Annotated in this window: 52 protein-coding genes (1 of these 52 cut by a window edge); 11 read left to right on the forward strand and 41 right to left on the reverse strand. The window is 71.7% G+C overall.

Annotated elements, in window-relative coordinates; all coding sequences use genetic code 11:
• Positions 1 to 140: 140 nt before the first annotated feature.
• The 4 genes from ACZ45E_RS32985 to hisI form a co-directional block, all read right to left on the reverse strand.
• Positions 141 to 392 (reverse strand): HGxxPAAW family protein, encoded by a 252-nt coding sequence (locus ACZ45E_RS32985; protein ID WP_468228003.1) that lies wholly within the window; start codon positions 390 to 392, stop codon positions 141 to 143.
• A gap of 128 nt (positions 393 to 520) precedes the next feature.
• The gene (locus tag ACZ45E_RS32990) at positions 521 to 1,171 is read right to left on the reverse strand and encodes a TIGR02234 family membrane protein (RefSeq protein ID WP_468228005.1); all 651 of its coding nucleotides are present in this window, start codon (positions 1,169 to 1,171) and stop codon (positions 521 to 523) included.
• Positions 1,172 to 1,242: 71 nt separating this feature from the next.
• Complete coding sequence (locus ACZ45E_RS32995) at positions 1,243 to 2,739, reverse strand: anthranilate synthase component I (protein ID WP_468228008.1); 1,497 nt, start codon at positions 2,737 to 2,739, stop codon at positions 1,243 to 1,245.
• 16 nt (positions 2,740 to 2,755) lie between these two features.
• Entirely contained in the window at positions 2,756 to 3,136 is a 381-nt protein-coding gene (hisI, locus tag ACZ45E_RS33000; protein WP_468228010.1) for a phosphoribosyl-AMP cyclohydrolase, read from the reverse strand.
• Between the two features lie 83 nt (positions 3,137 to 3,219).
• Here hisI and ACZ45E_RS33005 point away from each other — a divergent pair, with 83 nt between their 5' ends.
• Positions 3,220 to 3,855 (forward strand): TIGR03085 family metal-binding protein, encoded by a 636-nt coding sequence (locus ACZ45E_RS33005; RefSeq protein WP_468228013.1) that lies wholly within the window; start codon positions 3,220 to 3,222, stop codon positions 3,853 to 3,855.
• Positions 3,856 to 3,870: 15 nt separating this feature from the next.
• Here the strand turns inward: ACZ45E_RS33005 and ACZ45E_RS33010 are convergent, their stop codons facing one another.
• From ACZ45E_RS33010 to hisD, 13 genes are all read right to left on the reverse strand, one after another.
• Positions 3,871 to 5,115 carry an MFS transporter gene (locus tag ACZ45E_RS33010; protein ID WP_468228016.1) on the reverse strand — a complete coding sequence of 415 codons (1,245 nt, stop codon included), beginning with the start codon at positions 5,113 to 5,115 and terminating at the stop codon, positions 3,871 to 3,873.
• Positions 5,116 to 5,129: 14 nt separating this feature from the next.
• On the reverse strand, positions 5,130 to 5,720 hold the full coding sequence (locus tag ACZ45E_RS33015) for a helix-turn-helix domain-containing protein (RefSeq protein WP_468228018.1): 591 nt from the start codon (positions 5,718 to 5,720) through the stop codon (positions 5,130 to 5,132).
• A gap of 83 nt (positions 5,721 to 5,803) precedes the next feature.
• On the reverse strand, positions 5,804 to 7,033 hold the full coding sequence (locus ACZ45E_RS33020; RefSeq protein ID WP_468228021.1) for an RsbRD N-terminal domain-containing protein: 1,230 nt from the start codon (positions 7,031 to 7,033) through the stop codon (positions 5,804 to 5,806).
• A gap of 165 nt (positions 7,034 to 7,198) precedes the next feature.
• Positions 7,199 to 9,175: a LuxR C-terminal-related transcriptional regulator gene (locus ACZ45E_RS33025; protein ID WP_468228024.1), complete on the reverse strand. Its 1,977-nt coding sequence runs from the start codon at positions 9,173 to 9,175 to the stop codon at positions 7,199 to 7,201.
• A 110-nt stretch (positions 9,176 to 9,285) separates the two neighbouring features.
• Positions 9,286 to 10,272, reverse strand: coding sequence for a bis(hydroxyethyl) terephthalate hydrolase (gene bdeA, locus ACZ45E_RS33030; RefSeq protein WP_468228027.1), 987 nt, complete (start codon positions 10,270 to 10,272; stop codon positions 9,286 to 9,288).
• Between the two features lie 117 nt (positions 10,273 to 10,389).
• Complete coding sequence (gene hisF, locus ACZ45E_RS33035; protein WP_468228029.1) at positions 10,390 to 11,145, reverse strand: imidazole glycerol phosphate synthase subunit HisF; 756 nt, start codon at positions 11,143 to 11,145, stop codon at positions 10,390 to 10,392.
• Positions 11,142 to 11,618, reverse strand: coding sequence for a RidA family protein (locus ACZ45E_RS33040; protein WP_468228031.1), 477 nt, complete (start codon positions 11,616 to 11,618; stop codon positions 11,142 to 11,144). Before ACZ45E_RS33040 ends, hisF begins: the two co-directional genes overlap by 4 nt.
• Positions 11,615 to 12,340, reverse strand: a complete 726-nt coding sequence (priA, locus tag ACZ45E_RS33045) for a bifunctional 1-(5-phosphoribosyl)-5-((5-phosphoribosylamino)methylideneamino)imidazole-4-carboxamide isomerase/phosphoribosylanthranilate isomerase PriA (protein WP_468228293.1) — start codon at positions 12,338 to 12,340, stop codon at positions 11,615 to 11,617. The genes ACZ45E_RS33040 and priA overlap by 4 nt, the downstream gene beginning before the upstream one ends.
• A 5-nt stretch (positions 12,341 to 12,345) precedes the next feature.
• A complete protein-coding gene (gene hisH, locus ACZ45E_RS33050; RefSeq protein ID WP_468228034.1) occupies positions 12,346 to 12,993 on the reverse strand; it encodes an imidazole glycerol phosphate synthase subunit HisH in 648 nt (215 codons plus the stop codon).
• A gap of 2 nt (positions 12,994 to 12,995) precedes the next feature.
• On the reverse strand, positions 12,996 to 13,160 hold the full coding sequence (locus ACZ45E_RS33055) for a hypothetical protein (RefSeq protein WP_468228037.1): 165 nt from the start codon (positions 13,158 to 13,160) through the stop codon (positions 12,996 to 12,998).
• A 2-nt stretch (positions 13,161 to 13,162) separates the two neighbouring features.
• Complete coding sequence (gene hisB, locus ACZ45E_RS33060) at positions 13,163 to 13,765, reverse strand: imidazoleglycerol-phosphate dehydratase HisB (RefSeq protein WP_468228040.1); 603 nt, start codon at positions 13,763 to 13,765, stop codon at positions 13,163 to 13,165.
• The gene (locus ACZ45E_RS33065) at positions 13,762 to 14,880 is read right to left on the reverse strand and encodes a histidinol-phosphate transaminase (protein WP_468228043.1); all 1,119 of its coding nucleotides are present in this window, start codon (positions 14,878 to 14,880) and stop codon (positions 13,762 to 13,764) included. Before ACZ45E_RS33065 ends, hisB begins: the two co-directional genes overlap by 4 nt.
• Positions 14,877 to 16,199 (reverse strand): histidinol dehydrogenase, encoded by a 1,323-nt coding sequence (hisD, locus tag ACZ45E_RS33070; protein ID WP_468228046.1) that lies wholly within the window; start codon positions 16,197 to 16,199, stop codon positions 14,877 to 14,879. Before hisD ends, ACZ45E_RS33065 begins: the two co-directional genes overlap by 4 nt.
• Positions 16,200 to 16,518: 319 nt before the next feature.
• Here hisD and ACZ45E_RS33075 point away from each other — a divergent pair, with 319 nt between their 5' ends.
• The 4 genes from ACZ45E_RS33075 (at position 16,519) to ybaK (ending at position 20,471) form a co-directional block, all read left to right on the forward strand.
• On the forward strand, positions 16,519 to 18,033 hold the full coding sequence (locus ACZ45E_RS33075) for an oxidoreductase (RefSeq protein WP_468228295.1): 1,515 nt from the start codon (positions 16,519 to 16,521) through the stop codon (positions 18,031 to 18,033).
• Between the two features lie 153 nt (positions 18,034 to 18,186).
• Positions 18,187 to 19,155 carry a hypothetical protein gene (locus ACZ45E_RS33080; protein ID WP_468228297.1) on the forward strand — a complete coding sequence of 323 codons (969 nt, stop codon included), beginning with the start codon at positions 18,187 to 18,189 and terminating at the stop codon, positions 19,153 to 19,155.
• Positions 19,156 to 19,166: 11 nt separating this feature from the next.
• Entirely contained in the window at positions 19,167 to 19,952 is a 786-nt protein-coding gene (locus ACZ45E_RS33085; protein WP_468228049.1) for an LON peptidase substrate-binding domain-containing protein, read from the forward strand.
• An 18-nt stretch (positions 19,953 to 19,970) separates the two neighbouring features.
• Positions 19,971 to 20,471, forward strand: a complete 501-nt coding sequence (gene ybaK / locus ACZ45E_RS33090) for a Cys-tRNA(Pro) deacylase (protein ID WP_468228052.1) — start codon at positions 19,971 to 19,973, stop codon at positions 20,469 to 20,471.
• 197 nt (positions 20,472 to 20,668) lie between these two features.
• Here the strand turns inward: ybaK and ACZ45E_RS33095 are convergent, their stop codons facing one another.
• The 4 genes from ACZ45E_RS33095 to ACZ45E_RS33110 form a co-directional block, all read right to left on the reverse strand.
• On the reverse strand, positions 20,669 to 21,358 hold the full coding sequence (locus ACZ45E_RS33095; RefSeq protein WP_468228055.1) for a DUF2567 domain-containing protein: 690 nt from the start codon (positions 21,356 to 21,358) through the stop codon (positions 20,669 to 20,671).
• A 34-nt stretch (positions 21,359 to 21,392) separates the two neighbouring features.
• Positions 21,393 to 22,220 (reverse strand): ABC transporter permease, encoded by an 828-nt coding sequence (locus ACZ45E_RS33100; protein WP_468228057.1) that lies wholly within the window; start codon positions 22,218 to 22,220, stop codon positions 21,393 to 21,395.
• Positions 22,217 to 23,197, reverse strand: coding sequence for an ABC transporter ATP-binding protein (locus ACZ45E_RS33105; protein WP_468228299.1), 981 nt, complete (start codon positions 23,195 to 23,197; stop codon positions 22,217 to 22,219). Before ACZ45E_RS33105 ends, ACZ45E_RS33100 begins: the two co-directional genes overlap by 4 nt.
• Before the next feature lie 150 nt (positions 23,198 to 23,347).
• Entirely contained in the window at positions 23,348 to 24,595 is a 1,248-nt protein-coding gene (locus tag ACZ45E_RS33110; RefSeq protein WP_468228060.1) for an NYN domain-containing protein, read from the reverse strand.
• Positions 24,596 to 24,880: 285 nt separating this feature from the next.
• Here ACZ45E_RS33110 and ACZ45E_RS33115 point away from each other — a divergent pair, with 285 nt between their 5' ends.
• Complete coding sequence (locus ACZ45E_RS33115; protein ID WP_468228063.1) at positions 24,881 to 25,057, forward strand: hypothetical protein; 177 nt, start codon at positions 24,881 to 24,883, stop codon at positions 25,055 to 25,057.
• A 133-nt stretch (positions 25,058 to 25,190) separates the two neighbouring features.
• Here the strand turns inward: ACZ45E_RS33115 and dnaE are convergent, their stop codons facing one another.
• Positions 25,191 to 28,730, reverse strand: a complete 3,540-nt coding sequence (gene dnaE, locus ACZ45E_RS33120; RefSeq protein ID WP_468228066.1) for a DNA polymerase III subunit alpha — start codon at positions 28,728 to 28,730, stop codon at positions 25,191 to 25,193.
• A gap of 177 nt (positions 28,731 to 28,907) precedes the next feature.
• On the opposite strand from dnaE, the gene ACZ45E_RS33125 reads away from it, so the two are divergent.
• From ACZ45E_RS33125 to ACZ45E_RS33135, 3 genes are all read left to right on the forward strand, one after another.
• Complete coding sequence (locus ACZ45E_RS33125; RefSeq protein WP_468228069.1) at positions 28,908 to 30,239, forward strand: DUF2252 domain-containing protein; 1,332 nt, start codon at positions 28,908 to 28,910, stop codon at positions 30,237 to 30,239.
• Positions 30,240 to 30,320: 81 nt separating this feature from the next.
• Positions 30,321 to 31,019 carry a hypothetical protein gene (locus tag ACZ45E_RS33130; protein ID WP_468228072.1) on the forward strand — a complete coding sequence of 233 codons (699 nt, stop codon included), beginning with the start codon at positions 30,321 to 30,323 and terminating at the stop codon, positions 31,017 to 31,019.
• A 51-nt stretch (positions 31,020 to 31,070) separates the two neighbouring features.
• A complete protein-coding gene (locus ACZ45E_RS33135; RefSeq protein WP_468228075.1) occupies positions 31,071 to 31,889 on the forward strand; it encodes a thioredoxin domain-containing protein in 819 nt (272 codons plus the stop codon).
• A 55-nt stretch (positions 31,890 to 31,944) separates the two neighbouring features.
• Here ACZ45E_RS33135 and ACZ45E_RS33140 read toward each other — a convergent pair whose 3' ends face one another.
• On the reverse strand, positions 31,945 to 32,514 hold the full coding sequence (locus ACZ45E_RS33140; RefSeq protein ID WP_468228078.1) for a dienelactone hydrolase family protein: 570 nt from the start codon (positions 32,512 to 32,514) through the stop codon (positions 31,945 to 31,947).
• A 62-nt stretch (positions 32,515 to 32,576) separates the two neighbouring features.
• On the opposite strand from ACZ45E_RS33140, the gene ACZ45E_RS33145 reads away from it, so the two are divergent.
• Entirely contained in the window at positions 32,577 to 33,686 is a 1,110-nt protein-coding gene (locus ACZ45E_RS33145) for a mechanosensitive ion channel family protein (protein ID WP_468228081.1), read from the forward strand.
• A gap of 32 nt (positions 33,687 to 33,718) precedes the next feature.
• Here the strand turns inward: ACZ45E_RS33145 and ACZ45E_RS33150 are convergent, their stop codons facing one another.
• The 5 genes from ACZ45E_RS33150 to ACZ45E_RS33170 form a co-directional block, all read right to left on the reverse strand.
• Entirely contained in the window at positions 33,719 to 35,305 is a 1,587-nt protein-coding gene (locus ACZ45E_RS33150; protein ID WP_468228084.1) for a Na+/H+ antiporter, read from the reverse strand.
• A 73-nt stretch (positions 35,306 to 35,378) separates the two neighbouring features.
• Entirely contained in the window at positions 35,379 to 35,879 is a 501-nt protein-coding gene (locus ACZ45E_RS33155) for a GNAT family N-acetyltransferase (RefSeq protein WP_468228086.1), read from the reverse strand.
• A complete protein-coding gene (locus ACZ45E_RS33160) occupies positions 35,876 to 36,817 on the reverse strand; it encodes an RluA family pseudouridine synthase (RefSeq protein ID WP_468228087.1) in 942 nt (313 codons plus the stop codon). Before ACZ45E_RS33160 ends, ACZ45E_RS33155 begins: the two co-directional genes overlap by 4 nt.
• A gap of 64 nt (positions 36,818 to 36,881) precedes the next feature.
• Positions 36,882 to 37,460, reverse strand: coding sequence for a signal peptidase II (gene lspA, locus ACZ45E_RS33165; RefSeq protein ID WP_468228090.1), 579 nt, complete (start codon positions 37,458 to 37,460; stop codon positions 36,882 to 36,884).
• Positions 37,461 to 37,548: 88 nt separating this feature from the next.
• Entirely contained in the window at positions 37,549 to 38,403 is an 855-nt protein-coding gene (locus tag ACZ45E_RS33170; protein WP_468228092.1) for a TraR/DksA family transcriptional regulator, read from the reverse strand.
• A 624-nt stretch (positions 38,404 to 39,027) separates the two neighbouring features.
• Here ACZ45E_RS33170 and ileS point away from each other — a divergent pair.
• Positions 39,028 to 42,165, forward strand: a complete 3,138-nt coding sequence (gene ileS / locus ACZ45E_RS33175; RefSeq protein ID WP_468228094.1) for an isoleucine--tRNA ligase — start codon at positions 39,028 to 39,030, stop codon at positions 42,163 to 42,165.
• 238 nt (positions 42,166 to 42,403) lie between these two features.
• On the opposite strand, the gene ACZ45E_RS33180 is transcribed toward ileS, so the two are convergent.
• From ACZ45E_RS33180 to ACZ45E_RS33240, 13 genes are all read right to left on the reverse strand, one after another.
• On the reverse strand, positions 42,404 to 43,621 hold the full coding sequence (locus tag ACZ45E_RS33180) for a DivIVA domain-containing protein (RefSeq protein ID WP_468228097.1): 1,218 nt from the start codon (positions 43,619 to 43,621) through the stop codon (positions 42,404 to 42,406).
• Between the two features lie 46 nt (positions 43,622 to 43,667).
• Positions 43,668 to 43,952, reverse strand: a complete 285-nt coding sequence (locus ACZ45E_RS33185; protein ID WP_188339419.1) for a YggT family protein — start codon at positions 43,950 to 43,952, stop codon at positions 43,668 to 43,670.
• Positions 43,953 to 44,023: 71 nt separating this feature from the next.
• Positions 44,024 to 44,674 carry a cell division protein SepF gene (locus tag ACZ45E_RS33190; RefSeq protein ID WP_468228100.1) on the reverse strand — a complete coding sequence of 217 codons (651 nt, stop codon included), beginning with the start codon at positions 44,672 to 44,674 and terminating at the stop codon, positions 44,024 to 44,026.
• A 126-nt stretch (positions 44,675 to 44,800) separates the two neighbouring features.
• Entirely contained in the window at positions 44,801 to 45,529 is a 729-nt protein-coding gene (locus ACZ45E_RS33195) for a YggS family pyridoxal phosphate-dependent enzyme (RefSeq protein WP_468228103.1), read from the reverse strand.
• Between the two features lie 6 nt (positions 45,530 to 45,535).
• Complete coding sequence (gene pgeF, locus ACZ45E_RS33200; protein WP_468228106.1) at positions 45,536 to 46,276, reverse strand: peptidoglycan editing factor PgeF; 741 nt, start codon at positions 46,274 to 46,276, stop codon at positions 45,536 to 45,538.
• Positions 46,277 to 46,307: 31 nt separating this feature from the next.
• Entirely contained in the window at positions 46,308 to 47,537 is a 1,230-nt protein-coding gene (gene ftsZ, locus ACZ45E_RS33205; protein ID WP_468228109.1) for a cell division protein FtsZ, read from the reverse strand.
• Between the two features lie 288 nt (positions 47,538 to 47,825).
• Positions 47,826 to 48,638, reverse strand: coding sequence for a cell division protein FtsQ/DivIB (locus ACZ45E_RS33210; RefSeq protein WP_468228112.1), 813 nt, complete (start codon positions 48,636 to 48,638; stop codon positions 47,826 to 47,828).
• Positions 48,639 to 48,666: 28 nt separating this feature from the next.
• Positions 48,667 to 49,755 carry an undecaprenyldiphospho-muramoylpentapeptide beta-N-acetylglucosaminyltransferase gene (murG, locus tag ACZ45E_RS33215; protein ID WP_468228114.1) on the reverse strand — a complete coding sequence of 363 codons (1,089 nt, stop codon included), beginning with the start codon at positions 49,753 to 49,755 and terminating at the stop codon, positions 48,667 to 48,669.
• Between the two features lie 6 nt (positions 49,756 to 49,761).
• Complete coding sequence (gene ftsW, locus ACZ45E_RS33220; protein WP_468228116.1) at positions 49,762 to 51,075, reverse strand: putative lipid II flippase FtsW; 1,314 nt, start codon at positions 51,073 to 51,075, stop codon at positions 49,762 to 49,764.
• A 115-nt stretch (positions 51,076 to 51,190) separates the two neighbouring features.
• On the reverse strand, positions 51,191 to 52,633 hold the full coding sequence (gene murD, locus ACZ45E_RS33225; protein WP_468228118.1) for a UDP-N-acetylmuramoyl-L-alanine--D-glutamate ligase: 1,443 nt from the start codon (positions 52,631 to 52,633) through the stop codon (positions 51,191 to 51,193).
• Entirely contained in the window at positions 52,615 to 53,688 is a 1,074-nt protein-coding gene (gene mraY / locus ACZ45E_RS33230) for a phospho-N-acetylmuramoyl-pentapeptide-transferase (protein ID WP_468228121.1), read from the reverse strand. Before mraY ends, murD begins: the two co-directional genes overlap by 19 nt.
• A complete protein-coding gene (locus ACZ45E_RS33235) occupies positions 53,685 to 55,094 on the reverse strand; it encodes a UDP-N-acetylmuramoyl-tripeptide--D-alanyl-D-alanine ligase (protein WP_468228124.1) in 1,410 nt (469 codons plus the stop codon). Before ACZ45E_RS33235 ends, mraY begins: the two co-directional genes overlap by 4 nt.
• Positions 55,095 to 55,098: 4 nt before the next feature.
• Positions 55,099 to 56,737, reverse strand: the 3' portion of a protein-coding gene (locus ACZ45E_RS33240; RefSeq protein ID WP_468228127.1) for a UDP-N-acetylmuramoyl-L-alanyl-D-glutamate--2,6-diaminopimelate ligase. 101 nt of this gene lie beyond the right edge of the window; the window shows 1,639 of its 1,740 coding nt (coding positions 102–1,740); its start codon lies beyond the right edge, outside the window — the gene reads right to left on this strand; the stop codon is at positions 55,099 to 55,101.

Consider the following 56,737-nt stretch of genomic DNA (forward strand, 5'->3'; position numbering starts at 1 on the left):
GGTGGGGGTGGTTGGGGGGGTTGGGTGCGATGTCCGCTTGGGGTTTCTCCCTTGTCCCCCCGCCTCCTCCTGTGGGGGGGGGGGGGGGGGGGGGGGGGGGACCCCTCCCCCCCCCCCGCCCCGCTCACGTACCGGAGGTGTCAGGCCTCCGAGCCGGCGGTCTGCCCGGTCGTCTTGGCCGGCAGCACCAGCTCGGCGCGCTTGGGCTTGCCGAGACCGGCCGCGCTCATCACGCCGCCGACGATCGGGGCGATGACCAGCAGAGCCATGCCGACCCAGAAGCCGACGGGCTGCACCATCACCATGGAGATGCCCGCGACGATGAACCCGATGAAGGCGATGATGACACCGGTCCAGGCGGCCGGGGTGTGTCCGTGGCTGCTGTCCGCCATGGCTTGCTCCTCGTTGCTTATGGCCTATGCGGCCGCGCCCGCTCCTCGCCCGGGGCGATGGGGGCGTACCGCGATCAAGTCGTGCGGGTCCATTGTCCCGTACCGGCGCGTACGGGACGAACGCGGGGTCAGGCGGTGCCCGTCGGGTCCTCGCCGCGGTCGAGGGCCTTCCACAGTTCTTCGGGGCGCTCGGGGTCGACGGCCTTCTGCCTGCGGGGGCGGGGGGCGCCGTCGCGCTCGTAGCGGCCGCCCATCGAGGGCCAGGCCGCGCCGTAGACGACGGCGAGGATGCCGGCGATCAGGAGGAGGGCGCCGCCGGCGGCGGCGACGTAGGGCCAGGCGGTGTGGCTGAGGGCGTCGACGGCGGAGGTCGTGCCGCCGCTGGCCTCGGCGGCCTTCTCGTCGAGCGCGGAGCTGTCGTCGGCGCCGAGCACGGCGGCGGCGACGGCGCCCGCGCCGCTGAGCGCGAGCAGCGCGGCGACCAGGACACGGCCCGCCCGGCGCACCGCGAACACGGCGACGAGGGCGGCGAGTCCGACGACGGCGAGGGCCGCGGGGACGCCTGTCACGTCGCTGCCCCTGGCGGTCAGCGGCAGCTTGCCGCCCGCGACGGCGGCGACGCCCGAGCACCACTCCTGCCGCGACGCCAGCAGCGCGACCGCGGCGCCCGCGGCACCGAAGAGCAGGGCGACGCCGAGACTGCGCCGGCCGGATCTGCTCGGCCCGGCGGTCTCGGAGGCTTCGGTTCGGGGGTGCGGTACGGCAGTCACGTACTCCACTATCGCCTGTCCGCACAGGTGTGTGTGACCCGGGGGCGCGAGGCGTGGGTCACTTCACATCCGTACCCGGGTCACTTCGCACGGGCGTCGGCGGCGGCGAGCCGGTTGGCCGTGTGCACGGCGCGGAGCACCGCAGCGGCCTTGTTGCGGCACTCGGTGTCCTCGGCGACCGGGTCCGAGTCGGCGACGACACCCGCCCCGGCCTGGACGTACGCGGTGCCGTCGCGCAGCAGCGCCGTACGGATGGCGATGGCGGTGTCGGAGTCGCCCGCGAAGTCGAGGTAGCCGACGCAGCCGCCGTACAGGCCGCGCCGGGACGGCTCCAGCTCGTCGATGATCTGCATGGCGCGGGGCTTGGGGGCGCCGGAGAGGGTGCCCGCCGGGAAGCAGGCGGTGAGGACGTCGAAGGCGGTGCGGTCCCCGGTGACCTGGCCGGTCACGGTGGAGACGATGTGCATGACGTGCGAGTACTTCTCGACGGACATGAAGTCGACGACCTCGACGGAGCCGGGCTCGCAGACCCGCCCGAGGTCGTTGCGGCCGAGGTCGACGAGCATGAGGTGCTCGGCGCGCTCCTTGGGGTCGGCGAGCAGTTCCTCGGCGAGCGCCTGGTCGGCCTGCGGGGTGGCGCCGCGCGGCCGGGTCCCGGCGATGGGGTGGACCATGGCGCGGCCGTCCTCGACCTTGACGAGCGCCTCGGGAGAGGAGCCGACGACGTCGAACCCGTCGAAGCGGAAGAGGTACATGTACGGCGACGGGTTGGTGGCGCGCAGGACCCGGTAGACGTCCAACGCGCTTGCCGTGCACGGGGTTTCGAAGCGCTGGGAGGGGACGACCTGGAAGGCCTCGCCCGCCCTGATCCGCTCCTTGATGTCCTCGACGGCCTCCTGGTACTGCTCGCCGCCCCACAGCGCGGTGAACTCGGGCAGCTCGGAGGGCGGGAGCGCGGCCGGGGCGGTGTGCACCGCCTTGCCGAGGTCGGCCTCCATGGCGTCGAGCCGGGCCACGGCGTCGGCGTAGGCCTCGTCGACGCCCGTGTCGAGGTCGTTGTGGTTGATGGCGTTGGCGATGAGCAGGACGGAGCCGTCCCAGTGGTCGAGCACGGCGAGGTCGCTGGTGAGCAGCATCGTCAGCTCGGGCAGGTTCAGGTCGTCCCGCTCGCCGGGGCCGATCTTCTCCAGGCGGCGCACGATGTCGTAGCCGAGGTAGCCGACCATGCCGCCGGTGAACGGCGGGAGCCCGTCGTAGCGCGGGGTGTGCAGGGTCTCGATGGTGGCGCGCAGGGCGGCGAGCGGGTCGCCGCCGGTGGGGACGCCGACCGGCGGGGTGCCGAGCCAGTGCGCCTGCCCGTCGCGCGCGGTCAGTGTGCCGGTGGAGTGCACGCCGACGAACGAGTATCTGGACCAGGACCGGCCGTTCTCCGCGGACTCCAGGAGGAACGTGCCGGGCCGCTCGGCGGCGAGCTTGCGGTAGAGACCGACGGGCGTGTCGCCGTCCGCGAGGAGCTTGCGGCTGACGGGGATCACTCGGCGGTCGGTCGCGAGCTTGCGGAAGGTCTCGAGATCCATGGGAGGAGCTTAGGTCTTACGCGGCAGGGTCCGTGACGGGCAGCGGGTCGGCGTCGAAGCAGGTGCGGGCGCCGGTGTGGCAGGCGGCTCCCACCTGGTCGACCTTGACCAGGACGGTGTCGGCGTCGCAGTCCAGGGCGACGGACTTCACGTGCTGGAAGTGGCCCGAGGTGTCGCCCTTGACCCAGTACTCGCCGCGGCTGCGCGACCAGTACGTGCAGCGGCCGGTGGTCAGGGTGCGGTGCAGCGCCTCGTCGTCCATCCAGCCGAGCATCAGCACCTCGCCGGTGTCGTACTGCTGGGCGATGGCGGGGACGAGGCCGTCGGCGCTGCGCTTGAGGCGGGCGGCGACGGCCGGGTCGAGGGCGCTGGCCGGAGGCGGGGGCGTACTGGTCATACGTGCCATTGTGCCGCGCCCGTCCCCGGTCTCCGTGGGGCGTCCACTGTCCGGACGGTGCGGGCGGTCGTAGGGTGGCGTGCATGTCGACCCATGCCAAGCGTGAACGGCTTCTTCTCGCCGATCTGTTGGAGGCCGCGGGCCCTGACGCCCCGACTCTGTGCGACGGCTGGACCGCCCGTGACCTCGCGGCGCACGTCGTGGTGCGCGAGCGCCGCCCCGACGCCGCCGGCGGCACCCTCGTCAAGCAGCTCGCCGCCCGCCTGGAGCGGGTGCAGCACGAGTTCGCGGAGAAGCCGTACGAGGAACTGATCCAGCTGATCCGGACGGGCCCGCCGCGTTTCTCGCCGTTCTCCCTCAAGCAGCTCGACGAGGCGGCCAACGTGGTGGAGTTCTACGTCCACGCCGAGGACGTGCGCCGCGCGCAGCCCGACTGGTCGCCGCGCGAGCTCGACCCGGTCTTCTCCGAGGTGCTGTGGTCCCGGCTCGAACGGATGGCCCGGGTGATGGGCCGCAAGGCGCCGGTGGGCGTGGTGCTGCGCCGCCCCGACGGCCAGACGGCGGTCGCGCACCGCGGCGCTCCGGTGGTGACGGTCACCGGTGAACCGTCGGAGCTGCTGATGTACTCCTTCGGCCGCCAGGACGCGGCGAACGTGGAACTGGAGGGGGACAAGGCGGCGATCACCCGGCTGAGCGAGACGAAGGCGCTGGGTCTGTAGGGCGCCTCTGCGGTTCTACGGCAGTTCGGCGCCGCGCAGGTTCCGCGAGCCGAGGGCGACCGCGCCGCCCAGCCCGCAGACGCCTGCGCAGGCGGCGAACACCATTCCCGTGCCCCATAGCTCCACGCCCCGCCCGACCACCGGGAAGGTGAGCGGCGCGACGCCGAAGCTGACCAGGGTGGCGACGGAGGTGACCCGGCCGACGTAGGCGGGGCCCGCGTGGCTCTGGAGCAGGGTCCCGGCGAGCGTTCCGGCGAGCCCGAGACAGAGGCCGACGGCGAGCGCCATGCAGGCTGCGCCCGGCACGGACGGCACCTGGGCGAGCAGGGCCATCGCCGTCGAGCCGAGGAGGGCCGACGCGCCGGTGACGAGTCCGGCGCGCGGCACCCGGCCGCGGACGGTGACCAGGAGCGCGGCGGCCCCGGCGCCGAGACCGAACCCGGCGAGCACCCAGCCTGTCCCGGCCGAGCCCCAGCCGCGCTCGCGCGCGAGGAGCGTGAGCCCGAGGTTCATCGGGCCGACGAAGCCCAGGTCGGCGAGGGCGATGGTCAGAACGAGAGGCCGCAGGACGGGGTCGCGGGCGATGTGGCGCAGCCCGTCCCGCAGTTGCGCCGTGACGGCGCCGCGCTGCCGGTGTTCCTCGGGCGGTGCCTGCCGTACCCGCACCGCGAACAGCAGCGGCACCGAGGCGGTCATGAGCAGCGCGGCGGCGCCGAACGCCCCGGCCACGCCGCCGAGTGCGATGGCGAGGCCGCCGAGCGGGCCGCCGAGCACGTTGGCGAGGCGGGTGGCGAGGGCGCGCAGGCCCTGGACGCGGGCGAGTTGGGCGCGCTCGGCGATGTGGGCGGGCAGGGCGCCCGCGGCAGGCATGAAGACGGCGTCGACGATCCCGAAGACGAGGGCGACGGCGCCGAGTGCCCGGAGGTCCGAGCCGGTCGTGAGCAGCATGGCAGTCGCGGCGACGACGAGTACCCCACGGGCGACGCTGCTGCCGAGGACGATGCGGCGTGGTCCGTACCGGTCGGCGATCACTCCGCCGCCGAGCATGAGGACGGCGCGCGGCACGGCGCTGACGGCGGTGACGATGCCCGCCTGGGCAGGGGTGCCCTGCTGTACGGCCGCCCAGGACAGGGCGAAGTAGTAGAGGTTGTCCCCGATGGCGGACGAGGTGTACGCGCCGAGCCAGCGCAGCACGTTGCGGTCGCGGTGGGCGGCTCTCACGTTCTCGGCGGAGGGGCCGCGCAGGGTGGTGGACGCCATGACGGTCGGGCCGCTCAGTTCCGGAAGGGGAACGCGTAGGTGTGCACCGCGACGTTCTCCCGGCCCTCGGTCTCCCCTGCGGCGTCGGCGGCCCGGCCCTGTTCCTCGTAGCGGCGCAGGAGGGCGCGCATCTCGCCCACCAGCTCGGTGAGTTCGCCCGCGGTCAGCCGCATCATCGACTCGGACGACTCGTGGGCGGCGGCCCAGGCGTCCGCCCAGGCGACCCGCTGGTCGAGGAAGCGCCGGTACATGTCGGAGCGCTGCTCGAGGAAGAGCCGGCTGGCGGCGGTGTGCGCGGCGGCCTTCTCGGGGGCGTCGCGGAAGTCGGCGTCGCGGATGCTCACACCGTCGGACGCGGGCTGCCACCAGCGCTCCCGGCCGTCGGCGCGCTGTGGCTCGGCCTCCTCGATGAGGCCGTGCTCGGAGAGTTTGCGCAGGTGGTAGCTGACCAGGGCGACGGCCTCGTCGATCTCCTCGGAGAGCTGGGAGGCGGTGGCGACGCGGCGCAGGCTCAGCTCCCGGTAGAGCCTGCTGCGCAGGGGGTGGGCGAGGGCTTTGAGCGTGCCCAGATCGGTGATGCGGCGGTCTCTCTCGTTGTCTGTCATATCGTGCACCGTAGGTACAAAAGAAAACTTGCGCAATATAACTTGCGCAATAATTGTTGCGGAGATCTTGGACAGCCCGGCGGTCAGTCGTGGGGCCGCAGGCGGTGGGCGTGCAGGGCCAGGGTCAGTTCGACCAGGTCGGACGGGCGGGTGAGGCTGCGGCCGGTGAGTTGTTCGCAGCGGCGCAGCCGGTTCAGCACGGTGTTGCGGTGGCAGTAGAGGCGGGCCGCGGCGCGCTGGGCGGAGCCGTCGCAGTCGAGCCAGGCGGTCAGGGTGTCGAGCAGGAGCGCCCCGTCGGCGGGCGGGAGGGCGCGCAGGGGGCCGAGGACCCGGTCGACGAGGAGGCCGCCGAGCGCGGGTGCGCCGGCCACGAGTGCGGCGGGGAGTTCGTCGTCGAGGAGGACGGTGCCGCCGCCCGCCGGGCAGATCCGCAGGGCCGTCTCGGCGAGGCGCCGGGCGCCCCCGACGGCGGCGAGGCCCTCGACGGCGGAGCTGACGCCGACGCGTACGCCGGTGCCGCGCTCCGTCACCGTCCGCCAGCGCGCGGCGAGGTGGCGGACGTCGTGCTCGCCCAGGGCGACGATGCCGCGCTCGGCGTCGGGCCCCGGGTGCCATACGGTCGAGGTCGCCTCGGGCGCGGGCACGGCGCCCCGGCCGCCGGTCACGAGCACCACCGCGTACCGGCCGCGTTCGGGCAGGCCGAGCGCGGCGGCGGCGTCGGGCAGGTCGGCGATGCGGATGGCTCCGTCGAGGAGGGCCGCGGCCATCAGGCGGCGCCGGTTCTCGCGGCGCCAGGTCAGTTCGTGTTCCGCCCGGTGGTAGGCCTCGGCGACACAGGCGCAGTGCTCGTCGATGTAGGCGCGCACGTCGGCGGCGAGATGGACGAGCAGATGCGCGTCGCGCGGATGGTGCCGGGTCACCTCGTCGACGAGCGCCTGCCAGACCAGGGCGCCGCCGAGCCGGAAGGCGTGCAGCAGGGCGTCGAGCGGGAGGCCGCGGGCCGCGCGTTCGGTGCCGATCCTGGCGGAGCAGGCGCGGGCGGCCTCGCGGGAGCGGGCGGGGTCGAGGAGGGAGGCGATGCTGTGGCGCAGGGAGCGCTGCGCCTCCCGGCGGACGTCGCCGGGGTCGGCGTCGATCGCGGCGCGGTAGGCCGGTTCTCTGGCGTGCAGTTCGGCTGTCAACCGGTCGGCGAGCGCGGGCAGTTGGCCCATCAGCGGCAGTGCGGCGCGGCGCAGCACGGCGACCGCGTCGGATCCGGCGGGGGCGGCGCCGGTCCGGGGGCGGGGGCGGGGACGTACGAGGTGCGCTGGCATCACGGTCCTCCTCGGGTCGGCTCGTGCCGGGGCGCGCCTGAGCCGCCCGGAGCCCGAAGAATGGCATACCGTCTGGTCGGTCTCCAGCCCCCGGAGGATAACGACACCGTGACGCGCACGAACCGTGATGTGGTCCAGGACCGCCGTGCGCGGCCGGACGGAGGATCAGGAGTGGGCCGCGGACCGTTCCGCGCGGTCGACCAGGCGGGCCAGTTCGACGCGGGAGCGGACACCGAGCCGCGCGAAGACGTTGCGCAGGTGGTGGTCGACGGTGCGCGGGCTCACCGACAGGCGCGAGGCGACCTCACGGTTGGTGGCGCCCTCCGCGACGCAGTGCGCGATCCGTAGCTGTTGGGGCGTCAACTCCGCAAGGCCGTCCGGTAGTTCTTGGCGCCCGGCGGCTTCCTGGGGGGCGTCTCCGGTGGCGCGCAGCTCGGCGGCCGTCCGGGCGGCCCAGACCGTGGCGCCGCACTGCTCGAAGGCGACCAGGGCGTCGCGCAGCAACACCCGGGCGCGGGCGGGCCTGCGGGCCCGGCGCAGCCACTTGCCGTGCAGATCGGCGGTGCGGGCCCGTTCGAAGTCGCCGCCGGTGCGGTCGTGACGGGCCAGGGCCTCGATGAAGCGGGCGTCGGCGCGGGCGGGGTCGTCGGCCGCCAGCAGGGCCTGGCAGCGGGCCAGTTGGGCGCGGGCCTGCGTGTCGTACCCGCGCTCGGCCCACACCGTGAACTCCGCGACCGCCGCCCCGGCCCCCTCCAGGTCACCGGCCGCCACCGCCGCCTCCACGAAGCACGGCACGGCGAGCATCCGCACCGCGAAGTGCCCGCACCGCGGCCCCGGCCGCACCAGCGGCCCGAGCCTCGCCGCCGCCTCGGCCGCCCGGCCCCGGGCCAGATCGGCGCGGGCCAGGGCCCACTGTGCGAGGGTGGCCGCCTGGACGAGACCGTGCCGGGCCGCGATGTCCTGTGCGGCCCCCGCGTGCCGGGCGACGGTGTCGGCGTCGCTGTCGAGGGAGGCGACGAGCGCGAGGATGGCGTACTGGTGGGCGAGGACGTTGCGCTGCCCCGTGGCGCGCGCGGCCCGCAGCCCCTCCTCGGCGTGGGTCCGGGCGCGGGCGTGGCGCCCCGCACGCAGTTCGCCGTAGGCGAGCAGCTCAAGGGCCCGGGGCAGCTCGGACCCGGCGTCGACGGCGCGGGCGGCGGCCAGGGCCCGGCTGCCGAGGCGGCAGGCGGCCTCGACGTCACCGGCGACGAGGGCCGCGGCACCGGCCCGCAGCAGGGCGTCCGGATCGCCCGCGTCGGCCGTCTCGGCGACGACGCGGCGCAGCGCCGCGCGGCCGGCGGCGTAGCGGTCGTCGAGGGCGGCGGCCATCGCGAACTCGTAGAAGCGCCCGGTGGCGGCCCCCGCGCGCGACTCCCCGACGGCCTCCCGGTACGCCTCCGCGTCCCCGAGCGCCCACGCCGCCTCCGCCGCGCCGAGGCGGGCGTCGAGCGCGCGGTCGCGGGGGCAGAGCCGGGCGGCCAGGAGGAGCGAGGCGCGGGCGTCGGCCACCGGCCCGTCGCGCAGGGTGAGCAGGCCGCGTACCAGGGCGGCGCTCCCCCGCACCTCGTCCGGCGGCGTCAACCGGCCTGCCCGGTCGAGGAGTTCGCGGGCGCGGTGCGGCCGGCCCGCGAGGCGGGACTGGTCCGCGGCGGCGACGAGCCGCTCCGCGCGGACGGCCGGGTCCGTGGCGAGCGCCGCCGCGTGGGCGAAGGCGGTGGCGCGCTCTCCGTGCGAGGGGCCCGACAGCTGTGCGGCGGCGGCGAGTCGGGTGCCGAGCGCGCTGTCCGGGTAGGGCGCGGCGAGCACCTGGTGCAGCAGCTGGGCCGGCCGGGGCCGCTCCCCCGCGGCGGCCCCGGCCAGCAGCCGGTGGGCGGCCCTGCGGTGGGCGGGGCGCGCCGCCTCGTACACGGCCCGGCGGCCGGGCAGCCGCAGCCGTCCGTCCGGTCCGCGCTCCAGGCCGGCGCGCTCGGCGGCGTCCAGGGCGTCCGCGTCCAGCCCGGCGGCCGCCGCGGCCCGCAGTACGAGGCCGCCGTCCACGTGCGGTCTCTCCGGGTCGCTCTCGTAGGCGGCCGCGGTCAGCAACAGGACAAGTCTCGCGCTCACTTGAGCCACGGTACGGGTGAACCGGTACGGCCGCGGCGCCGGTTGGGAGGAGACCCAACCGGCGCCGCGTGACGCTGTGCTCACGCACAGCGTGTCGTCACGTCAGAACGTCACGAGGTGTGCGGGCAGTTGCCCCGGTACTCCGCGATGGTGAGGCTCGCCGCGGGCAGCGGGCAGAGGAACTGCTCGTAGCGGGTGTCGTTGTCGATGAACCGCTTCAGCCACGAGATGCTGTACTTCGCGATCGTGGTGTTGGACGAGTTCGGTGTGAGGTGGGTGGCGCCCCGCAGCTCCAGGTACGCCTTGTCGAGCGAGCTCGGCAGGCTCCCGTAGAACGGCTCGGAGTGGGTGGCGACCGGCGCGATGGTGTCGCCGTCCGCGCCCACGACCAGCGTCGGCGTCTTGACCTCGGGCCAGGTCTTGTCGGTGTTCCAGCCGGTGAGCGGGATCGCCGCCTGCAGCGAGGGCCTGCTCTTGGCGGCTTCGAGGGTGCCGCCGCCGCCCATGGAGTGCCCCATGACCCCGAGCCTGCTGGTGTCGATACGGCCGCGCACCGAGCTCTGCTGCGTCAAGTAGTCCAGGGCGGAGAGGAGTTGGCGGCCCCGGCTGTCGGGCTGGTCGAGCGTGGTGTTGGTGTCGATGGTGAAGACGACGAAGCCCTGCGAGGCGAGGCGCGGGCCGAGCCAGGCGATGGACGACTGGTACGCGGTGAAGCCCGGGGAGATCGCGATGGCCCCGAACGTGCCGTCGGCCGTGGACGACGGGTAGTAGATCGTGCCGCCGCCGAACCCGGAGACGCTCAGGGACGACACGGTGGTCTGCGAGACGGCGTACGAGCCGCGCGAGGCCTCGATGCTCGACTGGCTCGGGGCGGGGCCGCGTTCGTAGGGGTTGTCGGCGGCCTGGGCGGTGACGGCCTGCGAGGTGGCGAGGCCACCGACGGCGAGCAGGGCGGCAAGTCCCGTACGGATCAGACGGGTTCGCATCTTCTGCACGATGCGTTCCTCTCGGGGGGAGGGGGGAGGTGACACCCGTCCCGGGGTGCCACCGTGGTCCTGACAGCGACCACGGTGGGGGCTGACCCGTCCCTCGTGCATCGGCTAAATCACCGGTTCCGTTTGTTCCCGGGTGCGGCTCGGCGGGGGCTGCGCGACCAGCCACGACGAAAGCCGCACCCGCCGGCCGAGCACCCGACCCGCAACGGCGCGACCGCGTTACCGGACCGGGTGACCCGCCCCCCGCAACGCCGCCTTGACCTCGCCGATCCGCAGGTCACCGAAGTGGAAGACGGACGCGGCCAGCACCGCGTCGGCGCCCGCGGCCACGGCCGGCGCGAAGTGGTCGAGGCGTCCCGCGCCGCCCGACGCGATCACCGGGACGGTGACGTGCTTGCGGACGGCCTCGATCATCTCGATGTCGTAGCCGTCCTTCGTCCCGTCCGCGTCCATCGAGTTGAGCAGGATCTCACCGGCTCCCAACTCCGCGGCGCGGTGCGCCCATTCGACCGCGTCGAGGTTGGCCGAGCGGCGCCCGCCGTGCGTCGTGACCTCGAACGTGCCCGACTCGGTGCGCCGCGCGTCCACGGACAGCACGAGCACCTGCCGCCCGAACCGCTCGGCGATCTCCCGGATCAGCTCGGGCCGGGCGATGGCGGCGGTGTTCACGCCGACCTTGTCGGCGCCGGCGCGCAGCAGCTTGTCCACGTCGTCTGCGGTGCGGACGCCGCCGCCGACCGTGAGCGGGATGAAGACCTGCTCGGCGGTGCGGCGCACCACGTCGTACGTGGTCTCGCGGTTGCCGGAGGAGGCCGTGATGTCCAGGAACGTCAGCTCGTCCGCGCCCTCGGCGTCGTACACCTTCGCCATCTCGACGGGGTCGCCCGCGTCGCGCAGGTTCTGGAAGTTGACGCCCTTGACGACGCGGCCGTTGTCGACGTCGAGGCAGGGGATGACCCGTACGGCGAGACTCACTGTGCTTCTCCTGCTTGCGGTGCTTCTCCTGCTTGCGCTGCTTCTCCTGCTTGCGCTGCTTCTCCTGCCGGCGGGCGGAACGCCTCGACCTCCACCTCGACGACCAGGCTGGGGTCGATGAACCCGGAGACGATGATCATGGAAGCGGCGGGCCGGACGTCGCCGAACAGCTCCTTGTGGGCGCGGCCCACGTCGTCCACGTCGCGTGCGTGGGTGAGGTACATGCGGGTGCGCACCACGTGTTCACGGCCGAGGTCCAGGGCCTTGAGCGCGTCGAGAGCGACCTGGAAGGCGTTGGCCGTCTGCTCGTAGGGCGTGCCCGCGTCGATCACGCCGTTGACCACGGACGTGCAGCCGGACACCAGGACCAGCCCGTTCGGCAGTTCCACCGCGCGCGAGTAGCCGATGGTCTCCTCGAACGGGCCGCCCGAGGGGTACCGCTTCACCTCGCCGGAAGTGCTGTCGGAGGTCATACGGAGACCGCCTCCAGCGCGGCCTCCAGCGTGAACGCCTTGGCGTACAGCGCCTTGCCGACGATGGAGCCCTCGACGCCCAGCGGGACCAGCTCGGCGATGGCGCGCAGGTCGTCGAGGGAGGAGACCCCGCCCGACGCCACGACCGGGCGGTCCGTCGCCGCGCAGACGGTGCGCAGCAGCTCCAGGTTCGGGCCCTGGAGCGTGCCGTCCTTGGCGATGTCGGTGACGACGTAGCGGGCGCAGCCCTCGGAGTTGAGCCGCTCCAGCGTCTCGTAGAGGTCGCCGCCGTCACGGGTCCAGCCGCGGCCGCGCAGCGTCGTGCCGCGGACGTCGAGGCCGACGGCGATCTTGTCGCCGTGCTCGGCGATGACCTTGGCGACCCACTCGGGGCTCTCCAGGGCGGCGGTGCCGAGGTTCACCCGGGTGCAGCCGGTGGCGAGGGCGGCGGCGAGGGTGTCGTCGTCGCGGATGCCGCCGGAGAGCTCCACCTTGATGTCCATGGCGTCGGTGACCTCGCGGATCAGGGCGCGGTTGTCGCCGGTGCCGAACGCCGCGTCCAGGTCGACCAGGTGGAGCCACTCGGCGCCGGAGTTCTGCCAGGCGAGGGCGGCCTCCAGCGGGGAGCCGTAGGAGGTCTCGCTGCCGGACTCGCCGTGCACGAGGCGGACGGCCTGCCCGTCGCGAACGTCGACGGCCGGGAGGAGTTCGAGCTTGTTCACACGGGTCACAGCGTTCCGATCCAGTTCTTCAGCAGCTGGGCTCCGGCGTCGCCGGACTTCTCGGGGTGGAACTGCGTCGCCCACAGTGCGCCGTTCTCCACGGCGGCGACGAACGGCTCGCCGTGGGTGGCCCAGGTGACCTGCGGGGCGCGCAGGTGCGGGTTGTGCACTTCCAGCTCCCAGTCCTGGACGGCGTAGGAGTGCACGAAGTAGAACCGCTCGTCGGCGTCGAGGCCGGCGAAGAGGCGGCTGTCCTGCGGCGCCCGGACGGTGTTCCAGCCCATGTGCGGGACGATGTCGGCCTTCAGCGGCTCGACGGCGCCGGGCCATTCGTCGAGGCCCTGGGTCTCGACGCCGTGCTCGATGCCGCGGGCGAAGAGGATCTGCATGCCGACGCAGATGCCCATGACCGGGCGGCCGCCGGCGAGGCGGCGGCCCACGATCCAGTCGCCGCGGGCCTCGGTGAGCCCCTTCATGCAGGCGGCGAAGGCTCCGACGCCGGGCACGAGCAGCCCGTCCGCGTTCATGGCCTTGTCGTAGTCGCGGGTGATCTCGACGTCGGCGCCCGCGCGGGCCAGGGCGCGCTCGGCGGAGCGTACGTTCCCGAAGCCGTAGTCGAAGACGACGACCTTCTTGTTCGTGGCGAGGGTCATGATCAGTTCCAGTAGTCGAGCCGCAGCACGCCCGCGAGCAGGCACATGGCCGCACTGATCGAGAGCAGTGTGATGAGGCTCTTGCCCATGCCCTGCTTGGCGAACGAGTAGACGCCGCCGAGCAGGAACAGTCCGACGAGGATGAGGACGGTCGCGAGGCCGTTCATGGCTAGAGGGCGCCCTTCGTCGAGGGCAGGATGCCCGCCGCGCGCGGGTCGCGCTCGCTGGCGTAGCGCAGCGCCCGCGCGAGCGCCTTGAACTGGCACTCCACGATGTGGTGCGCGTTGCGCCCGTACGGTACGTGGACGTGCAGGGCGATCTGGGCCTGCGCGACGAACGACTCCAGGATGTGCCGGGTCATCGTCGTGTCGTACTCGCCGATCATCGGCGCCATCTTCTCGGGCTCGGTGTGCACGAGGTACGGGCGGCCGGAGAGGTCGACCGTGACCTGGGCGAGCGACTCGTCCAGCGGGACGGTGCAGTTGCCGAAGCGGTAGATGCCGACCTTGTCGCCGAGCGCCTGCTTGAAGGCGGCGCCGAGGGCGAGGGCGGTGTCCTCGATGGTGTGGTGCGAGTCGATGTGCAGGTCGCCCTCGGTCCTGACCGTGAGGTCGAAGAGGCCGTGCCGACCGAGCTGGTCGAGCATGTGGTCGTAGAAGCCGACGCCGGTCGCCACCTCGACCTTGCCCGTGCCGTCCAGGTCGATCTCGACGAGGACCGAGGTCTCCTTCGTCGTGCGTTCGACTCTTCCGATACGCCCTTCGCGCGTCATGCGCCACGCTCCTGATCGTTCATCTGGGCCTTCTTCACTTCGCGGGCCGCGTCCAGGAACGCGTCGTTCTCTTCGGGGGTGCCGACGGACACCCGCAGCCGGCCGGGCACCCCGTTGTCGCGGATGAGGACACCGCGGTCGAGGATGAACTGCCAGACGGCGTGCGGGTCGTGGAAGACACCGAACTGGATGAAGTTGGCGTCGGCGACGGTGACGTCGAAACCGAGCCCCTCCAACTCCGCGACCACCCGGTCGCGTTCGGCCTTCAGCTGCTCGACGTAGCGCAGCAGCGTGTCGGTGTACTCCAGGGCGGCGAGCGCCGTGGCCTGGTTGACGGCCGACAGGTGGTAGGGCAGGCGCACCAGTTGGACGGCGTCGACCACCGCCGGGTGGGCGGCGAGGTAGCCGAGGCGCAGCCCCGCGGCGCCGAACGCCTTGGACATGGTGCGCGAGATGACGAGGTTGGGGCGCCCCTCGATCAGCGGCAGCAGCGAGTCGCCGTGGCTGAACTCGGTGTACGCCTCGTCGACGATCACCATGGCGTCCGGCCCGGCCGCCTCGTACAGGGCGAGGACGTCCTCGGCGGCGACCGCGTTGCCCGTGGGGTTGTTCGGGCTGGTGATGAAGACGACGTGCGGCCGGTGCTCGCGGATCGCCTCGATCGCGCCGGGCACGTCCACGGAGAAGTCGGGCAGCCGCGGGGCGCTGACCCAGCCGGTGTTGGTGCCGCGGGCGAGCAGCGGGTGCATGGAGTACGAGGGCTCGAAGCCGAGGGCCGTGCGGCCGGGGCCGCCGAACGCCTGGAGGAGCTGCTGGAGCACCTCGTTCGAGCCGTTGGCCGCCCACACCTGGTCGCGGCCGACCTCGAAGCCGGTCGTGCGGGTCAGGTACCGGGCCAGCTCCGTGCGCAGCTCGATCGCGTCGCGGTCCGGGTAGCGGTTGAGGCTCCGGGCCGCGTCGGCGACACGCTCGGCGATCCGGGCGACGAGCGGTTCGGGCAGCGGGTACGGGTTCTCGTTGGTGTTCAGCCGGACGGCCACGTCCAGCTGGGGTGCGCCGTAGGGGGACTTGCCGCGCAGCTCGTCCCGTACGGGAAGGTCGTCGATGCCGGTCACGCCGTGGGTACCTTCCAGCCGAAGCGGGCCTTGAGGGCCGCACCGTGCGCGGGCAGGTCCTCGGCCTCCGAGAGGGTCACCACGTGCCGGGTGATCTCGGCGAGGGCGTCGCGGTTGTAGTCCACGACGTGGATGCCGCGCAGGAAGGACTGCACGGACAGGCCCGAGGAGTGGCAGGCGCAGCCGCCGGTGGGCAGGACGTGGTTGGACCCTGCCGCGTAGTCACCCAGGGAGACCGGGGACCACGGGCCGACGAAGACCGCGCCCGCGTTGCGCACCTTCTCGGCCACGGCGGCGGCGTCGGCGGTCTGGATCTCCAGGTGCTCGGCCCCGTAGGCGTTGACGACCGCGAGGCCGTCGGCGATGGAGTCGACGAGGACGATCGCGGACTGCTTGCCGGCGAGCGCGGGCTCGATCCGCTCCTCGCGGTGCTTGGCGACCGCGACCTGCGCCTGGAGCTCCTCGGCCACCCCGGCGGCCAGCTCCTCGCTGTCGGTGACCAGGACGGAGGCGGCGAGCGGGTCGTGCTCGGCCTGGCTGATCAGGTCGGCCGCGACGTGCACCGGGTCGGCGGTGGCGTCGGCCAGGACGGCGATCTCGGTGGGACCGGCCTCGGAGTCGATGCCGATGACGCCGGTGAAGTAGCGCTTGGCGGCGGCCACCCAGATGTTGCCGGGGCCCATCACCATCGGTGCGGAGGGGCAGGACTCGGTGCCGTACGCGAACATCGCGACGGCGGTGGCGCCGCCGGCCGCGTACACCTCGTCGACGCCGAGCAGCGCGCAGGCCGCCAGGATCGTCGGGTGCGGCAGGCCGCCGAACTCCTTCTGGGCCGGTGAGGCGAGCGCGATCGAGGGGACCTCCGCCTCCTGCGCGGGGACCACGTCCATGATCACGGAGGACGGGTAGACGGCCCGGCCGCCCGGCGCGTACAGGCCGACCCGGTCGACGGGCACCCACTTCTCGGTGACCGTGCCGCCGGGGACAACCTGCGTGGTTTCGGTCTTCCGTCGCTGGGCGCGGTGCACGATCCTGGCGCGCCGGATCGACTCCTCCAGGGCGGCCCGGACGTCCGGGTCCAGGGTGCGCAGCGCCTCCGCGATCGCCTCGGCCGGGACCCGCACGCTCTCCAGCCGCACGCCGTCGAACTTCTCCGCGTACTCGATCAGCGCCGCGTCGCCACGATGATGCACGTCCTCGCAGATCGGCCGCACCTTCTCCAGGGCGGCCGTGACGTCGAAGTCGGCACGGGGCAGCAGTGAGCGCAGGGCCTGACCCTCGGGGAGGGTGGCGCCGCGCAGATCGATTCGAGAGATCACGCATCAATTCTCTCAGACGCCCGCCGGCCGTCGGTGGCCCGTATCAATGACTGATACACGTCCGGTTTCAGCCGTTGTTCCCGCCACTGTCGGCGGACCTTCACGCCCAGCGTTCAGACGGTCACCCAACGGGCATGAACGGTTGTACGAAACCCGCGAGTAGCAGGTGACCGGGGTGGCCGGGGGCCACCAGGGACGCGGGGACGGTACGGGTCGCAGGTGGTACGGGTCGCAGGTGGTACGGGGAGGAAGAACGGTCGTGGTCGACGGCAGCGGCAGCGTGGACGTGCCGGACGGGCTGAGCGCGGCGGAGGTGGGCATGTGGCTGGCCTTCCGCAACGGCACGGTCTACGACCTGCGCAGCGGGGTCTACGCGGCCGACGACCCGCACGGCGGACATCCCTGGGGGCCCGAGCGCAGCGTGCGGGCGCGGATCGTGGCCTGGCTGCTGCTCGACGGGCCGCCCGCCCTCGCCGGGCGGGTCTCGTCCCTCAAGCTCCAGGGCCTGCAGATCACGGACGTGCTCGATCTCGCGGGCGGCACGATCGACCCGTACGTGGAGCTGAAGCAGTGCCGGTTCGAGAAGGAGGTGCTGCTGCCCGAGGCGCGCTTCACGACGGTCCGGTTCGTCGACTGCTCCGTGCCGCGGCTGGAGGGCGCCCGGGTGCACACCGAGGGCGACCTGCACCTGCCGCGCTGCCGGTTCCATCACGGCATCCGGCTGACCGACGCCCACATCGGCACGGACCTGCTGCTCAACCAGGCCGTCGTCTTCCGTGACCGGCGCGGCAAGTCGCTGACGGCGGACGGTCTCACGGTGGGCCAGGACCTTCAGGCCGAGATGGTGGAGACCCACGGCGAGGTCAGCCTGCGCGGGGCGACGGTCGGCGTGTCGCTGTCGCTGCGCGGCAGCCTGCTGAGCAACACCCAGGGACGGCACGCCCTGAACGCCCCGCAGATGAGCGTCGAGCGCACCATGTACCTGACCCCCGCGGGCCTCGGCAATCCATGGCAGGCCAGTGGCTCCACGCCCGCGCGCGGCACGCGCGTGCAGCGCTTCCAGTGCGTGGGGGGCATCAGGCTCGACGACGGCCGGTTCGGCGACGCCGTCGACCTGGACGCGGCGCGCTTCGTCCTGGCGAACGACCAGGAGATCTCGCTGCGCCGCATCCAGACCCCCGAGCTGCGCTTCCTCGGCGAGCGGCCGGAGCGCGGGCGGATCGTGCTCTCCGGTGCGAAGATCGTCAACCTCGTCGACAAGGCGGCCGGCTGGCCCGGACCCGGACAGGTACGGATGGGCGGATTCACCTACGAGAACCTGATCCCGCTGGGCCCCTTCCCGCTCACCCGGCGCCTCGAATGGCTCGCGGCGGCGACCCCGGAGTACAACCCGGAGCCGTACGAGCGGCTCGCCGCGGTGCTGCGCAACAGCGGTGAGGACGCCGACGCCCGCGAGGTGCTCCTCTCCAAACAGCGGCGGCGCCGCGAGACGCTGCCGCCCGCCGCGAAGATCTGGGGCTACCTCCAGGACTGGACGGTCGCCTACGGGTACCGGCCGGGGCGGGCCGCGGTCTGGATGGCGGTGCTCTGGGCGGTCGGCGCGTTCGCCTTCCGCAACGCCCCCCACCCGCCGATGAAGCCGGGCGAGGGCCCGCAGTGGGACTCGACCCTGTTCGCCCTCGACCTTCTCCTCCCGGTGATCGACCTCGGCCAGTCCAGCAGCTGGTCGCTGCGGGGCGGCTGGCAGTGGGTGGCGGCGATCATGGTGATACTCGGCTGGATCCTGGCGACGACGGTGGCGGCCGGCGCGACCCGGCTGCTGCGCCGCAACTGAGCCCGGCCGGCCGGTGAACTCCGTGGAACCGTTACCGACCCGCAGGCAACCATCGGCCCTCTTCAGCCGTCATTCCACGGCAGTCACCCGTTCCGAACGCGCGTAGAGGAGGCATCCGTGCCGTTCTTGCGCGCCTTCGTACGGACCGCCCGCATGATCCGCCACACCGGTTCGCTCGCCGCGGGCCTGCCGCCGGACGACGAGGTGCTGCTCGACGCCCCGGACGAGCACCTCGCCCCCGCGCTGGTCGCCGCCGGCCGCGGCGAGTACGGGCCGGCCGCCAAGGTCCTCGCCCACACGCGCGAGGCGGCCGAGTGGGAGAACCGGGACCGCTACGTGCTGCGCCTCGCCGCGTTCGCCGCCTCCCGCACCGAATGGTTCGACGCCTGGCAGGACGCCTCCCCGCACGACCCGGACCTGCTCCTCGTCAAGGCCGAACTGGCGGTGAGCCGCGCCTTCGGCTCCCCGGCCCGCGCCGAGCTGCTCCGCGAGGTCGCCCCGCTGGTCCTGGCCGCCGCGGAGGCCGACCCCCGCGACCCGGTGCCCTGGCGCGTGGCCCTGGACCACGCCCGCGGCACGAACGCCCCGCACACCGCCTTCGAGGACGTGTGGGCCCAGGCGGTGCGCCGCTCCCCGCACCACTACGGCTGTCACGTCGCGGCGCTCCAGTACCTGTCGGCCGCCTGGTACGGCTCGCACGCCGAATGCCTCGACTTCGCCGAACGCGCCGCGCAGGACGCCCTGCCGGGCTCCCTCCTCCAGGCCCTGCCGGTCCGCGCGGCCTTCACGTACCTGACGGCGCGGGCCCCCCGGGGCGTCCCGCGGGCCCGCCTCGACGCGGCGGCCGACCTCGCGGCCGGGCTCTCGCGCACGTACGGCACGGCCGACCCCTGGCCCGCCGAGGTGCGCAATCTGCTGGTCTGCGTCCTGGTCGAGCTGGAGCGCTGGCCGGACGCCCTGGAGCAGCTGCGGCTGCTCGGCCCGTACGCGACGTCGTTCCCCTGGGACCGGCTCTCGGACGATCCGCTGGGCCGGTTCCTGGAGCTGCGGGACGGGGTCCGCCTGGAGGTCGCGGCCACGCTGCCGCTGCGCGGCGGACCGGGCGGCTCCGGCGCCCATTAGGCTTGAGCGTCGTGACCACCGTCCGGCTTCCGCTCTTCCCGCTCAACTCGGTGCTGTTCCCGGGGCTCGTGCTTCCGCTGAACGTCTTCGAGGAGCGTTACCGCGCCCTGATGCGCGACCTGTTGAAGGCGTCCCCCGCCGACCCGTCCGACCCCGACGACGATCCGGCCGTCTCCGACGAGCCGCGCCAGTTCGTCGTCGTCGCGATCCGTGACGGCCACGAGGTGGCGCCGAGCGCGTCCGGTATGCCGGACGACGTGACCACCAAGGAGGCGGGCGCGGGCCCCGCGGCGGGGTTCGGCGACGACCCCCTGTCGTCGTTCCACGGGACGGGGTGCGTCGCGGACGCGGCGACGATCCGCGAGCGCCCCGACGGCGGCTTCGAGGTCCTGGCCACCGGCACCCGCCGGGTGAGGCTGCACTCCGTGGACGCCTCTGGCCCCTATCTGACCGCCGAGGTCGAGGAGCTGCCCGAGGAGGACGGGGACGAGGCCGGCGCCCTGGCGGAAGGCGTGCTGCGCGCGTTCCGTACGTACCAGAAGCGGCTGGCCGGTGCCCGCGAGCGGTCCCTGATGACCGGCGCCGAGCTGCCCGACGAGCCGTCGGTGGTCTCCTACCTGGTGGCGGCGGCCACGGTGCTCGACGTGCCGACCAAGCAGCGGCTCCTCCAGGCCCCGGACGCGGCGTCCCGGCTGCGCGACGAGCTGAAGCTGCTGCGCGCCGAGACGGCGATCATCCGGCACCTCCCGTCGCTGCCCGCGACGGAGCTGACGAGACAAGCCACCAGCCGCAACTGACTGTAAGGAACGGGCACGTTGGCGAAGAAGGCCAAGAAGCAGCAACAGTCCGGCACCCCCGCGACGGTGGCGCTCACCGCCGCGGGCACGGCGTTCACGGTCCACGCCTACGACCACGACCCGTCCCACCCCTCGTACGGCGAGGAGGCCGCAGAGGCGATGGGCGTCTCCCCCGACCGGGTCTTCAAGACGCTCGTCGCGGACGTCGACGGCCGGCTGACCGTCGCCGTCGTGCCGGTGGCGGGCCGGCTCGACCTCAAGGCGCTGGCCGCGGCGGTCGGCGGCAAGCGGGCCGCGCTGGCCGACCCGGCGCTGGCCGAGCGGACCACGGGCTACGTACGGGGTGGCATCTCCCCGCTCGGCCAGCGCAAGAAGCTGCGTACGGTGGTCGACTCGTCGGCCGGGCGGCACGCGTCGATCTGTGTCTCCGCGGGCCGCCGCGGCCTCGAGGTGGAGCTGGCGCCGGACGACCTGGTGGCGCTCACCGACGCGGTGCTCGCCCCTGTCGGTCGTGTGTGACCCCTCGACGTACCGTGCTCCTTCGACTAAGCACCAAGGACATGTCGAAGAGAACGCGCAAACGCAAGTGGCGGATCAAAAAGGGCAAGGCCAACCACGGGCACCGGCCCGCCTGAGCGCGGGGCGGGCGTCCACCTTCCGCGAGTCCACCCATGTACGCCGTCCGCCGGCCGGGGTGGGCCCGCGGGTCAGTGCAGCTAGGCCCTGTCGGGCGCCCCGTCCGCGGGCTGCGGGGCGGGGGCCCGGTCGTAGTAGCCGGCGTACGGGTCGGGGTCCCGGGGCCCGAACAGGCCGGTGAGCCCGAGGTGGACCACCATCGCGGCCAGCGGCCACGCGAGCAGCGCCCCCTTGGCCTTGAGCTGGAGAGGCGCGTCGAAGACGACCCCCTTGCCGACCTCCTTGGCGTGCGCGGCCACGTCGTGGGCGGGGCCGAGCCAGATCCCGAACCGCCAGGCGAGCACGCCGCCGAGCAGGCTGCCCAGCGCGAGACCCACGACCAGGGGGACGCCGCCGCGCTTGCGCCACAGGAAGACCACGAGCGCGCTCACCACGCCGAACGCGAGACCGAGCAGGGTGAACGTTCCGTCGACCCCGATGGCCTGCTCCCCCTCGGTGTCCTTGAGGTAGACCGCCGTACTGTCCGACACCAGCGGGATCCGCGGCGCGAGCCACAGCCACAGCGCGCCGAGGAGCAGTCCGAGGAGCGCGGAGCCAACCGCCACGACGGCGGCCTCGCGCAGCTCCGTCCGCACCCCCGGGCCGTCCTGCGCGTACGTGGCAGGGGCGGGCGGCAGATGTCCGGTCATCGGGTCGGGGGCCTGCCAGGGATCACTGTGCCCGTTGTTGTGCGGGGGCTGATGGGGCGGCGGCGTCAGCGGTGCGGTCACCCTGCCATCGTGCCAGGCGTGCCTGTCGGGCGCGTCACCGGACGGCTGCCCGGCGGTAGGCCCACGTCGCCACCGCGAGCGAGGCGACGCCGACAGCCGCGCAGACCCCCAGGTCGAGCAGGACGACGGCCCAGTCGGGGTGGTCCCCGAAGGTCCGCGCGAGAGCCTCGACCCCGTACGTCGAGGGCAGCAGATCACGCGCGTACTGCACGATCTGCGGCATCCGGCCGGCCGGCAGCACGCCGAGCAGCAGCGCCGCCGACATGCCCAACTGGCCGAGCAGTGTGGCCAGTTCCGGCCGGGGCGCGAGCAGGCCGAGCGCGGCGCCGAGCCCGGCCAGGGCGGCGCCGGCCAGCGGGATCACGGCGCCGAGCACCCACAGATGCGTCAGCGGAAGATCGAACATGGCGCAGCCGACGACCGCGGTGATGACGGTGCCGGGCACGGTGAACGAGGCGTACGCGCCCGCGGTGCCGAGCACCACGGAGGCGGGCGGCACGGGCAGCGTCGCGTAGTGGTCGAGCCCGCCGGCCGCGCGCAGCTGCCCGAAGTACTGGGCGAGCAGGTTGAGCGCGACGAACGCGACGACCAGCACCGCGGAACCCGCCACGACGGCCCGCGCCTCGCTGCCGCCCCGGTCGACCACGCCCCGCATGAGGACCATGATCCCGATGGACTGGAAGGTCGCGACGAAGAGCAGCGGGATGCGGGCCACCCGGGCCCGTGAGAGCTGGGCGCGGTAGACCGCGGCGAGCGAGGGCAGGAACCGGGCCCGGGGCGCGAGCCCGTCGTCGGCGGGCGCGGCCGGGGCCAGGTGCTCGCCCGTGCGCTGCCGCACGGCTTCGGCGGATACGGCACTCATGCCTTCACCAGGCCCTTCACGCCGCTGCGGCTGCCGCCGAGCGCCAGGTACACGTCTTCCAGGCTCGGGGTGGCGAGCGTGAAGTCGTCGAGGAAGTCGAAGGCGGGGCCGCCGGTGACCGCGGCGACGGCGGCGCGGGCCGCGTCCGGGGCGAGCCTGAGCGACCAGCGGCGCCCGGCCTCCACGGCGTGCTCGCGCAGCCGGGCGACCTCGGGCAGCTGTACCGGGGCCTCCTGGCGCCACACCAGCTCCACCCGCACCTCACCGGCGACGCGGTCCTTGAGCCCGGCCGGGGAGTCGCAGGCGATGACGCGCCCCGCGTCGAGGACGGCGACGCGGTCGAGGACGGTCTCGGCCTCGATGACGTTGTGGGTGACCAGCAGGACGGTCGTGCCGCGCTCGGCACGCCGCCGGTCCACCGCGGCCCAGACGGCGCGCCGCGCGACGGGGTCCATGCCGGTCGTCGGCTCGTCGAGCACGAGCAGGGGCCGCTCGCCGATGAGTGCGGCGGCGAAGCAGGCGAGGCGCCGCTGGCCGCCCGAGAGCTTCTTGAGGGGGCGCGCGGCGAGCGGGGTGAGCCCCAGCTCCTCCAGTACGTCGTCCCGCTCGGCCCGCGCGTCCCGCAGGGAGAGGCCGCGGAGGCGTCCGGTGGTCTCGGCGGCGAGCGCCACGGTCAGCTCGTCGAGGGCGGTCGATTCCTGGCCCAGGTAGGCGAGGATCCGCGCGGCACGCTCCGGGTGGCGCACGATGTCGTGCCCGAGGATCTCCACGCTGCCGGCGTCGGGCCGCATCAGCCCGGTGAGCTGCCGTACGAGGGTGGACTTGCCGGCGCCGTTCGGCCCGAGCAGTCCGAAGATCTCCCCGCGCCGGATGTCGAGCCGTACGTCGTCGGTGGCCCGCACCGGGGGGGGTCCCGGCGCCCCGCGCCGGCCGCGCACGGCGGGATAGGTCTTGCTGAGCCCCCGCACCGCGCACACGACAGCGTCCCGTACAGGGGCCGGGGCGGCATCATCGGTGCGCGTACTCACGAGGAACGAGGGTACGGGGTCCGGGCCGCCCCATTGCGCGCGGGGCCGGACAAATGAGGCGGCACGTCGCCCGGTGTCCGTCGTGGCACGCGGGGGGTCTCACTCCCCCGCGGTGGCGTGTTCGGCGGTCCGTACATCGATCTCCCGCCAGAATCCGGCCCGGATCGCGTACCGGTCGTGCTCGTCGATCTGGTCGTCCTTGTGGGCGAGCAGCCCGAACCGCGCCGCGTATCTGAGCAGCTCCCCGTCGATCCGGTGCGGCACGCGCGGATACATGGTCGACAGTTTCTGCAGCTGCACGGGGTCGGCGAGGCGGGCCATCCACCGGCGCGCGAAGACCTGGCCCACCTCGTACGGGTCGCCGCTGACCGCGGTGATGTCCTCCTCGCGGTCGGCCCAGCGCTGCTCGGCGGTGGTGAGCTGCGCGAGCGTCGGCAGGGTGGCCGCCTCCGGGGGCTCACCGCTGCCACCGGGGCCGCCGGGGCGCTCCACCCAGCCCTTGTCGGAGGACCAGCGCAGGGTCGCGTTCGTGGGGTGCTGCGGGGCCGGCGCGGCCCCCGTGGCGGGGGCGCGCAGCGCGGCGAGGTCCTTCGGGGTGGGCACGACTTTGTGGGCGCCGGAGCGGTCCTCCGCGTCGCCCTCGGTGCGGACGGCCGGGGGGTGCCGGTCGGGCGGCGCGTCCACGGCGTCGTCCACCGGGCGCGCGGCGGCGGCCGGAGCGGATTCGGGCAGCGGGGCGGAGAGGATCGCGGCGATCTCGGGGCGCGGCACGGGCTGGGGGGCGCAGACGCCGCCGAGCTCCTTGGCGCGGACGGCCTTGGTGATCCAGATGCGGTCGAGCACGCGCCGCTCGTCGGCCTCGGCGACGAGGTCCTCGGACTGGTTGTAGTCGCCGTCGGCGGCCTGTACGGCCCACAGGTGGACGGCGACGCCGTGCTCCTTGGCGGCCATCATGCCGGGCAGCAGATCGCCGTCGCCGGTGACGAGGACCACGTCGGAGCAGGCCCGGTTGCGCGCCAGCTCCGTCAGCTCGGCGTGCATGGCCGCGTCGACGCCCTTCTGGGCCCAGCGTCCGTCGCTGCGGGTCAGGGCGCCGAGCCGGACGGTGACCCGGGGCATGACGCGCAGCCTGCGGTGCTCGGGCTGGGGGACGCGGTCGGGGGCGCCGTCGAACCAGTAGATGCGCAGGAGCGGGCGCTCGGTCTCGGTCTCGGCGCGTTCGCGCAGGCCCTGGATGAGGGCGGCGTGGTCGACGTGGATACGGGAACGGGAGGGTTCGCCCGCGAGGAGGCTCGCGGCGGCCCCCAGGAGATATCCGGCATCCACCAGGACGATGCAGCGGTCCACGCGGTCCACCCTCTTTCGCCGACTTACGACAGTCCGGACGCGCTCACGGGGCGGCGCCCGCGTATTCGCTTCGGGTTTCCTTCGAGTCTGCCCGACGGCGCGGGGGTTAACGGCCCGAACTCGATCTTCGGCGTGGCGGATGTGGTACGGGCGGGGCGTACGCGACCCGATCGCCTGTGTCACGGACGGTAATTGCCCGATATGCGATCTTTATCGGGCTATGTGAATCTGAACGCGAACCTGGCCCCCAGATCTCCCAATCTCCCCCATAGGAGGCAGATCACCATGGCCAAGAACAAGAATCGCAAGCAGTCCGGCGACCAGAACCGCGCGTCCCTCACGGAAGAGACGCAGGAGCAGTCCAGGTCGGCCACCCCGGAGGCGACGTCCACGATGGAGCCGCAGATGGGCAACCCGTCGGACGTCGCCCGCAAGCACCAGAAGCGCTTCGGCCACAACTGACGCTTCGCTTGCGGCATTTGACACGTAGCGATACGTACTGAGGGGCGCACCCAGGATCCGGGGTGCGCCCCTCTACGTCATATCGGGATACCCGGTCTCATCTGGTACCCGGTACCCGGTACCCGGCCTCCGGTCAGCCCGCCAGGCACGCCGGGCCGAGCAGCACCTTCAAGTCGCCGTAGAGCGCCGGGTCCGGCTTCACCCGGTGCCGGTCGAGGCGGAGCACCGTGGTCTTGCGCGGCCCCTGGAGCCTGATCCGTACCTCGCTGTCGCCCCGGTGGTTGCTGAGGATCTCGCCGAGGCGGCTGATCATCGGCGGGGTCACCTTGAGCGCCGGGATGGTGAGGATCACCGGTGCGTTGGTGCCCGCGTTCGACAGGTCGGGGACCTGCATCTCCATGGCGACCAGACGCGGCACGTCCTCGCGCTTGTCGAGGCGTCCCTTCACGAACACCACGGCGTCCTCGACGAGTTGGGTCGAGACCAGCTGGTACGTCGCCGGGAAGAACATGCACTCGATGGAACCGGCGAGGTCCTCGACGGTCGCGATCGCCCAGGCGTTGCCCTGCTTGGTCATCTTGCGCTGGAGGCCCGAGATGATGCCGCCCACGGTGACGACGGCGCCGTCGGAGAAGTCACCGCCGGTCAGCTGGCCGATGCCCGCGTCCGCCTTGTCGGAGAGCACGTGCTCCAGGCCGAAGAGCGGGTGGTCGGAGACGTAGAGGCCGAGCATCTCCCGCTCCTGGGCGAGCAGATACGTCTTCTCCCACTCGTCGGTGGAGAACTCGACGTCGAGCCCGAACCCCGGCTCGCTGCTGTCCTCGTCGCCCATGCCGCCGAAGAGGTCGAACTGGCCCTCGGCCTCCTTGCGCTTCACCGCGACCACGTTGTCGATCATCGGTTCGTACTGCGCGGTGAGGCCCTTGCGGGTGTGCCCCATCGTGTCGAACGCGCCCGCCTTGATGAGCGATTCGGTGGTCCGCTTGTTGCAGGCGGCGGCCTCGACCTTGTCGAGGTAGTCGGGGAACGAGTCGAACTTCCCCTTCGCCTTGCGCGAGCGGATGATCGAATCCACCACGTTGGTACCGACGTTGCGGACGGCCTCCAGGCCGAAGAGGATCACGTCGTCGCCCTGGGCGGCGAAGTTGTGCATCGACTCGTTCACATTGGGCGGGAGCACCTTGATGCCCATGCGGCGGCACTCGTTGAGGTAGACCGCGGACTTGTCCTTGTCGTCCTTGACGGAGGTGAGCAGCGCCGCCATGTACTCGGCCGGGTAGTTGGCCTTCAGGTACGCGGTCCAGTAGGTGACCAGGCCGTACGCGGAGGAGTGCGCCTTGTTGAACGCGTAGCCGGCGAACGGCACCAGGACGTCCCACAGGGCCTGGATCGCCGCGTCCGAGTAGCCGTTCTTCTTCGCGCCCTCCTGGAACAGGACGAAGTTCTTCGCCAGCTCCTCGGGCTTCTTCTTGCCCATCACGCGGCGCAGGATGTCGGCCTCGCCGAGCGAGTAACCGGCGATGATCTGCGCGGCCTTCTGCACCTGCTCCTGGTACACGATGAGGCCGTAGGTCAGGCCGAGCGTCTCCTTCAGGGGCTCCTCGAGCTCCGGGTGGATCGGCGTGATCTCCTGCCGGCCGTTCTTGCGCTCCGCGTAGTTCGTGTGCGAGTTCATGCCCATCGGGCCCGGCCGGTACAGGGCCGAGACGGCGGAAATGTCCTCGAAGTTGTCGGGCTGCATCTGGCGCAGCAGCGAGCGCATCGGGCCGCCGTCGAACTGGAAGACGCCGAGCGTGTCACCGCGGCAGAGCAGTTCGAAGGTCTTCGGGTCGTCCAGCGGGAGGGAGAGCATCTCCAGGTCGATGCCCTTGTTGGCCCGCACCATCTTGACGGCGTCGTCCATGATGGTCAGGTTGCGCAGGCCCAGGAAGTCCATCTTCAGCAGGCCGAGCGATTCGCACTGCGGGTAGTCCCACTGCGTGATGGTGACGCCGTCGGTGTGCCGCACCCAGATCGGGGCGTGGTCGACGATCGGCTCGCTGGACATGATCACGCCGGCCGCGTGCACGCCCATCTGCCGGACCAGGCCCTCGACGCCCTTGGCGGTGTCGATGACCTTCTTCACGTCCGGCTCGTTCTCGTACATCCCGCGGATCTCGCCCGCCTCGCTGTAGCGCGGGTGCTGCGGGTCGGTGATACCGGAGAGATCGATGCCCTTGCCGAGGACGTCGGCGGGCATCGCCTTGGTGAGGCGGTCGCCCATCGCGTACGGGTAGCCGAGCACGCGCGCGGAGTCCTTGATCGCGTTCTTGGCCTTGATCTTTCCGTACGTGCCGATCATGGCGACCTTGTCGGCGCCGTACTTCTCGGTCACGTACCTGATCACCTCGACGCGCCTGCGCTCGTCGAAGTCGATGTCGACATCGGGCATGGAGACGCGCTCGGGGTTGAGGAACCGCTCGAAGATCAGGCCGTGCGTGATCGGGTCGAGGTCGGTGATGCCCATGGCGTACGCGACGATCGAACCGGCGGCAGAGCCACGGCCGGGGCCCACCGCGATGCCGTTGTTCTTGGCCCACATGATGAAGTCGGCGACGACCAGGAAGTACCCCGGGAACCCCATCTGGATGATGATGTCCATCTCGTACTCGGCCTGCTTCTGCCGGTCCTCGGGGACGCCGCCCGGGTAGCGGCGCTCCATGCCGCGACGGACCTCCTCCTGGAACCAGGTGACCTCGGTGAAGCCCTCCGGGATCTCGAACTTCGGCATGAGGTCGCGCTTCTCGAACATGCCGGTGGTGTCGATCTGCTGCGCCACCAGGAGCGTGTTGCGGCACCCCTCCTGCCAGGCGTCCGAGGAGTCGATGGCGTACATCTCGTCGGTGGACTTCAGGTAGTAGCCCGTCCCGTCGAACCGGAAGCGGTCCGGGTCGGAGAGGTTCTTGCCGGTCTGGATGCACAGCAGCGCGTCGTGCGCGACGGACTCGTGCGCGTACGTGTAGTGCGAGTCGTTCGTCACCAGCGGCGGGATGCCGAGCTTCTTGCCGATCTCCAGGAGGCCGTCGCGGACCCGGCGCTCGATCTCGATGCCGTGGTCCATCAGCTCCAGGAAGTACCGGTCCTTGCCGAAGATGTCCTGGTACTCGGAGGCCGCTTTGAGGGCCTCGTCGAACTGGCCGAGGCGCAGCCGTGTCTGCAGCTCACCGGAGGGGCAGCCGGTGGAGGCGATCAGGCCCTCGCTCCACTGCGAGATCGTCTCCTTGTCCATGCGCGGCCACTTCTGGAGCCAGCCCTCGGCGTACGCGTCCGAGGACAGCTTGAAGAGGTTGTGCAGACCCGTCTTGTTCGCCGCCCAGATCGTCTTGTGCGTGTAACCGCCCGAACCGGACACGTCGTCGCGCTTCTGGTGCGGCTGGCCCCACTGGATCTTCCGCTTGTTGCGCCGCGACTCCGGGGCGACGTACGCCTCGATGCCGATGATCGGTGTGACGCCCGCCTTCTGGGCGGAGTGGAAGAAGTCGTACGCCCCGTGGAGGTTGCCGTGGTCGGACATCGCGATGTGCGTCATGCCCATCTCGTTGCACGCGTTGAACATGTCCTTCAGCCGCGCGGCACCGTCCAGCAGCGAGTACTGGGTGTGGACGTGCAGATGCGTGAAGGGCGGCTTTGACACGGTCGGGGCTCCAATGGCGAACGGTCGGCGACAGGGCGGGGACAGCTTGGAAGTCTACGACCGGCGTGTGACAACCGACGGGCACTCCGGAGTACGGTCGGGCGTTGGACGGAGCAGAAGACCCGTCCTGCGTGACATTCGAGCCCACGCACCACCCGTACCAGGAGGCACCCGGCGATGTCGGTCCCGCAGCCCCATGCCGAGCAGCGCGGCGAGGAGATCCTCGCCGTCTTCGACACCGCGTTCGGCCAGCTCCTCGCCGCGGACCCGGCCGCGTTCCGGGTGAAGTTCCGCAAGATGGCGGCCTCGGCGTTCGCGTTCTACCGCGGTACCGCGTGCCTCTTCTACCGGGACGTGGAGCGCGAGCAGCACGGCGGCCCGTACCTGGACGACCGCACCAGCCGGGTGTGGATCCACGGCGACCTGCACGCGGAGAACTTCGGCACGTACATGGACGCGACGGGCCGGCTGATCTTCAATGTGAACGACTTCGACGAGGCGTACGTCGGCCCGTTCACCTGGGACCTCAAGCGGTTCGCCGCCTCCGTGGCGCTGATCGGCTACTCCAAGGCGCTGGGTGACGACCAGATCACCGACCTGGTGCGCACGTACGCGGCGGCCTACCGCGAGCGCATCCACGCCCTCGCGACGGGCGCCAAGAGCGACGAGGTGCCGCCCTTCACCCTCGACACGGCCGAGGGCCCCCTCCTGGACGCGCTGCGTGACGCCCGGTCACTGACCCGCTTCGGGCTGCTCGACTCCATGACGGAGATCCGCGACTTCGAGCGCCGGTTCGCCGAGGACGGCGGCTCCATCGAGCTGGACGCGGCGACGCGCTACAAGGTGCTCGCGGCGTTCGACGGCTATCTGGAGACGCTGCCGGAGTCGTCGCTGACGCGCCCGGACTCGTACCGCGTGAAGGACGTGGTGGGCCGTCGCGGCATCGGTATCGGCTCCGCGGGGCTGCCCTCGTACAACATCCTCCTGGAGGGCAACAGCGACGCCCTGGAGAACGATGTCGTGATCTACATGAAGCAGGGCCAGACCCCGGCCGTCTCCCGGCACATCACCGACGAGGCGATCCGCGGCTACTTCGAGCACGAGGGCCACCGCACGGTCATCTCGCAGCGCGCCCTCCAGGCGCACGCCGACCCGTGGCTGGGCTGGACCGAGCTCGACGGTTCCGGTCAGCTCGTCGCCGAGGTGTCACCGTACGCGGTGGACCTGGACTGGGGCGACATCGACGACCCGGAGGAGATCACGGCGGTCGTCGCCGACCTCGGCCGGGCCACGGCGGCGATGCACGCGGCGGCGGACGACCTGTCGGGCCAGTCCCTCGTGCCCTTCTCCACGGAGCGCGCCATCGACGCGGCGATCGCCGCCGACGAGGACGGCTTCGCGGGCCTGCTGGTCGACTTCGCGCACACCTACGGCGCACGCGCGCGTGCGGACCACCAGATCTTCGTCGACCTGTTCCGCAACGGCAGGATCCCGGGCCTGACCGCCTAGGTGCATTGACCCGCACGATTCCATAACGCAGGGGCACCCTTTAGCCATCGCCTACAGGAAGCCATGGCACACTCTGCCGCGATGGACGACATATCCGGGGCCGTTTCCGGGACCCAGCTCAGAGCCGTGCGCGCGGCGCTCTTCACGGCGCTCGTCGTGACGCTCTCCGCCGCGTCGCACGTCCTGCTGTCCCGGGCGCCGCTGCCGCTCACGACGGTCGCCGCGACCGCTGTCGCCGTCTTCGTGATCGCGTACGCGCTGGCCGGCCGCGAGCGCGGCTTCGGCCGGATCGCGGCGCTGCTCGTCCCGCTGGAGCTGGCCGCCGACACGGTCTTCACCACCGGCCAGCACGTCTGTTACGGCGAGGCGGGCGGCCCGGTCGCCGGGCCGCTGCGCTCGTTCGGCTTCGACGTGCTGTGCGGCGGGAACGTCGGCACGCCGCTGGCCCGGATGACCGGCACCGGCACCGACGAGGCCGCCGCTCTCCTCGCCCACAGCGACCCGGCGGCGTCCTGGCTGCTGCTCGGCGCGCACGTCACGGTCGGGCTGCTCGCGGCCGGCTGGCTGCGCCGCGGCGAGCAGGCCCTGGCGCAACTGCTGCGGGCGGTGGCCGCCTTCGCGTTCCGCCCGCTGCTGATCGCCTTCGCCGCGGTCGCCGTCCGCCCGGCGCCGGCCCCGCGACGGCCGCGCCCGGCCACCCGCGCGCGGGCCGCCCGCCCGCCGGTCCTCCTGCACTCCGTGGGACGGCGCGGACCGCCGTGCCTGGCTCTCTCAGCCTGAGCACGACAGTCCCCGAATTCCTGATGTCACGAACCCACGGAGCAACGGATCATGAGCAAGCGCAACAGCCAGCAGGCGAAGTCGGCGGCCCGCGAGCGGCTGCGGATCGAGCGGGAGCGCCAGGCCAAGAAGGACAAGGCGAAGCGGCAGGCGATCGTCGCCGGCTCCGTCGTCGGTGTCCTGGCGATAGCCGGCGTCGTCAGCTACCTGGTACTGCAGGGCAACAAGCCCTCCTACTGGGAGGCCGCGAAGGACGACGCCCTGGTCGCGCCGGAGAACACCAGCGGCAAGAACAACACCACGGTGATCCTCGGCAAGGACTCGGCCAAGAAGACGATCATCGCGTACGAGGACTCGCGCTGCCCGGTCTGCGCCTCCTTCGAGCAGGCCGTCGGCCCGACGCTCAAGAAGGACATGGACGCCGGCAAGTACAAGATCCAGTACGTCGGCGCCACCTTCCTCGACGCCAACCTCCAGGGCGAGGGTTCGAAGAACGCGCTGAGCGCGCTCGGTGCCGCCCTGAACGTGTCGAAGGACGCCTTCTGGGACTACAAGGAAGCGCTCTACTCCACGAAGTGGCACCCCGAGGAGACCAGCGACAAGTTCAAGGACGACGCGTACCTCCTCAAGGTCGCGAACACCGTCCCCGCACTGAAGTCCGACAAGACCTTCCAGAAGGACGTCAAGGACGGCACCTTCGACAAGTGGGCCCTGGAGATGTCGAAGCTCTTCGACGACAACAAGTACGGCGTCCAGGGCACCCCGTCGTTCGTCCTCGACGGCAAGAAGCTCACCGGCTCCGACGGCCAGAACGCCCCGGGCACGGTCGCCGACTGGAACACGGCCGTGGACAAGGCCCTCAAGTCCTGACCCGGCGGCGCCCCGTCACCCGGGGCGCCAGGATCACCAGGAGCGCCCGGCGCGCCTAGAGCGTCGCCAGGAAGCCGAGAGCCACCCGCCAGGTGGTCTCGGCGGCCTCCTCGTCGTAGTCGGGCAGCTCGGGGTCGGTGTAGAGGTGGCCGGCCCCGGCGTACCGGTAGACCTCCACGTCCGCGCCCGCGCGACCCATCTGCAGGTACCAGGCGGTCAGCCAGTCGTCCGTCTCGAACGGGTCGGGCTCGGCGACGTGCAGCTGGACGGGCAGTTCGTCCACCGACGCGTTCGCCGCGAGGTCGGACGTGCCGTGCAGGAGCAGCAGCCCCTTCGCCTTCTCGTCACCGAGGGCGAGGGTCTGCGCGGTCGCGGCACCGAACGAGAACCCGGCGTAGACGAGGCCCCGCTCGGAGTAGGGCGCGGCGGCCAGCACGGCGCGCTTGAGCAGTTCGTCCTTGCCGATTTCGTCCCGGTGGGCCATGCCCTCCTCGACGGTGTCGAAGGTACGGCCCTCGAAGAGATCCGGGGTCCACACCTCGTGCCCGGCGCCGCGCAGCCGGTCGGCCGCGGCCTCCACGGCGGGCCGGAGTCCGTACGTGGAGTGGAAAAGCATGATGTTCATGAGGCCCATGGTGCCAGGAACGCCGCAGGTTAGAGCAGGCTGATCCCGGTTACCGTCGAGGGATGGAGAACGTACTGCGCCCGTTGATCGTTGTCGGTGGCTCGGTCGTGCTCACACTCCTCCTCGGGTGGGCCGTCGACCGTCTACTGCAACGCGCTGACCGACGCCACCACGAGACTCCGCTGTGGGGACTGCTGCGCCGCTGCCGCCTGCCGCTGCGATTCGTGCTCTGCGCGGGCCTGTTGAGAGGCTCCTACGACCAGGCGCAGATCACCGAGGAACACTCCGCCGGGGTCGGCCGGGCGCTGAGCCTGGTGCTGATCGGCGCCACCGCCTGGCTGATCGTGCGGATCGCCACCGCCGTCGTCGAGTCGTCCTACGCCCGCTACGCCACCAGCCACCGTGACGCGGCCCGGGTCCGCCGGGTTCGCACCCAGGTCACCCTGATCCAGCGCATCGTCACCGCGGTCGTGGGCGTCGTGGCGGTCGCCGCGATGCTGCTGACGTTCCCCGCGTTCAAGGCCGCCGGCGCCTCCCTGCTGGCCTCGGCCGGAATCCTGGGCATCGTCGCCGGTGTCGCCGCCCAGTCGACGCTCGGCAACCTCTTCGCCGGGTTCCAGATCGCGTTCGGCGACATGGTGCGGATAGGGGACACCGTGGTGGTGGACGGCGAATGGGGCACCATCGAGGAGGTCACCCTCACCTTCCTCGCCGTACGCACCTGGGACGAGCGCCGGATCACGATGCCCGTGTCGTACTTCACGTCGAAGCCGTTCGAGAACTGGTCGCGCGGCGGCACCCAGATGACCGGCACCGTCTTCTTCCACCTCGACCACAGCGCCCCGGTGCCGCAGATGCGCGAGAAGCTGCACGACATCCTGCTCGACTGCGCCGCCTGGGACGGCCGTGACTGGAGCCTGGCCGTCACTGACACCACGCCCAGCACGATGCAGGTCCGCGCCGTGGTCACCGCCAAGGACGCGGACGACATCTGGACGGTGCGGGTCCTGGTCCGCGAGCAGCTGCTCCGCTGGCTGACCGAGCAGCACCCGTACGCGCTGCCGCGGATCAACACGGCGACGGCCCTCATCGCCCCGGAGGACATCGGCACGTCCCTGCCGGTCCGCGAACTCATGCGGGACGGCCGGGCGCCGCGCACGGGCCGGGGCTGACCCTCCCCCACCGCCCGTCCCGCCTGTCGCGCCTAGCGCAGACTCCGTACGTCCAGCTGGCGCAGCACCCGGTCGACGACCTCGGGGTCGGCACCGGGCTCGCTGCGCGCGGCCAGCACCTCGTGCCGGGCCGCCGACAGCATCTCGTTCTGGATCCGCCGCACCCGCTTGATCCGGGCGAAACGCTTCGCCTGCGTCGCGCGCCGCTCCTCGGCGCCCATCTCCGGGTTGATCCGCAGGCCGATGTCGTAGGCCCGCCGCACCATCTGCTCCTGCACGTCCTCCGGCAGCTCCTCGACCTCCTCGATCTCCTTGAGGCGCCGCTTCGCGGCCTTGGCGGCGCGCAGGGCGAGGTCCTGCTCGTACTTCTGCTCCAGCTCGGTGTCGGCCTGGACCCCGAGCTTCTTCACCAGCCAGGGCAGGCTGAGCCCCTGGAGGATCAGGGTCGCCATGATCACCCCGAAGGCGATGAAGATGATCTCGTCGCGCTTCGGGAAGGGCGACTTGTCGTCCATGGTCAGCGGGATGGCGAGGGCCAGTGCCACGGAGGCCACGCCGCGCATCCCGGACCACCACATGATGACGGTCTCGCGCCAGCTCACCGGGATCTCCTCGGCGACGTCACGCCGCGCGTGCAGCCGCTGGGTCACCCAGGTCATCGGCAGCAGCCACAGCAGGCGTACGACGATGACGACCCCGACGACGGCGCCCGACCAGCCGAGCATCTCGCCCCAGTGGCCCTCGGCCGTCCGTACGACGTTGTGCACCTCCAGGCCGATGAGGCCGAAGGCGACCCCGGTGACGAGGGTGTCGACGACGTCCCAGAACGCGCGGCCGGTCAGCCGCGTGAGCACGTCGTCGGCGTCGAAGGCCCGCTCGGCCAGGAACATGGCGACGGTCAGGACGGCGAGCACGCCCGAGCCCTTGAGCTCCTCGGCCAGTACGTAGGAGGCGTACGGGACCAGGAGCGTGAGGCCGATCTGGAGGGTGGCGTCGCCGAGGTAGCCCATGAGCCGGTTGGCGGCCCAGCCGAGCGCCACACCGACGGCGACGGCCACGACCGCGGAGAGCACCAGCTGGAGCGCGGCGTGCGGCAGCGAGAAACTGCCGCTGACGGCGGCGGAGATGGCGACGTGGTAGAGCACGATGGCGGTCACGTCGTTGAACAAACCCTCGCCCTCCAGGATCGACACCAGGCGCCTGGGCAGGCCGAGCTGTCCGGCGACGGCGGTCGCGGCGACCGGGTCGGGCGGCGCCACGAGGGCGCCGAGCGCGACGGCGGCGGCGATCGGCAGGCCCGGCACGACCGCGTTGGCGACACCGGCGACCGCGGCCGTGGTGACGAAGACCAGCGCGACGGCCAGCAGGAAGATGGGCCGCTTGTTGGCCGCGAACTGCCGCCATGAGGTGCGGTGCACGGCCGCGTAGAGCAGCGGCGGCAGGACCAGCGGAAGGATCAGATCCGGTGGGATGTCGACATTGGGCACCGCGCGGATCAGGGCGAGGACGATGCCGAGCAGCGTCATCAGGACGGGTGCGGGCAGCTTGAGCCGGTCGCCGAGCGGCACGCTCAGGACGGCCCCGAGCAACAGCACGAACAGCAGGGCCAATTGATCCACGGGGGCTCCGACCAGAGTCGACGATCAAGGACTTCCGGCTCAAGAGTGCCACGCGAATCCGGGCAAACCCTCTTCAGCCCGAGCCGCGCCCCGCCGGTGTCCGGCCCAGGCTCTTGCGCATCGCCCGGTGCGGAATCCCGGCGTCCGGGAACTCCGGCCCGTACCCGACGTACCCGAGCCGCTCGTAGAAGCCCAGCGCGTGGGTCTGTGCGTGCAGATCGACCGCGGCGAGCCCGCGCGCCCGGGCCGCGTCCTCGACGGCCCGCACGAGGGCGGCGCCCACGCCCAGCCCCCGGGCGGCCTTGGTCACGGCCAGCCTTCCGAGGGCACCGACGTCCTCTGCGCCCCCGTTCTTCGCGGCGGCGGCGGAACCCGTCAGCAGCCGGCCCGTGCCGAGCGGCAGCCCGTCGGCGCGGACCGCCAGCACGTGCACGGCCCCGGCGTCGTACTCGTCGTACTCCAGATCCTCGGGGACGTTCTGCTCACCGACGAAGACGTCCTTGCGCACGGCGAAACAGGCGGCGCGGTCCGCGTCGGTGTCGGCCACGCGCACGGCGTAGGCCTCGATGGTCACTCGCTCTCCGCCCGCACCCGGTCGAGCGCGACCTGAAGGTCCTCGGGGTACTCGCTCTCGAACTGCACCCACTGGCCGTCGGACGGGTGCTCGAAGCCGAGCCGCACGGCGTGCAGCCACTGCCGCGTGACCCCGAGCCGCTTGGCGAGCGTCGGGTCGGCGCCGTACGTCAGGTCGCCGACACAGGGGTGCCGGTGCGCGGACATGTGCACGCGGATCTGGTGCGTGCGGCCCGTCTCCAGCTTGATGTCCAGCAGGGAGGCGGCCCGGAACGCCTCGATGAGGTCGTAGTGCGTGACCGAGGGCTTGCCCTCCGCCGTCACGGCCCACTTGTAGTCGTGGTTCGGGTGGCGCCCGATCGGCGCGTCGATGGTGCCGCTCATCGGGTCGGGGTGCCCCTGCACGAGCGCGTGGTAGCGCTTGTCCGGCACCCGCTCCTTGAACTGCCGCTTCAGCGACGTGTACGCCCGCTCGGACTTGGCGACGACCATCAGCCCGGAGGTGCCCACGTCGAGGCGGTGCACGATGCCCTGGCGCTCGGCGGCGCCGGACGTGGAGATCCGGTACCCGGCGGCGGCCAGCCCGCCGATGACGGTCGTCCCGGTCCAGCCCGGGCTCGGGTGGGCGGCGACGCCGACCGGCTTCACGATGACCACGATGTCGTCGTCGTCGTGGACGATCTCCATGCCCTCGACGGGCTCGGCGACGAGCTGTACCGCGGCGGGCGCCTGCGGCATCTCCACTTCCAGCCAGGCGCCGCCGTGCACCCGCTCGGACTTGCCCACGACCGAACCGTCCACCGTGACCTTCCCGGCGGCGGCGAGCTCGGCGGCCTTGGTACGGGAGAAGCCGAACATGCGGGAGATGGCGGCGTCGACACGCTCGCCCTCCAGGCCGTCGGGCACGGGCAGGGTGCGGAGTTCGGGAATGGTGCTCACGCATCGAGTATGCAGGAGTGCACCGACAGCCCCGTACCGCAGCCCTGTCACCAGGGCCGCGGCCTCAGTCCTTGTGGACGGTCCCGTCCGGGTCGATCCCGCGGAAGGAGAGCAGCACGATCAGGATGCCGCCGCAGACGATCGCGGAGTCGGCGAGGTTGAAGACGGGGTAGTTCTTCGGCGCGATGAAGTCGACGACGGCGCCCTCGAAGACGCCGGGGGCGCGGAAGACCCGGTCGGTGAGGTTGCCGAGGGCCCCGCCGAGCAGCAGGCCGAGGGCGATCGCCCACGGCGTGCTGTAGAGCTTCTTCGCCAGCCGGGCGATGACGACGATCACCGCCGCCGCGATCAGCGTGAAGACGATGGTGAAAGCCTCGCCGATGCCCCAGGCGGCCCCGGGGTTGCGGATCACCTCGAGCTGCAGCCAGTCCCCCAGGACACGGATGGAGTCACGGTGCTCCAGCTTCGCGACCACGATCAGCTTGCTGACCAGGTCCAGGGCGTACGCCAGCACGGCCACGGCGAACAGCACGGCGATGCGCCGCCTGCCCCGGGACGGCGCGGCCCCGTCGGCCCTCTCCGGCTCCGCTGCCCCCGCCTCGGAGGATTCCGGCGTACCGATGATGCGCTCCGCCTCTGTCACGTGAGTCCCTCAACCTAGGTACCTGACTGAGGAACGAGGGTACGGCACACGCGCGCGGCACCCCATGGACGGTGCGACCCAGGGGCGCTCAGTAGCGGCGCTCCTGCTTCTGCTTGCACTCGACGCACAGGGTCGCCCGGGGGAAGGCCTGCATGCGCGCCTTGCCGATGGGGTTGCCGCAGTTCTCGCAGAGCCCGTACGTGCCGGCGTCCAGGCGTTCCAGGGCCCGCTGGGTCTGCAGCAGCATCTCCCGGGCGTTGGCGGCCAACGCCATCTCGTGCTCGCGCGTGGTGTTCTTCGTCCCGGTGTCGGCCTCGTCGTCACCCGCCCCGTCCCCGGAGTCCCGCATCAGACCGGCGAGCCCCGTCTCCGCCGCCTCGATCTCGCTCCCGAGCCGCAGCGCCTCGCTCTGCAGCTCGGCCCGCGCCTCCTTGGCCTCGTCCGGGGTCCAGGGGTCCTCCCCGGGCCGGACGGCCAGTTCACCGGCGGCCACCGCGGACTCCCGCGCCTTGGGGACCGCGCCGGGCTCCTGCGCCGCCGTGGCCGTGCCCTGCGTCTTCTTCGCAACCACTGTCGTGGCTCCCGTCGTCTTCGCGGCCTCGGCCGCGCCCTCGGCGTCGGCCTTCTCGGCCGTACCGGTCGCCTTCTTGGTCGTACGTTTCCCCGCCGAGGGGGCCGCGGCACCCTCGGCTTTCCCCGAAGGGGCGGCGCTTTTGCTCGCCGCCTTCTTGGACGCACGTTTCGCCGTCGTCCTCGCGGCGGGTTTCGCGGCGGGTTTCGCGGCGCTCTTCTTGGCGCCGGCCGGCGTCCCGGCCGCTGTCTTCTCGGTCGCCGCGTCCTCGCCGGCGGCTCCGCCGGAGGCCCGGGCCGCCCCGCCGGAGGCGTCCGCGCCCGTCGTTCTGCCGGACGCCGACTGCTGAACGGCGGTCTTTTTCGCCACCATGGACGCGGCCCCTTCACACATTGTGATCTTGCACGCGAATCGTGCTGGGACGATAAATCGACTCCAGGCCCGCGGCAACGGGGCGCGCTCCGCCATCCGGCCCCCTCCCGGCCCCCGCGCGACCCGTCCGCGGCCTGCCGACCCGGCTGACCGCCCGGTAGGCGCGGCGATCCGCCCGCCGGCCGCCCGCCCCGCGCCGGACGGACGACCAGCCGGGCTCCGTCACCGTACGTATTGCCATTCGGGTCACCACGCGCAGTCGTACCCCGCGCCCGCGCCCCCCGCGAAAACCGGTCGGCCGCCCCGTCCCGGCGCCGTACACTGGGCGGAGCGAGAAGCGTGGATGGGGCCGAGTAGCGGCGTACGCAGCCAAGAGCGATCCGGGGACGGTGGGAGCCCGGAGGCGAGCGCGACGCGAAGATCACCCCGGAGCCGCCGGAAGAACACCGCAGCGCACGCGCGGCGGCCAGTAGACCCGGCATCGCGACCCCAATGAGGGGGCTCACCGGAGCACACCACGCACCGGAGGGCCAAGGAGGGTGGTACCGCGGGAGCGCGCCGCACACGGCGCAGCAGCCTCTCGTCCCTCCGACGGAGAGAAGCACGTCCGCCGGAGGAAGACTGATGACGCAGTACCGCCAGGTGCCCGCCCAGGTCGATCTGCCCGCCCTCGAGCACGCGGTGCTCGACTTCTGGCGCGAGCAGAAGATCTTCGCCAAGACCCTGGAGCAGTCCGAGGGACGCCCCGAGTGGGTGTTCTACGAGGGCCCGCCCACGGCCAACGGCATGCCGGGCGCCCACCACATCGAGGCCCGCGTCTTTAAGGACGTCTTCCCGCGCTTCCGCACCATGCGCGGCTACCACGTGGCCCGCAAGGCGGGCTGGGACTGCCACGGCCTCCCGGTGGAGCTGGCGGTCGAGAAGGAGCTCGGCTTCAGCGGCAAGAAGGACATCGAGGCGTACGGCATCGCCGCGTTCAACGACAAGTGCCGCGAGTCCGTGCTGCGGCACACCGACGCCTTCGCCGAGCTGACGACCCGCATGGGGTACTGGACCGACCTCGACGACCCCTACGTCACGATGGACCCCGAGTACATCGAGTCGGTCTGGTGGTCGCTGAAGGCGATCTTCGACAAGGGTCTGCTCGTCCAGGACCACCGGGTCGCCCCCTGGTGCCCGCGCTGCGGCACCGGCCTCTCGGACCACGAGCTGGCGCAGGGGTACGAGACGGTCGTCGACCCCTCGGTCTACGTCCGTTTCCCTCTCACCTCCGGTCCGCTGGCGGGTCAGGCCGCGCTCCTGGTCTGGACGACGACGCCGTGGACCCTGGTGTCGAACACGGCGGTCGCCGCGCACCCCGAGGTCCGCTACGTCGTGGTGACGAACGGCGAGGAGAAGCTCGTCGTCGCCGAGCCGCTCGTCGAGAAGTCGCTCGGCGAGGGCTGGGAGCCCACCGGCGAGTCCTTCACCGGCGCCGAGATGGAGCGCTGGAAGTACCAACGCCCGTTCGAGCTGATCGAGTTCCCGGCCGAGGCCCACTACGTGGTCAACGCCGAGTACGTGACGACCGAGGACGGTACGGGTCTGGTCCACCAGTCCCCCGCCTTCGGTGAGGACGACCTCAAGGTCTGCCGCGCGTACGGCCTGCCGGTCGTCAACCCGGTCCGCCCCGACGGCACCTTCGAGGAGGACGTCCCGCTCGTGGGCGGCGTCTTCTTCAAGAAGGCCGACGAGAAGCTCACCGAGGACCTGGGCGAGCGCGGCCTCCTCTTCAAGCACCTCCCGTACGAGCACAGCTACCCGCACTGCTGGCGCTGCCACACGGCGCTGCTGTACTACGCGCAGCCGTCCTGGTACATCCGCACCACGGCCGTCAAGGACCGCCTCCTCCAGGAGAACGAGAAGACCAACTGGTTCCCGGAGACCGTCAAGAACGGCCGCTTCGGCGACTGGCTGCAGAACAACATCGACTGGGCGCTCTCCCGCAACCGCTACTGGGGCACCCCGCTGCCGATCTGGCGCTGCGAGGAGAACCACCTCACCTGCGTGGGCTCCCGCGAGGAGCTGACCGCGCTGACGGGCACGGACCAGTCGTCCCTCGACCCGCACCGCCCGTACATCGACGACATCACCTTCACCTGCACCCATGACGGCTGCTCGCACAAGGCCACGCGCGTGCCCGAGGTCATCGACGCCTGGTACGACTCGGGTTCGATGCCGTTCGCGCAGTGGGGCTACCCGCACAAGAACAAGGAACTGTTCGAGTCCCGCTACCCGGCGCAGTTCATCTCCGAGGCCATCGACCAGACGCGCGGCTGGTTCTACACGCTGATGGCCATCGGCACGCTGGTCTTCGACGAGTCGTCGTACGAGAACGTGGTGTGCCTCGGCCACATCCTCGCCGAGGACGGCCGCAAGATGTCCAAGCACCTGGGCAACACCCTGGAGCCGATCCCGCTGATGGACCGGCACGGCGCCGACGCCGTGCGCTGGTTCATGGCGGCCGGCGGCTCCCCGTGGGCGGCCCGTCGCGTCGGCCACGGCACGATCCAGGAGGTCGTCCGCAAGACGCTCCTCACGTACTGGAACACGGTCGCCTTCCAGGCCCTGTACGCCCGTACGTCGAACTGGGCGCCCAGCGCGGCGGACCCGGCCCCGGCGGAGCGCACCGTCCTGGACCGCTGGCTGCTCTCGGAGCTGCACCAGCTCACCGCCGAGGTCACCACGGCCCTGGAGGCGTACGACACCCAGCGCGCGGGCAAGCTCCTCTCGGCGTTCGTCGACGACCTGTCGAACTGGTACGTGCGCCGCTCGCGCCGCCGCTTCTGGCAGGGCGACAAGGCCGCGCTGCGCACCCTGCACGACGTGGTGGTGACGGTCACCCAGCTGATGGCGCCGCTCACGCCGTTCATCACGGAGCGGGTCTGGCAGGACCTGGTCGTCCCGGTCACCCCGGACGCCCCGGAGTCGGTGCACCTGTCGTCGTGGCCCGAGGCCGACCGCTCGGCGATCGACCCGACCCTGTCGACGCAGATGGACCTCGTCCGGCGCCTGGTGGAGCTGGGCCGCGCCACGCGCGCGGAGTCGGGCGTCAAGACCCGGCAGCCGCTGTCGCGTGCGCTGGTCGCGGCGTCCGGCTTCGACGCGCTGAGCACCGAGCTGCACGCGCAGATCACCGAGGAGCTGAACGTCTCCTCCCTGGCCTCGCTCGCCGAGGTCGGCACCTCCCTGGTCGACACGACGGCGAAGGCGAACTTCCGGGCGCTGGGCAAGCGCTTCGGCAAGCGCGTCCAGGACGTCGCGAAGGCGGTGGCGGCGGCGGACGCGGCGGCGCTCTCCCTCGCGCTGCGCGAGGGGACGGCCTCGGTGGAGGTCGACGGCGAGACCGTCACGCTCGCCCCCGACGAGGTCATCATCACGGAGACCCCGCGCGAGGGCTGGTCGGTGGCTTCCGACTCCGGCGCGACCGTCGCCCTCGACCTGGAGCTGACGGAGGAGCTGCGGCAGGCGGGTCTGGCCCGTGACGCGATCCGCCTGATCCAGGAGGCCCGCAAGAACAGCGGCCTGGACGTCGCGGACCGGATCGCCCTGCGCTGGACGTCGACGGACCCGGCGGTGATCTCGGCCCTGTCCGAGCACTCCGGCTTGATCGCCGACGAGGTCCTCGCCACGGACTTCACCCAGGGCGAGCCGGACGGCACGTACGGGGACCCGTTCACGGACGAGGGTCTGAGCCTGGTGTTCGCCCTCCGCAAGGCATAGTCCACGCGCCGTGGGCCGTGTGTCCACGGCGCCGGTGGCCCGCTGAGCAGCACATGGGGTCGGCCCCGCCAGAGTCTCTGGCGGGGCCGACCCTTTTCTGTCGTCGCGTACCGGGGGCAACCCAATCGCCCGCCCCGGCGAGCGGAGCCAAAAAGGCCTTGGCCCGGATCGCAGAAACGATCCGGGCCAAGGCCTGAATGAACGCCGACGCCTTGTCTCAGGCGCTACGACGCGCCGCCTAGTTGTCGTCCTCGTCGATGAGGAAACCGCGCATCGGCGACGGAGCCTGCTGCATCGGCTGCGGCGCCTGCGGCCGCACCGGTGCCATCGGCTGCGTCATGGCCGGCGACATCTGCTGCTGGCCACCGCCGTAGGACGGGCCGCCGCTCTGCTGGTTGCCACCCATGCCCTGGTTGCCACCGCCGTAGGACGGCGCGCCCGCACCGGCCGGAGCCATCGAAGGCGCCGGGGACGGCGGCAGCGACGCGGTCGCCGGGGTCCGCGGCGGAGCCAGCGAGTCGTCGGCCTGGGTCTCCAGCTGACGCAGCTGCGACTCCAGGTAGGACTTCAGACGCGTGCGGTACTCGCGCTCGAAGCCGCGCAGGTCCTCGACCTTGCGCTCCAGCGTGGCGCGGGCGGACTCCAGGGAGCCCATCGCGACGCGGTGCTTCTCCTGCGCGTCCCGCTCCAGGGCGTCTGCCTTGGCCCGGGCGTCACGCTCGAGACCCTCGGCGCGGCTGCGTGCCTCGCCGACGATCTTGTTCGCCTCGGAGCGGGCCTCGGCGATCGCCTGGTCGGCGGTCTGCTGAGCCAGCGAGAGGACACGCGCGGCGCTGTCGCCACCGGGACCCTGACCGGGCTGCTGCATCTGCGGGGGACCACCGTGGCCGCCCATGGGGCCGCCCATCGGTCCGCCCAGCTGAGGCTGGCCGCCCATCTGGCCCTGCATCGGACCCTGACCCATCGGGCCCTGGCCCATCGGACCGGGACCCTGCTGGCCGTGGCCCTGCTGGCCGTGGCCACCGGGGCCGGCCGGAAGCTGCGGGGCACCGCTCGGCAGCTGGGGCGGACCACCCATGGGGCCGCCCATCTGCTGCTGCGGCGGGCCCGATATGCCGGCGGGCACCGGAGCGCCAGGACCGCGCATACCCTGCGGCGGTCCCTGCTGGTCCTGGGGGCCGCGCATACCCTGCGGGGGTCCCTGCTGCTGGTCCTGGGGACCGCCCTGGCCGTCGGGGCCGGGGCCCTTGCGCATACCGCCCTGCTGCTGGTTCTGCGCGGCGGCGCGGGTGGCTGCGGCCAGCTTGGCGCGCAGGTCCTCGTTCTCGCGGAGCAAGCGGGTCAGTTCGGCTTCGACCTCATCGAGGAAGGCATCGACCTCGTCCTCGTCATAGCCTTCTCGGAGGCGGACGGTCGTGAACTGCTTGTTCCGCACGTCCTCGGGGGTCAACGGCATCTCTTCACCTCAACGTAGTCGTCGGCATTCGGCAAGACCGTATCGTTCACAGCCGGCTCACGACGGAGATCAGGATGTAGACGATGATCATCAGTACGAAGAAGGACAGGTCGAGCGCCACGCCCCCGAGACGCAGCGGCGGGATGAACCGCCGCAGAAGCTTGAGCGGTGGATCAGTGACAGTGTAGGTGGCCTCGAGAACGACCACCATCGCCTTGCCGGGTTGCCACGAGCGGGCGAACTGGAAGACGTAGTCCATGACCAGCCGGAAGATCAGCACGATGAGGAAACACATCAGCGCGATGTAGACCACATCCAAAACCACGCCCATGTCGGCGGTTCCCTCTCCCCTGTGTCTCGTGCTTCTGACTGGTTGGCCAGTCGTCGAACTAGTGCTGCGTCTCAGCTCTGGTTGAAGAACCCGCCCTCTGCGATACGGGCCTTGTCCTCCGCCGTGACATCGACGTTAGCAGGAGACAACAGGAACACCTTCTGCGTCACCCGCTCGATACTGCCGTGCAGGCCGAAGACGAGACCGGCGGCAAAGTCGACAAGTCGCTTCGCGTCGGTGTCGTCCATCTCCGTCAGATTCATGATCACCGGGGTGCCCTCACGGAAGTGTTCCCCGATGGTACGGGCCTCGTTGTAGGTCCGCGGGTGCAACGTGGTGATGCGGTAGGGCTCCCGCTCGGACACGACCTTGGGCATGATCACCGGTGCGTTCTTCTCCAGGCTCTGACGTTCAGGTGTGATGGATGCCACGGGGGCGATTCGCGCCGGACGTCCGGATTCAGCGGGGAGCGAAGCGGGCTGGCGCACCGGCTCACGCGGTGCGGGCGGCTGCACTACTCGTACCGATTCGTCCGCTTCTGCGGCACGGGAGTTGTGTGACTGATGTGACGGCTCATGCCGGTCGTGCCGTCGATGGTCACGCTCGGGTTCCGGGTCGAGCTCGGGTTCGAAGTCGTCGTCGGGGTCGAACCCCCGGCCGTCGTACCCATCGTCCTCCACGAGGCCGAGGTAGACCGCCATCTTGCGCATCGCGCCGGCCATGCTCTGAGTCCTCCGCTCTGTGGTGGATCGGCTGACGTCAACCAAAGTGCCCGCGATCCACGCGATCTCCCCGCCCATCAGCGAGAATGACCATATTTTCTGCTGTGGTCCGACTTCTTGGCGACGTTACCCGAGCCTGGGTCGGACTCCGAGTACCGCCGTACCGACGCGCACATGTGTCGCTCCGGCCGCCACGGCCTGTTCGAGGTCCGAACTCATCCCTGCCGACACCATGTTCGCAGCCGGATGGTCCGCGCGCAGGGCAGTCGACAAATCCATGAGCCGTTCGAACGCGGCCTGTTGCCGTCCCGCGTAGGCCCCCGTGAGCGGTGCGACGGTCATCAGCCCGTCGAGGCGCAGCCCCGGAGCGGCGGCCACCCGCGCGGCCAACTCCGCCACCCCGCCCGGGCCGACGCCCCCGCGCTCCCCCCGGCCGTCCTCCTGCGCGTCGAGCGCGACCTGGATGAGGCAGCCCAGCTCGCGCTCCGTGCGCTCGGCCTCCTTGGACAGCGCCGTGACGAGCTTCGCCCGGTCCACGGACTGCACCAGATCGGCATAACCCGCCACGGAACGCACCTTGTTGGTCTGCAACTGACCGACGAAGTGCCAGGTGAGCGGCAGGTCCGCGCACTGGGCCGCCTTGGGGGCGGCGTCCTGGTCGCGGTTCTCCGCCACGTGCCGCACGCCGAGGCCGGAGAGGATCCGCACATCGCTCGCGGGGTAGGTCTTGGTGACCACGATCAGGGTCACGTCCTCGCGCTTGCGGCCGGCCGCCGCACAGGCCGCGGAGATACGTTCCTCCACAGTGGCCAGGTTCGTGGCGAGTTCTTCCTTGCGTCCCTGAAGGTCCGTCATGTCGTATCAGTCCAGCCAGACATAGCCCGCGAGCCGACCGGTGGTCCGGTCGCGGCGGTAGGAGAAGTGGTCGTGCGACTCGCGCGTGCACACCGGCGACTGCCGCCGGTCGCGCACCCCGAGCCGCTCCAGTTGGGCGTGGACCCCGGCGCTCACGTCGACGGCGGGGGTGCCCCAGCTGGTCTCGGCGTACGCCGCGGGCTCCACCGCCGCGACCTCCGCGCGCATCTCCTCCGGCACCTCGTAGCACCGGCCGCAGACCGCGGGCCCGGTGCGGGCCACGATCCGGGCGGGGTCCGCGCCGAGCTCCACCATCGCCCGTACGGCGGCGGGTACGACTCCGGCGATCATGCCGGGCCGTCCCGCGTGTGCCGCGGCGGCGACACCGGCGGCCGGGTCGGCCAGCAGGACGGGGGTGCAGTCCGCGGTGAGCACGGCGAGGGGGAGCCGGCGCCGGGTGGTGACGATCGCGTCGACGTGCGGAATGTCGGCGTCCGTGGCCCAGGGCCCGTCCACCACCGCGACGTCGGGTCCGTGCACCTGGTTCATCCAGACGACCCGGGAGGGTTCGAGGCCGAGCGCATCGGCGGCCAGCTCCCGGTTGCGCAGCACGGCTTCGCGGTCGTCGCCGACCGCACCGCCGAGATTGAGCTCCTCGTACGGAGCGGCGCTCACCCCGCCCCACCGGTCGGTGAAGGCGAAGTGCGCGCCACTCGTAGAGGTCGAAGCGTCCTGCTGTCCTATCACTGCCGTGCGGTTCCCATCGGGCTCAGGAACGTCACTTCAGGAAGTCCGGGACGTCCAGCTCCTCGGCCTGGCTGTCCGGGTAGGACGGCCGCGGCACGTGGGGCGTGCTGACCGGGGCGGCGGGCGCCTCGCTCACCGGGGCGGGCGTCTCGGGCGGCTCCGGGGACTTGGACTCCTCGCGCTGGGTGACGCTGCCGAGGTTGCCGAAGGTCGGGCGCGCCGGCTCGGGTGCCGGGGCCTGGCGGGAGGCCGGTACCGGGTCCTCGCGCTTGGCCGACGACGAGCCGATCACGTTGTCCCGCTTGGCCGGTGGCTGCCCGCCGTCGAACCCGGCGGCGATGACGGTGACCCGTACCTCGTCGCCGAGGGCGTCGTCGATGACCGCACCGAAGATGATGTTCGCCTCGGGGTGCGCGGCCTCGCTGACCAGTTGGGCCGCCTCGTTGATCTCGAAGAGGCCGAGGTCGCTGCCGCCGGAGATGGAGAGCAGCACCCCGCGGGCGCCGTCGATGGACGCTTCGAGGAGTGGCGAGGAGATCGCCATCTCCGCGGCGGCCACCGCGCGGTCGTCGCCGCGGGCCGAGCCGATGCCCATGAGCGCCGAGCCGGCCTCGGACATCACGGACTTGACGTCGGCGAAGTCGAGGTTGATCAGGCCGGGCGTGGTGATGAGGTCGGTGATGCCCTGGACACCGGAGAGCAGGACCTGGTCCGCCGACTTGAAGGCGTCGAGGACGGAGACCTGCCGGTCCGAGATGGACAGGAGCCGGTCGTTCGGGATGACGATGAGGGTGTCGACCTCTTCGCGGAGCTCGGCGATGCCGTCCTCCGCCTGGTTCGCCCGGCGCCGCCCCTCGAAGGTGAACGGCCGGGTGACCACACCGATCGTCAGGGCGCCCAGTGAGCGGGCGATGTTGGCCACGACGGGTGCGCCGCCGGTGCCGGTGCCGCCGCCTTCGCCGGCGGTGACGAAGACCATGTCGGCCCCCTTGAGGACCTCCTCGATCTCCTCGCGGTGGTCCTCGGCCGCCTTGCGCCCGACTGCCGGATTGGCTCCGGCGCCGAGGCCGCGGGTGAGTTCACGGCCGACGTCGAGCTTGACGTCCGCGTCGCTCATCAACAGGGCTTGCGCGTCGGTGTTGATGGCGATGAACTCGACGCCCTTGAGACCGACCTCGATCATCCGGTTGATGGCATTGACACCACCGCCGCCGACACCGATGACTTTGATGACTGCGAGGTAGTTCTGCGGTGCTGCCACGTCGAAGGCCTCTCGCCTCGAGTTACGTGTCGCCGCCTCGCGTTCTGCCGAAGCGACGACTGATGTCGAATGGGGACGGTCCGGACTACTAGTCGACTGCCGACCCGAACCCTAACGGTGAAGTTTAGGGTTACCAGTGTGTCTGTTCCCTGGACTCTTCCGAACCTGACACTAAGTCGACAAGTGGCGCCCGTTCAACGAACACGCCGAACCTCCCGTTTTTCTTTTCACCCTATGTGATCAGCCGTAGCGCTGCCCAACCAGGGTGCTGGCCTGCGTCGATGTGCGTCAACTCCCCGATGAGGCAGGCGCGGTGGGGACACTCACGTCGAAGTGACCGGCCTTAGGAGCGGCTTTCATGAGGGTGGTGAGGACGCGCGCCTTCGTCTCACCCTTCTCGGCGCTGCCCCACACGACGACCCGGCCCCCGGTGAGTTCCAGCGAGATGTCGTCGTACGAACGGACCTTGACAGTACGGGTGTCGCGGGCCACCCCGTCGGGGAGTCGCCCCGCGACGCGGACCGCTTCGCGGACCAGCCGGTCGGGACCGAAGCGTCGCAGGCTCGCCTCCGCGCCGGACTGATCCGGCGTCAATTCCAGCCGGGGAACGCCCTTCGGAGCCTTGTCGACCGTCGCGAAACGAACACCCTTGTGGTCTACTTCGATGAACTTGCCCGCATTTTTGGCGTCTTCGACAATCAGGACCGGTTTACGTTCCGTCACTTTCAGTCCGACCCCGTGCGGCCAGGAACGCGTCACGTCCACCGAGTCGACGCGGGGCAGCTTCCGCCGGATCCGGTCCGCGAGGGCGCCCGTGTCGACGGAGACCAGCGGGGCGCCGACCGGCGCCGCGGCCGCCTCGCGCACCTGTGCCGGCGTGAGAACGCCCGTCCCGGAGACTGTGACGCGCTCCACCCGCAACCATTGCGATCCGTACAGGGCCCAGATGCCGCCCGCCCCGATCACGACCAGCAGAACCCCGGTCACGATCAGGGCGCGCAGGCTGGGCAGGCGCAGCCGGCGGGGCGGCGGGGGCGGGCCGGATTCGGACACCTCGGCTTCGTCTCGTTCGCCGCGGTCCGCGGTGGTCGCTCCGGCCACGCTGCCCTGCCTTACGTGTCGTACGCCCCTAGTGGCGTGAGTTGATCGCCTCGTACACCATCGCGACGAGCAGGTCGTCGGCGTCCCGGCGGCCGAACTCCGAGGCGGCGCGGGACATCTCGTACAGCCGGTGCGGGTCGGCGAGCACGGGCAGGACGTTGCCCTGGACCCACTCGGGGGTCAGCTCCGCGTCGTCGACCAGCACACCGCCGCCGGCCTTGACCACCGGCTGGGCGTTGAGCCGCTGTTCGCCGTTGCCGATCGGCAGCGGGACATACGCGGCGGGGAGCCCGACGGCGGAGAGTTCAGCGACGGTCATCGCGCCCGCGCGGCACAGCATCATGTCGGCCGCGGCGTACGCGAGGTCCATCCGGTCTACGTACGGTACCGGGATGTACGGGGGCATTCCCGGCATCTGCTGCACCTGCGGCAGTTCGTTCTTCGGGCCGACCACGTGCAGGATCTGGATGCCGGACTGCTGGAGCAGCGGGGCGACGCGCTGCACGACCTCGTTCAGGTGGCGGGCGCCCTGCGAGCCGCCGGAGACGAGCAGCGTCGGCAGGTTCGGATCGAGGCCGAACGCGGCCCGGGCCTCCGGGCGTACCGCCGCCCGGTCGAGCATGGCGATGGTGCGGCGCAGCGGGATACCGATGTAGCGGGCGCCGCGCAGCTTGCTGTCGGGCGTCGAGACGGCGACCCCCGCCGCGTACCGCGAGCCGATCTTGTTGGCGAGGCCGGGCCGGGCGTTGGCCTCGTGCACGACGATCGGGACACCGGCCCGCTTGGCGGCCAGGTAGCCGGGCAGGGCGACATAGCCGCCGAAGCCGACGACGCAGTCCGCCTTGGTGCGCTCCAGGATCTGCTCGGCCGCCTTGATGGTGCCGCGCAGCCGCCCGGGAACAGTGATCAGTTCAGGGGTGGGCTTGCGCGGCAGTGGTACGGCGGGGATCAGCGCCAGGTCGTAGCCGCGCTCCGGTACGAGACGGGTCTCCAGGCCGCGCTCCGTGCCGAGCGCCGTGATCCCCACGGTCGGGTCCTGCCTGCGCAGGGCATCCGCGAGGGCGAGCGCCGGCTCGATGTGGCCGGCGGTCCCCCCACCGGCGAGTACGACATGCACCGAAATTCACCGCTCTCCGGACGTACGCACCGCAGTGCGCCGTCGCATCGTGTTCCATCTCATCCGTGGCTGCCGCATGGCGAGGGCCGCCCGTGCCGCCGGTTCGTCCCGCGCGAACGCGATCAGAAGTCCTACGGCGAACATGGTCGGCAGCAGCGCGGACCCCCCGTACGAGAACAGCGGGAGCGGGACCCCGGCGATCGGCAACAGGCCGAGCACCGCACCGATGTTGACCACGGCCTGCGCCGTGATCCAGGTGGTCACGCCTCCCGCGGCATATCTCACGAAGGGGTCCTCCGTGCGTCCGGCCACGCGGATACCCGCATAGCCTAGAGCCGCGAAGAGGGCGAGCACCGACAGCGTCCCCGCCAGGCCCAGTTCCTCACCGGTGATGGCAAAGATGAAGTCCGTGTGCGCTTCGGGAAGTTGACCCCATTTTTCCACACTCGCGCCGAGCCCGGAACCGAAGAATCCGCCGGAGGCCAGGGCGTAGATCCCGTGCAGTCCCTGCCAGCACATGTCGTCGGGGCCCGCGTCGGCGCGGCCCAGACAGGCGAGCCGGGCCATGCGGTTGGGGCTGGTCTTGATCAGCATGATGCCGATGGCGCCGGCCACGGACAGGACGCCGACGAAGAGCCGCGTGGGGGCGCCCGCCAGCCACAGCAGGCCGAAGAGGATGGCGGTCAGCAGGATCGCCGTGCCCATGTCGCCGCCGAGCATGATCAGGCCGAGCAGCAGGAAGGCCATCGGGACCAGCGGCACCAGCATGTGCTTCCACTGGGTCAGCAGCCGCTTGTCGTGTTTGCGGGCCAGCAGGTCGGCGCCCCACAGGATCAGCGCCAGCTTCCCGAACTCGCTGGGTTGCAGCATGAACGGGCCGCCGAGGGAGATCCAGTTCTGGTTGCCGTTGATCGACACCCCTATCCCCGGCACCTGCACCAGGACCATCAGAAAGACGCTGACGGCGAGGATCGGGTACGCGAGGGCGCGGTGCAGCTTCACCGGCATCCGCATCGCGAGCACGAGAAGGATCGCGCCGATGACGGCCGCGACGAACTGCTTGCGGAAGAAGTACGAGCTGGACAGGCCCATCTGCAGGGCCGTGATCATCGACGCCGAGTAGACCATCACCAGGCCGAGCCCCGTGATGAGCAGCGCGGAGCCGAGGATCAGGTAGTACGCGGTGAGCGGCCGGTCCCAGGCGCGGCGGGCCTGCGTGTACAGGCGGCGTACGGGGTTGACGCGGGCCCGGTAGACGCGGCTGGTCCTTCTCGGCGGGGCCGGGGGCCGCTTGGTGGTACGGGCGCTGCTACCGGCCATTGCCGCTCCCCCACGGTGAGCCGTAGAGCCGGCTCGGCCTGCTCGCCTGTCGGTGCTGCGCTGCCACGTTCCCCTCCCGAGGGTGCCCGGCGTCACCGGGCACCCGAAGGTACCGTCAGACGCTGGTGGCGCCCAGTTCACGGACCGCTTCCGCGAACGCGTCGCCACGCTTGTTGTAATTGGTGAACATGTCCATCGACGCGCAGGCCGGGGCCATCAGCACGGTGTCCCCCGGCCGGGCGAGCCGCGTCGCCTCCCGGACCGCCGCGGACATCGCCCCAGTGTCGGTCCGGTCGAGGTCGACGACCGGTACTTCCGGGGCGTGTCGCCGCAGGGCTTCGCGGATCAGGCCGCGGTCGGCACCGATCAGGACGACGCCGCGCAGCCGCTCCGCCGCGCCCCTGACGAGGTCGTCGAAGGTCGCGCCCTTGGCCAGTCCGCCCGCGATCCAGACGATCGACTCGTAGGCCGCCAACGACGCCTGCGCGGCGTGGGTGTTGGTGGCCTTGGAGTCGTCGACGTAGGCGACCGCGTCGATGTCGGCGACGTGCGCGATGCGGTGCGCGTCGGGCGTGAAGGCCCGCAGTCCGTCGCGGACGGCGGCCGGCTCGACGCCGAAGGCGCGGGCGAGGGCCGCCGCCGCGAGGGCGTTGGCGATGTTGTGCGGGGCCGGCGGGCGCACGTCGGCGACCTCGGCCAGTTCCTGGGCGCTCTGCTGCCGGTCCTCGACGAAGGCCCGGTCGACCAGGATGCCTTCGACGACGCCGAGTTCGGAGGGGCCCGGGGTGCCGAGGGTGAAGCCGATGGCCCGGCAGCCCTCCGCGACGTCGGCAGCGCGGACCAGGCGCTCGGTGGCCTTGTCCGCGGTGTTGTAGACGCAGGCGACCTGGTTGCCCTCGTAGATCCGGCCCTTGTCGGCGGCGTACGCCTCCATGGAGCCGTGCCAGTCGAGGTGGTCGGGCGCGAGGTTGAGGACGGCTCCGGAGTGAGCGCGCAGCGAGGGCGCCCAGTGCAGCTGGTACGAGGACAGTTCCACGGCGAATACGTCGTAGGCGTCGTCCCCTTCGAGGACGACGTCGATGATCGGGGTGCCGATGTTGCCGACGGCGGCCGTGCGCAGGCCCGCCGCCGTCAGGATCGACGCGAGCATCTGCACCGTGGTGGTCTTGCCGTTCGTGCCGGTGACGGCGAGCCAGGGCGCCGCGCCGGGGCCGCGCAGCCGCCAGGCCAGCTCCACGTCGCCGATGACGTCCACGCCCGCCTCGGCGGCGGCGGCGAACAGCGGCGAGGACGGCTTCCAACCCGGTGAGGTGACGACCAGCTCGGTGCCCTCGGGCAGCGTGGTGGCATCCCCCAGGCGTACGGAGATGCCCTCTTCTTCAAGAAGAGCGGCCTTCTCGTGGTGGGCGGGGCCGTCGCCGCCGTCCACGACGGTGACCGACGCGCCGAGGCCGGCCAGGGCGCGGGCGGCGCTGAGGCCGCTCACGCCGAGGCCGGCGACGGTGATGCTCATCCCCTGCCAGGAACCCTGACCAGATGTCACTTCTTGGCTGCCCATCCTGCGTAGAAGAGGCCGAGTCCGACGATCACGCACATGCCCTGGATGATCCAGAAGCGGACCACGACAAGGACTTCGGACCACCCCTTGAGTTCGAAGTGGTGCTGGAGCGGCGCCATCCGGAAGACCCGCTTGCCGGTCATCTTGAAGGAGCCGACCTGGATGACCACGGACATCGTGATCATCACGAACAGGCCGCCGAGCAGCGCGAGCAGCATCTCGGTGCGCGAGCAGATCGCGAGGCCGGCGAGGGCGCCGCCGAGGGCGAGCGAGCCGGTGTCACCCATGAAGATCTTGGCGGGCGAGGTGTTCCACCACAGGAAGCCGAAGCAGGCGCCCATGAGCGCCGACGCGACCACCGCCAGGTCGAGTGGGTCTCTCACTTCGAAACAGGCGGCCGGGTTGGTCAGGGTCTGCGCGTTGGCGCAGGACTCCTGGAACTGCCAGACGCCGATGAAGGTGTACGCGCCGAAGACCATCACGGAGGCGCCGGTGGCGAGGCCGTCGAGGCCGTCCGTCAGGTTCACGCCGTTCGACATCGCGAGGATCATGAACAGCGCCCAGACCACGAAGAGCACCGGGCCGATCGTCCAGCCGAAGTCCTCCACGAAGGAGAGCCGGGTCGAGGCCGGCGTCTGCCCGCGGGCATCCGCGAACTGCAGGGAGAGCACCGCGAAGGCGATACCCACGGTCAGCTGGCCGGCCATCTTCGCCTTGGCCCGCAGACCGAGGGAGCGCCGCTTGACGATCTTGATGTAGTCGTCGAGGAAGCCGACCAGGCCCATGCCGGCCATCAGTCCGAGCACGAGCAGACCCGACAGGGTCGGTGTCGCGCCGGTGATCAGCTTGGAGAGGAAGTACGCGATGAGGGTCGCCAGGATGAAGGCGATACCACCCATGGTCGGCGTTCCGCGCTTGGCGTGGTGCTCGCGCGGGCCGTCGTCGCGGATGTACTGGCCGTAGCCCTTGCGCGCGAGGAGCTTGATCAGCAGCGGCGTCCCGATCAGGGTCAGAAAGAGCCCGATCACACCCGCGAAGAGGATCTGCTTCATCATCGGGCATCGACCTCGCCCTCGAGCAGCGCCTGTGCCACGCTCTCCAGGCCCACCGACCTGGATGCCTTCACGAGCACGACGTCACCCGGGCGCAGCTCGCTGCGCAACAGGTCGACCGCCGCCTGTGCGTCGGACACGTGCACCGACTCCTCACCCCACGAACCCTCGTTGTAAGCGCCCAGTCGCAACCAGGACGCTTCCCTGCCCCCGACTGCCACGAGCTTGTTGACGTTGAGCCGGACGGCCAGCCGTCCGACGGCGTCGTGCTCGGTCAGCGACTCGTCGCCGAGCTCGGCCATGTGCCCGAGCACCGCCCACGTACGGCCCCCCGTTGCCCGTCGGGCCCCGCCCATTGCGACCAGCGCGCGCAGGGCCGCTCGCATGGACTCGGGGTTCGCGTTGTAGGCGTCGTTGACGATCGTGACGCCGTCCGAACGCTCGGTGACCTCCATCCGCCAGCGGGACAGGGAGCCCGCCTCGGAGAGCGCGAGCGCGATCTCCTCCACGGACATGCCAAGGTCATGGGCGACGGCGGCCGCGGCGAGCGCGTTCGACACGTGGTGCTCACCGTACAGGCGCAAGGTCACTTCGCTGCACCCGGAGGGTGTGCGAAGGAGGAAGGCCGGCTGCCCGTTCTCCGTGAGCCGGACATTCTCGGCACGTACGTCGGCTTCGGCGGCTTCTCCGAAGAGCAGGACCTTCGCTTTCGTACGGGACGACATGGCGCGTACGAGCGGATCGTCCGCGTTGAGGATCGCGGTGCCGTCGGCGGGCAGTGCCTCGACCAACTCGCCCTTCGCTTCCGCGATCTGCTGCCGGCCGCCGAACTCGCCGATGTGCGCGGTGCCCACGTTGAGGACGAGGCCGACCCGTGGGGGCGTCAGGCCGGTCAGGTACCGGATGTGGCCCTTGCCGCGAGCGCCCATCTCCAGGACGAGGAACCGTGTCTCGTCGGTGGCGGAGAGGGCCGTCAGCGGCAGGCCGATCTCGTTGTTGAACGAGCCCGGGGTGAAGATCGTGGGTGCCTTGCGGCGCAGCACCTGGGCGATCAGGTCCTTGGTGCTGGTCTTGCCGGCCGATCCGGTCAGCGCGACCAGGGTGGCGCCGAGCCGCTCGACGACGTGCCGGGCGAGTGCGCCGAGCGCCGCCTGGACGTCGTCGACGACGATGGCGGGCACACCGACGGGGCGGGACGCCAGAACGGCGACCGCGCCCTTTTCCACGACATCGCGCGCGTAGTCGTGGCCGTCCACGTGTTCACCTGCGAACGCGGCGAACAGGCTGCCGGCCTCGACCTTGCGCGAGTCGATGACGACCGGCCCGGTGACCTGGACCTGCGGATCCGGTATGTCGTACGTCTGCCCGCCGACAACTGAGGCGATCTCGGCGAGGGAGAGGGCGATCACAACTTCATCCCTGGGTTTGCTCGATGGCTTCGCGAAGCACCTGGCGGTCGTCGAAGGGACGTACCACCCCGGCGATGTCCTGGCCCTGCTCGTGGCCCTTGCCCGCGACGAGCACCGTGTCGCCGGGCTCGGCGCGCGCGACGGCGGCGGCGATGGCGGCGGCCCGGTCCTCGAAGACGGCGACGTCGCCGCGCTCGTGCGCCGGCACGTCGGCGGCGCCCGCCAGCATGGTGGCGAGGATCGCGAGGGGGTCCTCGGAGCGCGGGTTGTCGGAGGTGAGGATGGCCGTGTCGGCGAACCGGGCGGCGGCGGCGCCCATGGGCATCCGCTTCGTCCTGTCCCGGTCGCCGCCGCAGCCGAGCACGATGTGCAGCTTGTTCTCGGTGACCTTGCGCAGCGCCCGCAGGACGGACTCCACGGCGTCGGTCTTGTGCGCGTAGTCGACGACGGCGAGGTACTTCTGGCCGGCGTCCACGCGCTCCAGGCGGCCCGGCACGCCGGGTACGGCGGCGATGCCGTCGGCGGCGGTCTGCGGGTCGATCCCGGCGACGGCGAGGGTGACGATCGCGGCGAGGGTGTTCGCGACGTTGAAGGCGCCGGGCAGCGGCGCCTTCGCGGCGATCCGCTCGCCCTTGGGGCCGACGACGGTCAACGTCGAGCCGAGCGGCCCCACTTCGACGTCCTCGGCGCGCCAGTCGGCGTCGGGGTGGCCCTCCGCGGAGAAGGAGACGACCGGGTACCCCGAGGACGCGGACTCGGTGATGAGCCGGCGGCCGTACTCGTCGTCGAAGTTCACGACGCCCTGTTTGCTGCGTGCGGGGGTGAACAGCTGCGCCTTCGCCCGGAAGTAGTCCTCCATGTCGGAGTGGAACTCCATGTGCTCCGGGCTGAGGTTGGTGAAGGCCGCGACGTCGAAGACGCAGCCGTCGACCCGGCCGAGCACGAGGGCGTGGCTGGAGACCTCCATGGCGACGGCGTCGACGCCGCGCTCGCGCATGACCGCGAACAGGGCCTGGAGGTCGGTGGCTTCGGGGGTGGTGCGCTCGGACTTGATGCGCTCGCCGCCGATGCGCATCTCGACGGTGCCGATGAGTCCGGTCGAGCGGACCTCCTTCAGGCCGCCCTCGACGAGATACGCGGTGGTGGTCTTGCCGGACGTGCCGGTGATGCCGAGCTGCAGCAGCTCCCTGCCCGGATGGCCGTAGATCGTGGCGGCCAGCTCGCCCATGCGGCCGCGCGGGTTCTCCACGACGAGCGGCACGAGTCCGGCCTCGATGACCCGGTCGGCGCCCGCCGGGTCGGTGAGGGCGGCGACCGCGCCGAGGGTCGCGGCCTGCGCGGCGTAGTCGGCGCCGTGGGCGCGGGCGCCGGGCAGGGCCGCGTACAGGTCGCCGGGGCGTACCGCACGGGAGTCGTGGGTGATGCCGCGGACGCCGGGGTCGGTGTCGGCCGCGCCGGCCGTCTGGGGCACGGGGACACCCAGCTGATCTGCCAGTTCCGCGAGGGGGGTGGCGGAGACCTCGACCGGTCGCGGCGGCCCGGGATATGTCACGGGTGCGCCCTTCTGGGTGGTTTGGGACTGATCAGCGTGTGGCACGGCGGTGAGCGTACCGGGCGCACCCCCCGCTGGGCTAAAAGAGGGG

The organism is Streptomyces sp. NPDC030991, assembly GCF_055571235.1.

Coding starts and splice junctions, on each gene's coding strand:
- ACZ45E_RS32985 (WP_468228003.1), bottom strand. CDS start 392: ATGGCGGACAGCAGCCACGGACACACCCCGGCCGCCTGGACCGGTGTC.
- ACZ45E_RS32995 (WP_468228008.1), bottom strand. CDS start 2,739: ATGGATCTCGAGACCTTCCGCAAGCTCGCGACCGACCGCCGAGTGATC.
- hisI (WP_468228010.1), bottom strand. CDS start 3,136: ATGACCAGTACGCCCCCGCCTCCGGCCAGCGCCCTCGACCCGGCCGTC.
- ACZ45E_RS33005 (WP_468228013.1), top strand. CDS start 3,220: ATGTCGACCCATGCCAAGCGTGAACGGCTTCTTCTCGCCGATCTGTTG.
- ACZ45E_RS33010 (WP_468228016.1), bottom strand. CDS start 5,115: ATGGCGTCCACCACCCTGCGCGGCCCCTCCGCCGAGAACGTGAGAGCC.
- ACZ45E_RS33015 (WP_468228018.1), bottom strand. CDS start 5,720: ATGACAGACAACGAGAGAGACCGCCGCATCACCGATCTGGGCACGCTC.
- ACZ45E_RS33020 (WP_468228021.1), bottom strand. CDS start 7,033: ATGCCAGCGCACCTCGTACGTCCCCGCCCCCGCCCCCGGACCGGCGCC.
- bdeA (WP_468228027.1), bottom strand. CDS start 10,272: ATGCACGAGGGACGGGTCAGCCCCCACCGTGGTCGCTGTCAGGACCAC.
- ACZ45E_RS33040 (WP_468228031.1), bottom strand. CDS start 11,618: ATGACCTCCGACAGCACTTCCGGCGAGGTGAAGCGGTACCCCTCGGGC.
- hisH (WP_468228034.1), bottom strand. CDS start 12,993: ATGACCCTCGCCACGAACAAGAAGGTCGTCGTCTTCGACTACGGCTTC.
- ACZ45E_RS33055 (WP_468228037.1), bottom strand. CDS start 13,160: ATGAACGGCCTCGCGACCGTCCTCATCCTCGTCGGACTGTTCCTGCTC.
- hisB (WP_468228040.1), bottom strand. CDS start 13,765: ATGACGCGCGAAGGGCGTATCGGAAGAGTCGAACGCACGACGAAGGAG.
- ACZ45E_RS33075 (WP_468228295.1), top strand. CDS start 16,519: ATGTGGCTGGCCTTCCGCAACGGCACGGTCTACGACCTGCGCAGCGGG.
- ACZ45E_RS33080 (WP_468228297.1), top strand. CDS start 18,187: ATGATCCGCCACACCGGTTCGCTCGCCGCGGGCCTGCCGCCGGACGAC.
- ACZ45E_RS33100 (WP_468228057.1), bottom strand. CDS start 22,220: ATGAGTGCCGTATCCGCCGAAGCCGTGCGGCAGCGCACGGGCGAGCAC.
- ACZ45E_RS33115 (WP_468228063.1), top strand. CDS start 24,881: ATGGCCAAGAACAAGAATCGCAAGCAGTCCGGCGACCAGAACCGCGCG.
- ACZ45E_RS33125 (WP_468228069.1), top strand. CDS start 28,908: ATGTCGGTCCCGCAGCCCCATGCCGAGCAGCGCGGCGAGGAGATCCTC.
- ACZ45E_RS33130 (WP_468228072.1), top strand. CDS start 30,321: ATGGACGACATATCCGGGGCCGTTTCCGGGACCCAGCTCAGAGCCGTG.
- ACZ45E_RS33135 (WP_468228075.1), top strand. CDS start 31,071: ATGAGCAAGCGCAACAGCCAGCAGGCGAAGTCGGCGGCCCGCGAGCGG.
- ACZ45E_RS33140 (WP_468228078.1), bottom strand. CDS start 32,514: ATGAACATCATGCTTTTCCACTCCACGTACGGACTCCGGCCCGCCGTG.
- ACZ45E_RS33145 (WP_468228081.1), top strand. CDS start 32,577: ATGGAGAACGTACTGCGCCCGTTGATCGTTGTCGGTGGCTCGGTCGTG.
- ACZ45E_RS33170 (WP_468228092.1), bottom strand. CDS start 38,403: ATGGTGGCGAAAAAGACCGCCGTTCAGCAGTCGGCGTCCGGCAGAACG.
- ileS (WP_468228094.1), top strand. CDS start 39,028: ATGACGCAGTACCGCCAGGTGCCCGCCCAGGTCGATCTGCCCGCCCTC.
- ACZ45E_RS33180 (WP_468228097.1), bottom strand. CDS start 43,621: ATGCCGTTGACCCCCGAGGACGTGCGGAACAAGCAGTTCACGACCGTC.
- ACZ45E_RS33185 (WP_188339419.1), bottom strand. CDS start 43,952: ATGGGCGTGGTTTTGGATGTGGTCTACATCGCGCTGATGTGTTTCCTC.
- ACZ45E_RS33190 (WP_468228100.1), bottom strand. CDS start 44,674: ATGGCCGGCGCGATGCGCAAGATGGCGGTCTACCTCGGCCTCGTGGAG.
- ACZ45E_RS33195 (WP_468228103.1), bottom strand. CDS start 45,529: ATGACGGACCTTCAGGGACGCAAGGAAGAACTCGCCACGAACCTGGCC.
- ftsW (WP_468228116.1), bottom strand. CDS start 51,075: ATGGCCGGTAGCAGCGCCCGTACCACCAAGCGGCCCCCGGCCCCGCCG.
- murD (WP_468228118.1), bottom strand. CDS start 52,633: ATGGGCAGCCAAGAAGTGACATCTGGTCAGGGTTCCTGGCAGGGGATG.
- mraY (WP_468228121.1), bottom strand. CDS start 53,688: ATGATGAAGCAGATCCTCTTCGCGGGTGTGATCGGGCTCTTTCTGACC.